General features: G+C 69.5%; 65 protein-coding genes, 2 tRNA genes and 3 pseudogenes (1 of these 70 running past the window's edge). 42 read left to right on the top strand and 28 right to left on the bottom strand.

Annotated features, from left to right (window positions below; translation table 11 throughout):
• The 3 genes from IEZ07_RS15710 to IEZ07_RS15700 all read right to left on the bottom strand — a co-directional run.
• On the bottom strand, positions 1-1181 hold the 5' portion of the coding sequence (locus IEZ07_RS15710) for an ATP-binding protein (protein ID WP_191895433.1). It extends 550 nt beyond the left edge of the window; the window shows 1181 of its 1731 coding nt (coding positions 1-1181); the start codon lies at positions 1179-1181; its stop codon lies beyond the left edge, outside the window.
• A gap of 40 nt (positions 1182-1221) precedes the next feature.
• Positions 1222-1539, bottom strand: a complete 318-nt coding sequence (locus tag IEZ07_RS15705) for a GIY-YIG nuclease family protein (RefSeq protein ID WP_191895432.1) — start codon at positions 1537-1539, stop codon at positions 1222-1224.
• A 98-nt stretch (positions 1540-1637) separates the two neighbouring features.
• Positions 1638-2153, bottom strand: coding sequence for a hypothetical protein (locus IEZ07_RS15700; protein WP_191895431.1), 516 nt, complete (start codon positions 2151-2153; stop codon positions 1638-1640).
• A 320-nt stretch (positions 2154-2473) separates the two neighbouring features.
• On the opposite strand from IEZ07_RS15700, the gene IEZ07_RS15695 reads away from it, so the two are divergent.
• Together IEZ07_RS15695 and IEZ07_RS15690 are read left to right on the top strand one after the other, a co-directional pair.
• Entirely contained in the window at positions 2474-3052 is a 579-nt protein-coding gene (locus IEZ07_RS15695) for a hypothetical protein (protein ID WP_191895430.1), read from the top strand.
• Positions 3053-4356: 1304 nt separating this feature from the next.
• Positions 4357-4704, top strand: coding sequence for an HflX-like GTP-binding protein (locus tag IEZ07_RS15690; RefSeq protein ID WP_191895429.1), 348 nt, complete (start codon positions 4357-4359; stop codon positions 4702-4704).
• Positions 4705-4722: 18 nt separating this feature from the next.
• On the opposite strand, the gene IEZ07_RS15685 is transcribed toward IEZ07_RS15690, so the two are convergent.
• Positions 4723-5448 carry an XRE family transcriptional regulator gene (locus tag IEZ07_RS15685; protein WP_191895428.1) on the bottom strand — a complete coding sequence of 242 codons (726 nt, stop codon included), beginning with the start codon at positions 5446-5448 and terminating at the stop codon, positions 4723-4725.
• 163 nt (positions 5449-5611) lie between these two features.
• Here IEZ07_RS15685 and IEZ07_RS15680 point away from each other — a divergent pair, with 163 nt between their 5' ends.
• From IEZ07_RS15680 to IEZ07_RS15670, 3 genes are all read left to right on the top strand, one after another.
• Positions 5612-5956 (top strand): hypothetical protein, encoded by a 345-nt coding sequence (locus IEZ07_RS15680; protein WP_191895427.1) that lies wholly within the window; start codon positions 5612-5614, stop codon positions 5954-5956.
• A gap of 4 nt (positions 5957-5960) precedes the next feature.
• A complete protein-coding gene (locus IEZ07_RS15675; RefSeq protein ID WP_191895426.1) occupies positions 5961-6431 on the top strand; it encodes a GntR family transcriptional regulator in 471 nt (156 codons plus the stop codon).
• Between the two features lie 67 nt (positions 6432-6498).
• On the top strand, positions 6499-7068 hold the full coding sequence (locus IEZ07_RS15670) for an HD domain-containing protein (protein ID WP_191895425.1): 570 nt from the start codon (positions 6499-6501) through the stop codon (positions 7066-7068).
• On the opposite strand, the gene IEZ07_RS15665 is transcribed toward IEZ07_RS15670, so the two are convergent.
• Genes IEZ07_RS15665 through IEZ07_RS15655 form a run of 3 tightly spaced genes read right to left on the bottom strand, consistent with a single transcriptional unit; the run spans position 7069 to position 8875 of the window.
• The gene (locus tag IEZ07_RS15665; protein ID WP_191895424.1) at positions 7069-7623 is read right to left on the bottom strand and encodes an SMI1/KNR4 family protein; all 555 of its coding nucleotides are present in this window, start codon (positions 7621-7623) and stop codon (positions 7069-7071) included.
• Between the two features lie 35 nt (positions 7624-7658).
• Positions 7659-8132: an NUDIX hydrolase gene (locus IEZ07_RS15660; RefSeq protein ID WP_191895423.1), complete on the bottom strand. Its 474-nt coding sequence runs from the start codon at positions 8130-8132 to the stop codon at positions 7659-7661.
• A 2-nt stretch (positions 8133-8134) separates the two neighbouring features.
• On the bottom strand, positions 8135-8875 hold the full coding sequence (locus IEZ07_RS15655; protein ID WP_191895422.1) for a helix-turn-helix domain-containing protein: 741 nt from the start codon (positions 8873-8875) through the stop codon (positions 8135-8137).
• A 150-nt stretch (positions 8876-9025) separates the two neighbouring features.
• Here IEZ07_RS15655 and IEZ07_RS15650 point away from each other — a divergent pair, with 150 nt between their 5' ends.
• On the top strand, positions 9026-9241 hold the full coding sequence (locus tag IEZ07_RS15650; protein ID WP_191895421.1) for a hypothetical protein: 216 nt from the start codon (positions 9026-9028) through the stop codon (positions 9239-9241).
• A gap of 177 nt (positions 9242-9418) precedes the next feature.
• On the opposite strand, the gene IEZ07_RS15645 is transcribed toward IEZ07_RS15650, so the two are convergent.
• Positions 9419-9754, bottom strand: coding sequence for a GntR family transcriptional regulator (locus IEZ07_RS15645; protein ID WP_191895420.1), 336 nt, complete (start codon positions 9752-9754; stop codon positions 9419-9421).
• A 132-nt stretch (positions 9755-9886) separates the two neighbouring features.
• On the opposite strand from IEZ07_RS15645, the gene IEZ07_RS15640 reads away from it, so the two are divergent.
• From IEZ07_RS15640 to IEZ07_RS15610, 7 genes are all read left to right on the top strand, one after another.
• Positions 9887-10228 (top strand): SCO3933 family regulatory protein, encoded by a 342-nt coding sequence (locus IEZ07_RS15640; protein WP_191895419.1) that lies wholly within the window; start codon positions 9887-9889, stop codon positions 10226-10228.
• On the top strand, positions 10221-11585 hold the full coding sequence (locus IEZ07_RS15635) for an FtsK/SpoIIIE domain-containing protein (RefSeq protein WP_239320217.1): 1365 nt from the start codon (positions 10221-10223) through the stop codon (positions 11583-11585). Before IEZ07_RS15640 ends, IEZ07_RS15635 begins: the two co-directional genes overlap by 8 nt.
• A gap of 37 nt (positions 11586-11622) precedes the next feature.
• Positions 11623-12285, top strand: a complete 663-nt coding sequence (locus tag IEZ07_RS15630) for a DUF2637 domain-containing protein (protein WP_191895418.1) — start codon at positions 11623-11625, stop codon at positions 12283-12285.
• A 17-nt stretch (positions 12286-12302) separates the two neighbouring features.
• Positions 12303-12650, top strand: coding sequence for a hypothetical protein (locus IEZ07_RS15625; protein ID WP_191895417.1), 348 nt, complete (start codon positions 12303-12305; stop codon positions 12648-12650).
• Positions 12651-12926: 276 nt separating this feature from the next.
• Positions 12927-14282 (top strand): replication initiator, encoded by a 1356-nt coding sequence (locus tag IEZ07_RS15620; protein ID WP_191895590.1) that lies wholly within the window; start codon positions 12927-12929, stop codon positions 14280-14282.
• Positions 14279-14470 (top strand): helix-turn-helix transcriptional regulator, encoded by a 192-nt coding sequence (locus IEZ07_RS15615; RefSeq protein WP_191895416.1) that lies wholly within the window; start codon positions 14279-14281, stop codon positions 14468-14470. The genes IEZ07_RS15620 and IEZ07_RS15615 overlap by 4 nt, the downstream gene beginning before the upstream one ends.
• A complete protein-coding gene (locus IEZ07_RS15610) occupies positions 14467-15831 on the top strand; it encodes a tyrosine-type recombinase/integrase (RefSeq protein ID WP_191895415.1) in 1365 nt (454 codons plus the stop codon). The genes IEZ07_RS15615 and IEZ07_RS15610 overlap by 4 nt, the downstream gene beginning before the upstream one ends.
• Before the next feature lie 62 nt (positions 15832-15893).
• Here IEZ07_RS15610 and IEZ07_RS15605 read toward each other — a convergent pair whose 3' ends face one another.
• Together IEZ07_RS15605 and IEZ07_RS15600 are read right to left on the bottom strand one after the other, a co-directional pair.
• The gene (locus tag IEZ07_RS15605; protein WP_191895414.1) at positions 15894-16541 is read right to left on the bottom strand and encodes a hypothetical protein; all 648 of its coding nucleotides are present in this window, start codon (positions 16539-16541) and stop codon (positions 15894-15896) included.
• Between the two features lie 662 nt (positions 16542-17203).
• Positions 17204-17279: transfer RNA gene (locus IEZ07_RS15600), tRNA-Arg, on the bottom strand.
• Between the two features lie 206 nt (positions 17280-17485).
• On the opposite strand from IEZ07_RS15600, the gene IEZ07_RS15595 reads away from it, so the two are divergent.
• The gene (locus IEZ07_RS15595) at positions 17486-18187 is read left to right on the top strand and encodes a hypothetical protein (protein ID WP_191895413.1); all 702 of its coding nucleotides are present in this window, start codon (positions 17486-17488) and stop codon (positions 18185-18187) included.
• A 242-nt stretch (positions 18188-18429) separates the two neighbouring features.
• A complete protein-coding gene (locus IEZ07_RS15590) occupies positions 18430-19533 on the top strand; it encodes a M15 family metallopeptidase (RefSeq protein ID WP_239320219.1) in 1104 nt (367 codons plus the stop codon).
• A 56-nt stretch (positions 19534-19589) separates the two neighbouring features.
• On the opposite strand, the gene mscL is transcribed toward IEZ07_RS15590, so the two are convergent.
• The 3 genes from mscL to IEZ07_RS15575 form a co-directional block, all read right to left on the bottom strand.
• Positions 19590-19994: a large conductance mechanosensitive channel protein MscL gene (gene mscL / locus IEZ07_RS15585; protein ID WP_191895412.1), complete on the bottom strand. Its 405-nt coding sequence runs from the start codon at positions 19992-19994 to the stop codon at positions 19590-19592.
• An 86-nt stretch (positions 19995-20080) separates the two neighbouring features.
• Positions 20081-20731, bottom strand: coding sequence for an RcpC/CpaB family pilus assembly protein (locus IEZ07_RS15580; RefSeq protein ID WP_068902345.1), 651 nt, complete (start codon positions 20729-20731; stop codon positions 20081-20083).
• 192 nt (positions 20732-20923) lie between these two features.
• On the bottom strand, positions 20924-21733 hold the full coding sequence (locus tag IEZ07_RS15575; RefSeq protein WP_191895411.1) for an S-methyl-5'-thioadenosine phosphorylase: 810 nt from the start codon (positions 21731-21733) through the stop codon (positions 20924-20926).
• 110 nt (positions 21734-21843) lie between these two features.
• On the opposite strand from IEZ07_RS15575, the gene IEZ07_RS15570 reads away from it, so the two are divergent.
• Complete coding sequence (locus IEZ07_RS15570) at positions 21844-23889, top strand: MFS transporter (RefSeq protein WP_191895410.1); 2046 nt, start codon at positions 21844-21846, stop codon at positions 23887-23889.
• A 312-nt stretch (positions 23890-24201) separates the two neighbouring features.
• Here IEZ07_RS15570 and IEZ07_RS35720 read toward each other — a convergent pair.
• The 3 genes and pseudogenes from IEZ07_RS35720 to IEZ07_RS15555 form a co-directional block, all read right to left on the bottom strand.
• A pseudogene (locus IEZ07_RS35720) lies at positions 24202-24342 on the bottom strand (FmdB family zinc ribbon protein); the annotation flags it as partial.
• Positions 24343-24615: 273 nt separating this feature from the next.
• Positions 24616-26121 (bottom strand): potassium/proton antiporter, encoded by a 1506-nt coding sequence (locus tag IEZ07_RS15560; RefSeq protein WP_191895408.1) that lies wholly within the window; start codon positions 26119-26121, stop codon positions 24616-24618.
• A 208-nt stretch (positions 26122-26329) separates the two neighbouring features.
• Complete coding sequence (locus IEZ07_RS15555) at positions 26330-26917, bottom strand: 5-formyltetrahydrofolate cyclo-ligase (protein WP_191895407.1); 588 nt, start codon at positions 26915-26917, stop codon at positions 26330-26332.
• 24 nt (positions 26918-26941) lie between these two features.
• Between IEZ07_RS15555 and galU the strand changes: the two genes are divergently transcribed.
• The 7 genes from galU to IEZ07_RS15520 all read left to right on the top strand — a co-directional run bounded on the left by galU (position 26942) and on the right by IEZ07_RS15520 (position 31856).
• On the top strand, positions 26942-27841 hold the full coding sequence (gene galU, locus IEZ07_RS15550; protein WP_191895404.1) for a UTP--glucose-1-phosphate uridylyltransferase GalU: 900 nt from the start codon (positions 26942-26944) through the stop codon (positions 27839-27841).
• Positions 27842-27879: 38 nt separating this feature from the next.
• Complete coding sequence (glp, locus tag IEZ07_RS15545; protein WP_068902358.1) at positions 27880-29067, top strand: molybdotransferase-like divisome protein Glp; 1188 nt, start codon at positions 27880-27882, stop codon at positions 29065-29067.
• Positions 29068-29110: 43 nt separating this feature from the next.
• Entirely contained in the window at positions 29111-29581 is a 471-nt protein-coding gene (moaC, locus tag IEZ07_RS15540; RefSeq protein WP_191895403.1) for a cyclic pyranopterin monophosphate synthase MoaC, read from the top strand.
• Positions 29582-29691: 110 nt separating this feature from the next.
• Positions 29692-30165, top strand: a complete 474-nt coding sequence (locus tag IEZ07_RS15535) for a MogA/MoaB family molybdenum cofactor biosynthesis protein (RefSeq protein WP_191895402.1) — start codon at positions 29692-29694, stop codon at positions 30163-30165.
• A gap of 65 nt (positions 30166-30230) precedes the next feature.
• Positions 30231-30875 (top strand): GNAT family N-acetyltransferase, encoded by a 645-nt coding sequence (locus tag IEZ07_RS15530; protein ID WP_191895401.1) that lies wholly within the window; start codon positions 30231-30233, stop codon positions 30873-30875.
• Positions 30876-30999: 124 nt separating this feature from the next.
• Positions 31000-31722: a divisome protein SepX/GlpR gene (sepX, locus tag IEZ07_RS15525; RefSeq protein ID WP_191895400.1), complete on the top strand. Its 723-nt coding sequence runs from the start codon at positions 31000-31002 to the stop codon at positions 31720-31722.
• Between the two features lie 57 nt (positions 31723-31779).
• Positions 31780-31856 (top strand) — tRNA-Ala (locus IEZ07_RS15520).
• Between the two features lie 195 nt (positions 31857-32051).
• Here IEZ07_RS15520 and IEZ07_RS15515 read toward each other — a convergent pair.
• The 6 genes and pseudogenes from IEZ07_RS15515 to IEZ07_RS35715 form a co-directional block, all read right to left on the bottom strand.
• Positions 32052-32645 carry a hypothetical protein gene (locus tag IEZ07_RS15515; RefSeq protein WP_191895399.1) on the bottom strand — a complete coding sequence of 198 codons (594 nt, stop codon included), beginning with the start codon at positions 32643-32645 and terminating at the stop codon, positions 32052-32054.
• 82 nt (positions 32646-32727) lie between these two features.
• Entirely contained in the window at positions 32728-33081 is a 354-nt protein-coding gene (locus IEZ07_RS15510) for a tyrosine-type recombinase/integrase (RefSeq protein WP_191895398.1), read from the bottom strand.
• Positions 33078-33869, bottom strand: a complete 792-nt coding sequence (locus IEZ07_RS15505) for a class I SAM-dependent methyltransferase (protein ID WP_191895397.1) — start codon at positions 33867-33869, stop codon at positions 33078-33080. The genes IEZ07_RS15510 and IEZ07_RS15505 overlap by 4 nt, the downstream gene beginning before the upstream one ends.
• A 162-nt stretch (positions 33870-34031) precedes the next feature.
• On the bottom strand, positions 34032-35000 hold the full coding sequence (locus IEZ07_RS15500; protein WP_191895396.1) for an ankyrin repeat domain-containing protein: 969 nt from the start codon (positions 34998-35000) through the stop codon (positions 34032-34034).
• 632 nt (positions 35001-35632) lie between these two features.
• The gene (locus IEZ07_RS15495; RefSeq protein ID WP_204054446.1) at positions 35633-36247 is read right to left on the bottom strand and encodes a tyrosine-type recombinase/integrase; all 615 of its coding nucleotides are present in this window, start codon (positions 36245-36247) and stop codon (positions 35633-35635) included.
• A 136-nt stretch (positions 36248-36383) separates the two neighbouring features.
• Positions 36384-37016 (bottom strand): annotated as a pseudogene (locus tag IEZ07_RS35715) (MFS transporter); the annotation flags it as partial.
• 99 nt (positions 37017-37115) lie between these two features.
• Here IEZ07_RS35715 and IEZ07_RS35710 point away from each other — a divergent pair.
• From IEZ07_RS35710 to IEZ07_RS35700, 3 genes and pseudogenes are all read left to right on the top strand, one after another.
• Positions 37116-37367 carry a DUF5937 family protein gene (locus IEZ07_RS35710; RefSeq protein ID WP_239320228.1) on the top strand — a complete coding sequence of 84 codons (252 nt, stop codon included), beginning with the start codon at positions 37116-37118 and terminating at the stop codon, positions 37365-37367.
• A pseudogene (locus IEZ07_RS35705) lies at positions 37276-37620 on the top strand (DUF5937 family protein); the annotation flags it as partial. The gene IEZ07_RS35710 and the pseudogene IEZ07_RS35705, both read left to right, overlap by 92 nt.
• Before the next feature lie 6 nt (positions 37621-37626).
• Positions 37627-37971 (top strand): ArsR/SmtB family transcription factor, encoded by a 345-nt coding sequence (locus tag IEZ07_RS35700; protein WP_307729024.1) that lies wholly within the window; start codon positions 37627-37629, stop codon positions 37969-37971.
• Between the two features lie 229 nt (positions 37972-38200).
• Here the strand turns inward: IEZ07_RS35700 and IEZ07_RS15480 are convergent, their stop codons facing one another.
• Positions 38201-38371, bottom strand: a complete 171-nt coding sequence (locus tag IEZ07_RS15480) for a hypothetical protein (RefSeq protein ID WP_191895395.1) — start codon at positions 38369-38371, stop codon at positions 38201-38203.
• Between the two features lie 59 nt (positions 38372-38430).
• On the opposite strand from IEZ07_RS15480, the gene IEZ07_RS15475 reads away from it, so the two are divergent.
• The 10 genes from IEZ07_RS15475 (at position 38431) to IEZ07_RS15435 (ending at position 43399) form a co-directional block, all read left to right on the top strand.
• On the top strand, positions 38431-38802 hold the full coding sequence (locus tag IEZ07_RS15475) for an Mth938-like domain-containing protein (RefSeq protein WP_191895394.1): 372 nt from the start codon (positions 38431-38433) through the stop codon (positions 38800-38802).
• A gap of 430 nt (positions 38803-39232) precedes the next feature.
• A complete protein-coding gene (locus IEZ07_RS15470) occupies positions 39233-39679 on the top strand; it encodes a YbaB/EbfC family nucleoid-associated protein (RefSeq protein WP_204054447.1) in 447 nt (148 codons plus the stop codon).
• A gap of 20 nt (positions 39680-39699) precedes the next feature.
• Positions 39700-40008, top strand: a complete 309-nt coding sequence (locus IEZ07_RS15465) for a hypothetical protein (protein ID WP_191895393.1) — start codon at positions 39700-39702, stop codon at positions 40006-40008.
• A complete protein-coding gene (locus IEZ07_RS15460; protein ID WP_191895392.1) occupies positions 40005-40367 on the top strand; it encodes a hypothetical protein in 363 nt (120 codons plus the stop codon). The genes IEZ07_RS15465 and IEZ07_RS15460 overlap by 4 nt, the downstream gene beginning before the upstream one ends.
• Entirely contained in the window at positions 40364-40495 is a 132-nt protein-coding gene (locus IEZ07_RS35695; RefSeq protein WP_275413840.1) for a hypothetical protein, read from the top strand. Before IEZ07_RS15460 ends, IEZ07_RS35695 begins: the two co-directional genes overlap by 4 nt.
• Before the next feature lie 124 nt (positions 40496-40619).
• Positions 40620-41084, top strand: a complete 465-nt coding sequence (locus IEZ07_RS15455) for a hypothetical protein (protein ID WP_191895391.1) — start codon at positions 40620-40622, stop codon at positions 41082-41084.
• Positions 41081-41482, top strand: a complete 402-nt coding sequence (locus IEZ07_RS15450) for an SMI1/KNR4 family protein (protein WP_191895390.1) — start codon at positions 41081-41083, stop codon at positions 41480-41482. Before IEZ07_RS15455 ends, IEZ07_RS15450 begins: the two co-directional genes overlap by 4 nt.
• Positions 41483-41821: 339 nt before the next feature.
• Entirely contained in the window at positions 41822-42397 is a 576-nt protein-coding gene (locus tag IEZ07_RS15445; RefSeq protein ID WP_191895389.1) for a hypothetical protein, read from the top strand.
• Between the two features lie 275 nt (positions 42398-42672).
• Positions 42673-42951, top strand: a complete 279-nt coding sequence (locus IEZ07_RS15440) for a DUF7710 domain-containing protein (RefSeq protein ID WP_204054449.1) — start codon at positions 42673-42675, stop codon at positions 42949-42951.
• Between the two features lie 37 nt (positions 42952-42988).
• Positions 42989-43399: a VOC family protein gene (locus IEZ07_RS15435; protein WP_191895388.1), complete on the top strand. Its 411-nt coding sequence runs from the start codon at positions 42989-42991 to the stop codon at positions 43397-43399.
• Between the two features lie 208 nt (positions 43400-43607).
• Here IEZ07_RS15435 and IEZ07_RS15430 read toward each other — a convergent pair whose 3' ends face one another.
• Positions 43608-44234, bottom strand: coding sequence for a DsbA family oxidoreductase (locus IEZ07_RS15430; protein WP_191895387.1), 627 nt, complete (start codon positions 44232-44234; stop codon positions 43608-43610).
• Between the two features lie 624 nt (positions 44235-44858).
• Between IEZ07_RS15430 and IEZ07_RS15425 the strand changes: the two genes are divergently transcribed.
• Positions 44859-45146: a DUF4287 domain-containing protein gene (locus IEZ07_RS15425; RefSeq protein ID WP_068902383.1), complete on the top strand. Its 288-nt coding sequence runs from the start codon at positions 44859-44861 to the stop codon at positions 45144-45146.
• Between the two features lie 45 nt (positions 45147-45191).
• Here the strand turns inward: IEZ07_RS15425 and IEZ07_RS15420 are convergent, their stop codons facing one another.
• Positions 45192-45578: a winged helix-turn-helix transcriptional regulator gene (locus tag IEZ07_RS15420; RefSeq protein WP_191895386.1), complete on the bottom strand. Its 387-nt coding sequence runs from the start codon at positions 45576-45578 to the stop codon at positions 45192-45194.
• A gap of 102 nt (positions 45579-45680) precedes the next feature.
• Here IEZ07_RS15420 and IEZ07_RS15415 point away from each other — a divergent pair, with 102 nt between their 5' ends.
• The 5 genes from IEZ07_RS15415 to IEZ07_RS15395 all read left to right on the top strand — a co-directional run bounded on the left by IEZ07_RS15415 (position 45681) and on the right by IEZ07_RS15395 (position 49291).
• Positions 45681-46304, top strand: coding sequence for an NAD(P)-dependent oxidoreductase (locus IEZ07_RS15415; protein ID WP_191895385.1), 624 nt, complete (start codon positions 45681-45683; stop codon positions 46302-46304).
• The gene (locus IEZ07_RS15410; RefSeq protein WP_191895384.1) at positions 46304-46783 is read left to right on the top strand and encodes a nitroreductase family deazaflavin-dependent oxidoreductase; all 480 of its coding nucleotides are present in this window, start codon (positions 46304-46306) and stop codon (positions 46781-46783) included. The genes IEZ07_RS15415 and IEZ07_RS15410 overlap by 1 nt, the downstream gene beginning before the upstream one ends.
• Before the next feature lie 208 nt (positions 46784-46991).
• Positions 46992-47681: a histidine phosphatase family protein gene (locus tag IEZ07_RS15405; protein ID WP_191895383.1), complete on the top strand. Its 690-nt coding sequence runs from the start codon at positions 46992-46994 to the stop codon at positions 47679-47681.
• A gap of 212 nt (positions 47682-47893) precedes the next feature.
• Entirely contained in the window at positions 47894-48421 is a 528-nt protein-coding gene (locus IEZ07_RS36440) for a DoxX family protein (protein ID WP_239320231.1), read from the top strand.
• Positions 48422-48478: 57 nt separating this feature from the next.
• Positions 48479-49291 (top strand): neutral zinc metallopeptidase, encoded by an 813-nt coding sequence (locus tag IEZ07_RS15395; protein WP_191895382.1) that lies wholly within the window; start codon positions 48479-48481, stop codon positions 49289-49291.
• A gap of 210 nt (positions 49292-49501) precedes the next feature.
• Here the strand turns inward: IEZ07_RS15395 and IEZ07_RS15390 are convergent, their stop codons facing one another.
• From IEZ07_RS15390 to IEZ07_RS15380, 3 genes are all read right to left on the bottom strand, one after another.
• The gene (locus tag IEZ07_RS15390; RefSeq protein WP_191895381.1) at positions 49502-50767 is read right to left on the bottom strand and encodes an AI-2E family transporter; all 1266 of its coding nucleotides are present in this window, start codon (positions 50765-50767) and stop codon (positions 49502-49504) included.
• 195 nt (positions 50768-50962) lie between these two features.
• Positions 50963-52300, bottom strand: a complete 1338-nt coding sequence (locus IEZ07_RS15385) for a hypothetical protein (RefSeq protein ID WP_191895380.1) — start codon at positions 52298-52300, stop codon at positions 50963-50965.
• 110 nt (positions 52301-52410) lie between these two features.
• Positions 52411-53060: dolichyl-phosphate-mannose--protein mannosyltransferase (locus IEZ07_RS15380; RefSeq protein ID WP_507763583.1), on the bottom strand; the 650-nt coding region annotated here is incomplete at its 5' end.

Here is a 53060-nt window from a genome sequence, read left to right as displayed (position 1 = left end):
CAGCGCTCCTCAAGCCGGTCCCTTGCCGTCTTGACGTGGCGCTTCAGAGCGGTGCGGAGCTTGTCGCGGAGTTCGTCGTGCGGCTCGAAGCCCCGCTTGACGTTGCGGACACCGAAGTAGGAGTCGAGCTCAGGAGTGAAGGAGACCTCGATACCGATGAAGCGGTCGGGGTCGTCTACCCGGCGGCCGAAGATCATTGGCACGTTGGTATAGCTGATCTCCCGGTCCATGCGCATGAAGCTGATACTGCCCTCGTTTTCGGGGATGCGGAGCTTCTTCGCCAGCTCGTCACCGCCCAGTCCTCGCTTGCGAGTAGCGGCCTTCGGGTAGAGGGTCACCGTCAGGTATGCCGTGTGGTCGCCGATCTTGATCGGCTCTCTGGCGATCTCTTCCGCTTCGTAGTCAGCTTCGGTGATCTTCAGGCCGAGCCGTGTTCCTTCGCCGGTGCGGTAGTACTCGCGAAGCTGCTGGTCGGCCCACGTATCAGGCATCAGGAAGAGCGGGTCGTGTGCGAGCAGACTCTTACCGTTGATCTCGATGTTGCGGCCGTCGTTGAGGAAGACGCGGAAGATGCGGGAGATCTCCTTCTCGGCCTCCAGGCGCAGGCTGTTGAAGTCCTTGGCACGCCGGCCTTCTTCGAGGCGGTCGACCTTCGACCAGACGACCAGGGTGCCGGTGCCCTTCGGCAGGATGTCGTCGAAGTCGCTCGGGACAGACTTTGCTTCAGGGGCGTCGACTCCGATGGATGAGCCCTTGCCTTCCTGCTCTTCGGCGAGTGCCTCGTCAAGGTCGAAGTACACGTACTGCCACGGCGCATCGGCGTCGGTTCGCGACCAGACGTCGATGCGCTTGCCGAAGTTCAGAGCGGCGAGTTTGGCGCCTACACCGTACTTGCCGATCGTGTCGGTGCGCATATAGCGGGTGGAGTACCCGATCTGCAGGTAGTGGTGGAGGGTGTGGGCGTCCATGCCGGAGCCGTCGTCGGAGAACACGATGCGGTGGATGTGGCTCTTCTTGGAGCGGCTGGTGGCGGGTGCCTCGTCCATGCGGATGAGGACGTTGTTGGCGCCAGCTTCCAGCGAGTTATCGATGACCTCGCCCATGGCGGCGGCGAGGCTGTAGCCCGAGTCGCGCAGCGACTGGAGGGCCTGCCCCGTGAGGACTACAGGGATCCTGGTCATTTCCTTCTCCTCTGACTTTTCTGCGGTATTTTCTATAGCTCTATGCGACGCGGTTGAACGCTCTAGCGAGCGCCTGTTCGGTGTTGCGTACGCAGAACGGACAGCTGATGGAAGATCCCTCGGGCAAGGCCGGATGGATCTTGTTGATCAAGTGATCGCGGTGCTGATGGAAGAGATGGGCTTCGAGGACGTACGCCTGCTGCACCGTAGGGGTGAATTCCCAGGCCACATGGGTGGCTTCCTGTAGATGGTTGTGGGTGGACAACCTTCGACGGAGGCAGTGATCAGAGCGGCCGACGTAGATGGGGGTGTCGTTTCGGAACAGGATGTATACACCGATGCATCGTTCCGGCATCATCGCTCTAATCGCAGGTGGGGTAAGGCGGAATACGAAGCGTTTGATGGAGACGCTGTGCAGTCGTACGACTCCATCTTCGAGAAGTGCAGACATAAGGTTTAGGCCGCTTCACCGGTCCAGGCGTCTACCTGCTTTCGGAGGGCCGCGATGTTGCGGTAAGCGGTGGCCCGGGAGATTCCTACGGCGAGGGCGGCTTCGGTGGGCCGTTTGCCGTTGGCGAGGTGCTCCAGGAAGGCCACGCCAACACTGCCAAGCTGGTTTGCGGCCATCCTCAGATACCGCAGCAGGTTGCCGCCTTCCACCTCTTCTTCGACCGTGGCTCCGTGGTCTGTGACGTCGACGCCTTCCTCGGCGAAGGAGATGTCGAACTGGCCGTTGTAGCGGGCCCAGGCGGTCTGTCCACGCTGCTTGGAGCGGTAGAAGGTGTACTTCGCGTTACGGAGAACGTCCCGGTAGAGGTGGTCGGGGTTCTGCTGCGTACGGCTTTCACTAAGAGCAAGATCAATCGCTCGCTCGATGATCTGCTCCCGGTCCGATCCGGGGTTGACGCGCACGAGATCGTTCTGCAGCCTAGCCACGACAGCCCAACGCGCGTCCATGGACGTAGCAACCATGGGGGATTCCTCTCTGGTGCCCGGCGGCTCCTTTGGCTCGCCCGGCCCGCATTCAGTTATCAGTGCTGTTCCTTTGGCTCCCCCGGCCATCCGGTCCACGGGAGCATCAGCTACACGTGAGAGTACAGCACCCACTGACTTTTATAGCGGCGCTTCGTGCTCTCAATCACCACGGCACCGCATCCGTCTCATGTGTCTCACAGGACTTCTTGATCTACGAGGGGTGTAGTCTCACCATCAATTGATCTTCGGGGCAAACCTAGACTTGTCGGTCATATCGGCCATGCCTTGAGCGGCCGATGGCGGAAGGGGCAGGGAGTATGACTGTTGATCTTGGGGAAGGTCTGAAGCTTGAGAACTCAGGGCAGACGGTCACGGTTCAGGGGGTGACGGTCAGCAGTCAGGCAAGCGTCGGCCAACAGCGCGCCTGGGACCTCGTGCTGCCTGGCGGCATCAGGCTCCCTGTCTGCGACACGACCTGGGCGGGTGGGGAGCGAGACATCGTGCTCGGCGTGCCGGCCGGACTGCCCGAGCTTCCGCGTGAACTCGCGCTGCTCCTCGGCAAGAGGAGGGCCAGTGTCGAATGTGTCGCTGGCCGCTCGATGCTCTACATGTCCGTCTACCTGGTCATGCCCGACGCCGCCGGCTGGCCCCGGTTCAAGAAGAAGCTCGACTTCGGGGAGCTCTTCGACACGTGCGGCGAAGAGCTGATCTACGGGCTCAAAGAACATGGCGTGCACGAGATCGGCACCAAGGGCGAGGCCCTGGGCGAGACTGGACGCAGCCGTAACGAGTTGTGCGCGCTCTTCACGTCCGACTGGGAGGCCGCTCCCGTCGCCACCTACGTTGTCACCCGCGTCGTTCCAACCTTGCGTCTCTCGGGCGTTCTTGCACTCTAGTGCCGCATCAGGCAACGTTCGCTCTCACCCCTGTATCCGGCCATCGGGGGAACGCGTAGCCGCAACCCTAAAGGCCTGAAAGGTGCGGGTCTGACTCCGTTGCTGCCCGTACCGCGCCACGACGATCGCCCAGGCCATCGTCGTCATGTAGCTCGTCGAAGAGAACCGCTACTCAAGATAAAAACGCTCCTGGATCGTGGCCATCCGATGGCAAGGCTCGACGGAGGAGGGCACGGCAGCCGATCGCCCCAGCCGTCTATGCCGCTCAGCCACCTCGGCGATCGTTACGGCATCGTGTGGACATCCAGTCTGGGAGAAGGAGTCCAGATGCAAGATAATCCTGTGAGTAGTTGCCCTCGTGTACTAAGCGCTATACAAACTCCGTAAAGTAGAGATACAACAAGAAGCCCCCGACGTTGGCCGTCAAACCTGACGGGGCCCCTGCTGGATCCTCGGGTCCAAGTAGACGTACGTCTACTTGGACCCGCCGCCGTTCACGAACCAGTCCACTGCGATGAGGATCGCTCTCACTACGTGCGACCCCCACTCAGGAAGGGCGGGCAGCTTTCGGCGGCGCCGCTTTCGAGCAGCCATAGGGCATCCCTCCCCGGTTGAGTTCACGGTCAAAGGGATCAACCACCCAAACCGGACATTGGTCGATCCCCCAATGAACCGACCAACCTTGGCTGCGCGAGCACAGTTACGTGGATCACCCTAGCGTATGTACGTCACCGTTTTAACGTACACACGTGACCTGACCGAACAACCTCCGATCGACTCCCGTATCCCTACCGGGAGCGGCAGTCTCAAGTCCGTTCAGAGGCTGTCCCGACCATGTTCTGCTGCGAATGTGACATTTTGATGGTTATCGGCCGCGCATGGTAACCAGCGACATGCCCTTCCATTGGTGTTCCGGCCGAGGCCGATGCGAGAGAGGCGGACTCCTTCAGTGATCTCCGGTGAAGCGACCAGGTCTGGAATGGCTCGCCTTGCGGTAGTTGGCGCGTGGGCGGTCGCTGGCCGCGACCGGCCGAAGAGCCGCAGCGCGGCCGGCGACCGCCCAACGCGCGGCGGGCCGCGGAGCGGACCGCCCTTGAAATCGAGAAGATAAGTTACGTTCGATCTTGATCGAGGTGTGTCCCGCCGCGGCAGACGCGCTCGGTCCTCCGATGATGCCTGGTTCGGGAGGCGTGGCCATCGCTCGCCCGGTCAGTATCGTGCCGATCATGAAGCCGCATCGACGCCTGCGACGGGGACGCCGTCCTCCGCGGAAGACTCGATCGAAGGAGCGGCATCCTTCGCCGGTGTCTCTGGAGGGCAAGGACGTTCTCCTCGTCGGCTACTTCTCCGCGAAGCAGAAGCGGCATGCCGTGCTCATGAATGAGCTCGCCGACTCGGTCACGAGCCTTGGCGCTCGTGTGGTGGAGCGCTTCGTGCAGCGCCGGGGCGTCTCGGCCGGCGGAGTGAAGGCGATGGGGCGGCCGTACTCCTCGCGCACGCTGGTGAGCGCGGGCAAGGTTCGTGAAATCGCGTCCGCCCGTGAGGAGACCGGCGCTGAGGTGGTCATCTTCCTCAATCCGTTGACCGATCATCAGCGTGACGCGCTCGCTGAGGTCTTCGGCTGCATGGTGATCAGTTCCACCGATCTGTGAACAGGCTCGGCACTCACATCAATCGGAAGGTCCGGTGCTGCTCCAGACGCGTTCGAAGCTGTCGAGGTAGGTCACTGCGGTGTTGTCGGCCTCGGTGCGGGTCAGGTAGATGACCGGTGCTTCGGGGGCTCGGGTGCCGTAGGTGTGGAGGTTGATCAAGAGACCGTCGTCGGCGCGGTAGATCGAGTTGTAGAGCACCGTGCGGTGTAGCCGGATCTCGATGCCCTCGACGTCCTGGAGCGGGCGGTAGAGGGCCAGGGCGTTGCGGACGCGGGCGGCCATGACGTCGCCGCCGATGCCCTCCTCAACTCCTCGGGCCGCTACCTGTGGGCTGTCGGGGTCGCCCAGGATGATGCGGACCCGGACGCCTGCGCGGGCCCGCTCGGTCAAGATGCGCAACAGGCCAGCGTCCTCGGCCAGGAACAAGCCGCTGTAGACGAGAATGCCGATCTCCTTATCCGCCGCCTGGAAGAAGCCGCGCCAGGTCTCGGCCGGTACGGCCCAGCGGTGCGGATAGACCGCCTTGATCTCCCCGGGAAGTGTCCGCCGGCCTCCGGCCTGCTCGGGCCAGAGCTCGTCCTCGTCCACGCCGAGGAGGTCGGCGACCGCCAGGCGGTGGCGGGGGTAGGGGATCCGGCCGCTGATCCAGCGGGCGACGGTCTTGGGGTCCACCGCCAGGTGAGCGGCGATGTCGACGGGTTGCAGTCGCGCCCGGATGAGCGCGTGGCGGAGGTTCTCGTTCATGAAGGGGCGCACCTTCCGCAGCAAGGGCCGGTGCCTGCGACGGTAACACGAGACGTCCCTAGACGTCCCTAAGTCGTGGTGGGGAAGTCCCACCTCGCGAACGAAGCTCATCGGCACGGGCCCATCTGCGTATCGGGTCCACCCTCCACCGATGGGAGTCCCCATGAGCACCGTGAAAGCCAACCAGCGGGCCTATCAGGTCGACCTGCTCACCGCGTTGCGCAACGAGCTGGTCGACCGGGAGGTCATCGCGGTTCTGATCATCGATGACAAGGACCGGCCCTGCCTGGACGTCACCGACAGCACCTTCCGCGCCCGCCGGGTCTACCTCCACCTGTCGTTCCAGTGGTTCTACTGGGGCGACCAACACGACGAGCGGGTCTCCTGCCTCAAGCTGTTCCCCGCAGCCGACCGGATCGCCGAAGCGGCACGAGCCGGCTGGCGCGAGGGCGAACAGGGAGAACTGGGCCTCGACCTTAGCCGGATCATCAACGCCTACCGCTCCTGACGCGATGCCCCAACAAGAGAGCAGGTGGCTGACCGGCGGGCGGGTCTACCGGCAACTCGCCGACCGGCTCCGCGCCCAGATCACCGCGGGCACCTACCCACCGGGAAGCGCCCTGCCCTCCGAGACGGCCCTGAGCGCACAGTTCCGCGTGGCCCGCACCACCGCCCGCCGGGGCCTGGCCGTCCTGGAGAACGAAGGGCTGATCGTCACCCTGCCCGGCAAGGGCCGTATGGTGGCCGCCGACGGGTATGCCGCGGCGGCGTACCGCTACCAGGTGATCGCCCGGGACCTGCGGGAGCAGATCCGCGCCGGGACGCTGGCCGCCGGGACGATGCTGCCGAGTGAGCATGTGCTCCGCCGTCGGCACGGGGCTTCCCGCAACACCGTCCGCCGTGCCCTGGCGGAGCTGGAGCGGGAAGGGCTGATCACCACCGAGCACGGTAAAGGACGGTTCGTCCGGCCTGACCGGGATTGAGACGTCTCAGGACGTCCCATGCCGGACCCTGGAAGTCCCCCGGGGTCCGGCATTTATCGTGAACCGCATGGGACAAGCTGAATGGGCCCGTGAGCTGGCCAGAGCCATCCTGGAAGAGCCGTTGCCGCGCCGGTGGGCGCACTCGCAGGGGGTGGCCGCGAGGGCCGAATCGCTGGCGCCGGTTCTCGGGGAAGAGGCGGACCTGCTGATCGCCTCGGCCTGGCTGCACGACATCGGCTATGCCCCCGACCTCATCGACACCGGGTTCCACCCGCTCGACGGCGCGCGCTACCTGCGTGACGTGATCAAGGCCGATGACCGGCTGTGCCGTCTGGTCGCGCACCACACCTGCGCGGTCAACGAGGCGCGTAACCGCGACCTCTTCGACGCGCTCACGAGCGAGTTCGACCAGGAGCGCCCCGAGCTGGTCGAGGCGCTGACCTACTGCGACATGACCACCAGTCCGGACGGCGTGCCCCTCGACGTCACCGAGCGCCTGGCCGAGATCCACTCTCGCTACGGCCCCGAGCATCTCGTCTCACGTTCGATCACGGCGTCGACGCCGTGCATCCTGGCCGCGGTCAAAGCCGTCGAGACGGCGCTCGTCGAGACACGGCAGACCAGAACAGGTAGGTAATCAGGGCATGGACCCGTTGTTGAAGACACTCGTCATCAGGTCCCAGAACGAGCGGAATTCGAGCGCACCTGGGTGCCAGTTGGCGAAGTCCCACGCCTCCCACTCGCCATCGGGCGTGACGATGTTCGGGTTGAGCAGATAGACCTGACCTTCGAGATGTTCGGAGACGTAGAGCGTGTCAGCCATGCCCGGCCTGGTGGAAGTCCATATCTCCGCAAGCTCCGGATCAACGTCACGGGTCCAGCCGACCTCGGCTATGGGCAGCATGCGGATGCTGAAGCGGGTCTCCTCGTCCCATCCGTTGGTGACCTGGAGGAACTCCCTGTAACTCGGTGGCAGGCGCACCCCGAGGCGCTCCTCGTGCCGTACAAGCTCGGCTTCACTGACGCCGTCTGTGCCCAGCCAGTCGGGAGGAGGATACGCGGCCACCTGCTGGTAATGGAGAGAACCGGGTGGTGCGGAGGCCAGACTGCGCGCATGCCTGTTCTGAAGCGCGCGGTTCACGGTTTCGAGAAGATCAAGCCATGGGTAGCGGGGTGTGCCGGGGGCGCTCATGGGGCCTACCGTACGGCAGCGCGATCAAGAAGGACTCACCCGATGTACGGCGCTCGGCCGGCCAGGTAGTGGCCGATCCGTAGGCGCATCGACCGGTCCATCGTCAGCGTCTCGACCTCCTGGCGCGGTACCCAGCGCACTTCGCGGGACTCGTCGCTCGGCGTCGGCTCGCCTTCGACGGCGCGGCCCGTGAGCACGATGGAGAACTCCTGACGGGCCTCGCCGTCGGAGGTGTAGAGGATGACGTGCCTGGGGTCGGTGTAGGTGCCGACGATCCCGGTGATCTCGCACCGCACGCCGGTCTCCTCCAGCGTCTCCCGGATGGCAGCCTCGGGGAGGGACTCGCCCAGGTCGATCGCACCACCGGGCACGGCCCAGTTGTCGTTGTCGCTGCGGCGGATCATCAGGATCTCGTCCGCGTCGTTGGTGACCACGACGTTGACCGACGGGACCAGGCTGTTGGGCGCGGGCGCGGCGGGGTCGTCGTAGAAGTCGATGCGGCGGGCCATGATCAGGAGTCTAGGGGGACGGCGTCGGCCCAGACGGCTTCGAAACTGCCGGTGTAGGTGGAGACCATGTCCCCGCCGGCCATCTTGCGCAGATGGAAGACCGGTGCGTTGGCGGCGGGCTGGCCGTACACGTGGGTGTTGACGAGCAGCTGGTCGTCTCCGCGGTAGATGGAGTTGTAGAGCACAGTGCGGTGAAGCCGGATCTCGACGCCCTCGACCTGCTGGAGCGGCCGATACAGCACCATCACGTTGCGGATCTTGGCGGCCATGCCGTCGTCGATGCCCTCGTCCTCACCGCGTTGGGCGACCTCGGCGCAGTCGGGATCGCCGAGCAGGATGCGCACCCGCGCCCCGGCCTTGGCCTTGTCGGCGAACAGGCGCACGATGCCGGAGTCCTCGGCCACGAACAGGCCGCTGTAGACGAGCACGCCGATCTCCTGCTTGGCCGCCGAGAAGAGACGTCCCCACGCGTCCCGGGGGACGGCCCAGCGGTGCGGGTAGACCGTGACGATCTCGCTCTCCGACACGGCCGCGCTCTGCTCAGGCGTCAGCGCCTCCGGCCACAGGTATGCCTCGTCCATCCGCAGGAACGAAGCCACTGCATAACGGTGCTTTCGGTACGGCGTGCGGTCTTTAGTGATCCACCGCTCCACCGTTTTCGGATCGACCTGAATGGAATCGGCTAGCTCGGCCACCGTCGCCCCTCGTTCCAGAAGGGCCGCGCGCAGTCGCTCGTTCGGCATTTCACCTGACCAGGGGGGACGTCCAGGGACCTGGCAATCGTAGACCGGACGTCCTGAACATGTCCCGTCCTGTAGTGATCTCGTCCCGCCCTTTCACCGGATTCTCGTGTCACACCGCACCACACGGAATCGGCGAAAGGAGAACAACCCATGATCGACCTGACGTTCCCGCTGGACGACGGACCGGTCTGCGCCTGCGGCGCGGCTCTGGAGGAGGGGCAGACGCTCTGCCGCAAGTGCCACGCGCTGGCGCGCTGGCTGCGCCGTACGGCCAGGCGGCGCAAGGCGGGGAGGCGGCGCGGCGAGACCCGGCGGCCGGCCGGTCGCCCCCAGGACTTCGCCAAGGCGGGGGTGATCTGGACGTGACCGCGATCCCGCTGATCATCGGCATCGTGCTCGGGGCGGCCGTGCTCGTCGGCTACGTGCTCGTCATGGTCGGCATGCGCCAGGAGGACCGGCGTATGCACCTGGCCGCGACGCCTCCGAGCCGCGCGGCGGGCCTGGCTCGCCGGGTCACCGGCTGCCACGTCCGGGGCGAGAGCGCTACCTACGCTCGGACAGCTCCGCTTCGACCTTCGCGAGTCGCTCCGACAACTCGCGCAGCGTGAGGCGGATCTCCGTGATCTCGTCGGCGGGCGGCGGGGCCGGCGCCGCGTCCTCCCGGACGAACACGCCCTTGCCCTGCTGGCCGACGACCAGGCCCTCGTTCCGCAGGATGCCGACGGCCATCTTCACCACGCTCAGCGATGCGCCGTACCGCTCGGCCAACTGGGCGGTGGACGGCAGCGGGGCGCCGAGCGCGAGAGCACCGCCACGGATCTGCTCCCGCAGATCATCGGCGATCTGCAAGTAGCCGGGCCGCCCGGTGTGCTTGACCATCCGTCCCTCTTCCGCCGCGTCGTCTGCCTCTAGTTCAGCACAGCCGCGGAACCAAGCCAACCTTGAGAACATTGACAACCCAGCCAACTAGGTTAACTATGTTGACCACGACGAATAAGGAGGTCACCCGTCATGCGCAACATCCCGATCCCGGTCGACACGACCAAGCTGCAGTTCGTCTGCGTCGCCGCACCCCGCCCCCGCCTGCTCAACAAGGACACCGGCGAGATCAAGACCGACAAGAACGGCACCCCCGTCTACGAAGTCGCCCTCTCGGCCATCAACAACACCGGTCGCATCGAGCTGATCCGCGTCAACACCTCCGGAGAGCCGCCCGTCACCCTCGGCATGCCCGTCCACCCGGTCGACCTGGTCGGCTTCGTGTGGGAGCAGACCCGCAACGGCGAAGTGCGGTGGGGCATCAGCTACCGGGCCGCCTCGATCGTCCCGGCGGAGGTGAGCGCCCTTGCGTGATGACCTGCTGCTGAGACTCCTCGACGCCGGAGTGGTCCTGGCCGTCGCGGTGGCCGGCCTGTGGGCCTGGCGGCGCTGGCACTACCGGTCCTTCTGGCTGGTGGTCGGCTACCCGCTCATGGCCGTCAGCGTCCGCGCCACCTGGCGCAAGATCGCCCTCGGCTGCGGCCTGACCAAGAAGCGTCACCGCTGGTGGTTCACCCTGGTCCCCAACGCGGTCGCCTCCACCGGCATGGTCAAGGTCCGCCGCCGCTTCCAGCGGATCGCGGTCGACACCAAGCCGTGGATGTGGCTGCCCCGGCCGACCCGGTACGGCTGGCGGGTGACGGTCCACCTGCTGGAAGGGCAGATCCCCGACGACTACGCCCAGGCGGCCGAACGGCTCGCCCACTCCTGGCGGGTGCACGCCGTACGGGTCTCCTCGCCCCGGCCCGGTCGGGTCGTGCTGGCCGCGACCATGCGCGATCCGCTGGTGCGGGTCGATGAGATCCCGCCCTCGTCGGAGCTGCTGAAGGTCACCGTGGGGCGGCTGGAGACCGGCAAGCCGTGGGAGATCGACTTCCGCACCGTCCCACACTGGCTCAACGCCGGGGCCACCCAGTCCGGCAAGTCCAACCTCGCCAACGCACTGATCGTCGGCCTATCCCCGCAACCGGTCGCCCTGGTCGGCTTCGACCTCAAGGGCGGCGTGGAGTTCACCCCCTACGCGTCCCGGCTATCGGCCCTGGCCACCTCCCGGACCGAGTGCGTCGGCCTGCTCGATGACCTCGTGGGCCTGATGGCCGACCGGATGGGCCTGTGCCGTCAGGCCGGGGCGCGCAACATCTGGCAGCTTCCACCGGGGGTGCGGCCGGTGCCGGTCGTGGTCCTGGTCGACGAGCTGGCCGAGCTGTACCTGATGGCCGACAAGAGCGAGAAGGACGAGATCGCCAAGACCTCGACGGCGCTGCTGCGGGTGGCGCAGCTCGGGCGGGCCTTCGGGATCTACCTGTTCTGCTGCGGCCAGCGGATCGGTTCCGACCTCGGCCCCGGCGTCACCGCGCTGCGCGCCCAGTGCTCGGGGCGGATCTGCCACCGGGTCAACGACCCGGAGACCGCGACCATGACCCTCGGCGACCTCGACCCGGCCGCCCTGGTCTCCGCCTGCGCGATCCCCGCCGAGACACCCGGCGTCGCCATCGTCGCCTCCCAGGACGGCCAGTGGTACCGCGCCCGCTCCTTCTACGTCTCCGAGCACGCGGCCGAACATGCCGCCCGCATGTACGCCGATCTCACCCCGCCATGGGAGGAGATCACCTCCGGCACCCGTGGAGCGGAGATCACCGACGCCGACCTGAACGAACTCCTCGACGCCTGAACCGACCTGACCTGACCTGATCAGAAAGGGGGACACGATGCGACGCCTTGCCTGCTGGCTACTCGACTCCGGGCCGGTCCTCGTCCTGGCCGCCATCGCGGGTGCCGGATCGTTCACCCACATCCACGACACCGCCAGCGAGCACGGGCAGACCGGTTGGATGGCCTGGGCCGTGGCCGTCTGCGTCGACATGACCTGCGTCATGGCCGCCCGCGAGCGCCAGCGCGACGCCAAGACCGGCCGCGTCCGCTCCGGGCCGGTCTCCTGGCCGACGCTGGTGCTGGCCGGCGGGGTCGTGCTGTCTCTGGCCGCCAACCTCCACCAGGCCGAACCCTCGGTGTGGGGCTGGCTGGTCGCCGCCACTCCCGCCGGGGCGTTCCTCATCGCGGTCTCGATGCTGGAACGCCGCGCCGCCGCCTCCCGTCCCGCTCCGGCCCCGGTGACGGTCACCGCCTCGGCCGCACCTGTCCCGACGCCTCCGATGCCCGAACTCACCCCGGCCACCGACGACGGCCCCGAACCCGCGGCCGGACCGTCCCCGGCCCTGGTCACCTTCGCCCGCCGCGTCGCCGGCGAACACCACACCAAGCACGGCGCACCCATCACACCCGAGCTGCTGCGCGCCCGCCTCGGCGTCTCCGACCAGCTCGCCGCCGAACTGCTGCGCACCCTGCACGCCGTACCGCAGCCCGCCCGATGAGAAAGGAGACACACGCGATGATCGACACCGACCACCGACCCGCCGTGATCGAGGGCCTGCGCGAGCTGGCCGCCTTCCTGGAGGCCAACCCCGCCGTCCCCGTCCCGCCCCACGGCGTGACCGTCCTGCACTTCCCCGCCCGGGGCACCGACGCCGAGATGATCGCCGAGATCGACCGGATCGCCGCGCTCCTCGGCACCGCACCTGACCCCGACGACATGGCCCACGGCCACCACAAGGCGCGCCTGGCCTTCGGCCCGGTCAGCTACGAGGCACTCGCGATCCTGGCCGCCCCGCGCGCCCGGTATGCGGCCCTGGCCAGCTACTCCGGCTGCGTCGTCCCGGATGCCGCCGATGTCGCCTGAGATCAGCGAGGAGACGACCGCCTTGCCCGACCGTCGACCGCTTGCGCCCCAGCGCTGGCGCTGCTGCGACTGCGGCGGCACCGGTCTCGACTCCCTCGGCGGCACCTGCCGCCTGTGCGACGGCCTCGGCTTCGGCTGAGCAGTCGGCGCCCCCGGCCTGGCCGTACATCCGCCAAGACGCCTGCCAGGTCGGGGGCCATCCCCTCCCACCCCAACGAGTGAAAGGAGGTCTCCATCTTGCCCGTACCCGCGCTCAACCCGCACGCGATCCGCGGCATGATCACCCGCCTGCACGATCCGGACTACGCCCGGTGGGCCGCCCAGATCCGCGCCACCGGCGGCTGCCGACAGCCCATCCACCTGCGCGGCAAGGTCGACCACATCGACCGGGCCACCGGCGAACTGCTCCACCGCTACACCACCCGCACCGAACCCGGCGGCGTCCTCCGCGTGCCGTGCAAGACCCGCCGGGCTTCCCGCTGCCCGTCCTGCGCCGAGGTCTACCGGGCCGACACCTACCAACTGATCCGCGCGGGCCTGGCCGGCGGCAAGGGCGTCCCCGAGACGGTGACCGCCCACCCGTGCCTGTTCGTCACCCTCACCGCCCCGTCCTTCGGCATCGTCCACACCCGCCGGGAGAAAAACGGCAAGGTCCTGCCGTGCCACGCCCGCCGCGACGCCGAGACCTGCCCGCACGGGCGCATCATGTCCTGCACCGCCCGCCACGGCACCGAGGACGCCCGCCTCGGCGAACCGCTCTGCGGCGACTGCTACGACTACGCGGGCTCGGTCCTGTTCAACGCCCTGGCCTCCCAGCTCTGGCGGTACTTCACCGACGCCCTGCGCCGCCGCGTCGCCAAGTTCGCCGGGCTGACCCTGCGAGAGCTCCGGGGACGACTCACGATCGCCTTCGCCAAGGTCGCCGAATACCAACGGCGCGGCGTCGTCCACTTCCACGCCGTCATCCGCCTCGACGGCCCCGAAGGACCCGCCTCTCCGCCTCCGGCCTGGGCGACCGCCGACGCCCTGGCGGACGCCGTACGGCACGCCGCCTCGGCCGTCTCCGTGCCCGTCCCGGCCGCCGAAGGCGAGCCCGCCCGGGTGCTGCGCTGGGGCGCTCAGCTCGACGTCCGCCCGATCACCATGGGCGGGGAACTGACCGAACAGGCGGTGGCCGGCTACATCGCCAAGTACGCCACCAAGGCCGCCGAGTGCGTCGGCACCCTGGACCGGCGCATCAGCCCGCTCGACGACCTGGCCGCACTCCCACTCCGGGAGCACGCCCGGCGGCTCATCGCCGAGTGCTTCCGCCTGGGCGCCCTTGACGGCCTGGCGGACCTGCGGCTGACCCCGTGGGCGCACATGCTCGGCTTCCGCGGCCACTTCTCCACCCGTTCCCGGCACTACTCCACGACCCTCGGCGACATCCGCGCCGACCGGGAAACCTTCGTCCGCGAGGAGGAGATCAGCACCGGGCGGCTGCCGCTCTTCGATGAGGACTCCGTTCTCGTCATCACCGAATGGGAGTACGCGGGCAAGGGCCTGACCCCGGGCGACGCGCTCCTCGCCGCCGCGTTGACCGGCACGGCCTTACCCGCCTCTCCGATGAACGGCGGGGGTGATGCCCGATGACCCGCCGCGATGAGCTGCTGACCGTCCCCCAGGTCCTCGAAGAGCTGGGCGGGCTCTCCCGCCGGACCTTCTACCGGTGGCGCGAACTCGGCCACGCGCCCAAGTGCATCAAGCTGCCCAACGGAGAGATCCGCATCTGGCGGAGTGACTTCACGACCTGGCTGGAGAGCCTCCGGGAGGCGGCGTGAGCACCTCCTATGAGGTCAAGATCTGGGACCTCCGCCGGAAGCTCTCGGGCAAGACGCCGTCCTACGTCGTTCGCTGGAAGGTGGGCACCAAGGAGAAGTCCAAGACGTTCAAGACCAAGGCGCTCGCCGAGAGCTTCCTCTCCGACTTGCGGCAGGCGGCGAAGAAGGGGGAGCCCTTCGAGCTCGTGACGGGTCTTCCCATATCGATGGCCAAGCCTGCCGACTCTGGGCCGACGTTCTTCGACTTCGCCCGGTCGTACATGGCGGCCCGATGGGTTCACTCGGCGGCCCGGACGCGCGAGACGATGACGTATGCCCTGCTGTCCCTCGTCCCGGTGCTCACCAAGGATCTGCGAGGCAGACCGGACGATGAGGAGCTTCGGGCGGTGCTGCGGGATTACGCCTTCCTGCCCGACAAGCGGCGTGGAGAACTGCGACCGGAGCAGAAGGCGGCGTTCGCCTGGCTGGAGGCAGCGTCCCTGCCCCTCGCCAACCTGCTGGAACCGGCCGTGAGCCGATCGGCTCTCGATGCCGTCGCCCTCCGCTTCGACGGGGAGCCGGCGGCGGCCAACACGGTACGGCGCAAGCGGGCCGTCCTGCACCACATGATGGAATCCGCGGTGGAGCTCAAGAAGCTGCCCGGCAATCCTCTGCACGCGGTGAAGTGGAAGCCTCCGAAAGCCACGGGGGCCGTCGATCCTCGAACGGTGGTCAATCCGGTCCAGGTTCGGGCACTCCTCGATGCCGTGAGCCAGGTGGGACGGACGCGCGGTCCCCGGATGGTGGCCATGTTCGCCTGCATGTACTACGCGGCTCTCCGCCCCGAGGAGGCTTCCGGACTGCGCCGTCAGAACTGCGACCTTCCCACCGACGGTTGGGGCCTGGTCACGCTTGAGAAGGCGCGTCCGCAGGCGAACAAGCGGTGGACGAATTCGGGGGAGACCCACGACGAACGCGGCCTCAAGCACCGGGCCAAGGACGACACGCGGGAGATCCCGATCCCTCCGGTCCTTGTCGTGATCCTCCGGGAGCACATAGAGGCGTACGGCGCTGAGAAGGACGGCAGGCTCTTCCGCACGAGCAAGGGCCGTCCGTTCTCCTCATCGGCCTACTCCGCCGTCTGGCAGGAGGCACGGCGACTGGCCTTCCCCGTAGAGCAGGTCGCCTCTCCGCTTGCGGCGAGGCCGTATGACCTACGGCACGCGGCGGTCTCGCTGTGGCTCAACGCGGGTGTCCCGCCGACCGAGGTCGCCCAGCGGGCCGGCCACGGGGTGGACGTTCTTCTCCGCGTCTACGCCAAGTGCATCGAAGGACAGCGGGCTCGCGCTAACGGACAGATCACCACAGCCTTGGAATCATGATCCCAATCAGACGAGAAGGCCCCGGCAGAGTCCGGGGCCTTCGGCGTTGTGGTGTGCAGTGATCAGCGCCACTGTCTGAGGTCTGGCATGGCCAGAGTCTGACCCGCCGCGATGGCGCTCTGCACACTTTGCGTGAGAGTGCTCTCCACGGCGGCTGCCTGCTGCATGAGGTTCTGCATGCCCATCCTGTCGTCGGTGTGCGCGAGCAGGTAGCGGTACTTGTCGTTGTTCTGCAACTGCTCATGAGCGCGTAGCGCGGCGTCCGCCTCCTGGACGCGACGTGCATAGGCCTCAAGCTCCATGATCCGCTGTGTGACCATCGCGACCGAATGCTGTAGCGCCTGCTGCTGAGGAGCCAGTACGGCCAGCAGTTCAGGAGTGAGGACGACGCCACGGGTGGCAGCGGCCTGCTCGGCGCGAAGGATGCTCTGAAAGCGCAGAAGACGGCTGATCTCCCATAGCTGCTGAGGGAACAGTACGTCGTTGGCTACGGAGTCCAAGAACCCCTGTCGGCTGACCTGGGACCAGCTGACCGTCATGGTGGCGTTGGTGGCCCGGTTGAACAGAGAGTGGGCTTCGTTGTCGAGATCGCTGGGGATCACGTAGCGATCACGGTAGAGCCGTGCCAGCCGTTTTGGTGATTCAAGGTGTTTCCACGTGAGGAGCGCCGCTGCGGCCACAGCGATCAAAATGAGGAGGGCCAGGCCCACCCAGGGCACCTTGATCGCAGCCTCGCCAATGGCCCTGATGATCGCTAAGCAGAAGACGGCTGCAATGGTGACCAGACAGCCGTTCGCCCTCGATACCCGAGAGGCGATATGCCCACCTGGGGAAGCCGTCGATATGCCCATAAGTTCTCGGTTGCCTATGATCCGCCGCTTGTCCCGAGGCGGGATGGTGGGATCGACGATTGGCCAATGATCAGCCCAGGAGTGCATGGTAAAAATCAGCCTCCTATCGGCCCTGGCACGGTCCATGGGCTGGACTCGGTCCAGTGAGAATCCCCAAGTCGCAGATAATCGCAGAGACCACTTTCCCGCACAACTGGATCCAAGAGCGACTAATGGGGGTCGGTGAGAGTGATGGCCTCGCCGTGGTTGGAGTGCGGGGCTCTCGACGAGACGGTGCTTGCCCTGCCGGAGATGGGGACGCGGAAGCCGATCTCTGATGTGGCGATCTTGTCGACTGAGGTTGCGGCAGTGTATTGACCTGCGTTTCTGTGCGGCACCGTCCGGCCGGGCATGGTCAAGATCATCCCGTGAATAGACCGTGACCAGTGAGTCAGGGCTGCGTCCGATGGCCTACGGCTGCACAGGAGCGCACGCCGAACCGGGGGGATCCCCAGGTCAGGCGGTGGATGGCAAGGTCACGATGGTGCCCCCGGCATGATTCGAACATGCGACACCCGCTTTAGGAGAGCGGTGCTCTATCCCCTGAGCTACGGAGGCAAGGGCTGTCTGTAAGAGTAGCGAAGATACCGGGCCTGTGCCCAGTCGGGGGGAGATCGAGATGGCAGCGGCGGGTCATCGCTTGCCTGCGGTGGGCCAAAGGGATGGCAAGCGAGTGAGCCGCTGAGGTGCCGGCATGGCTACTGTCACGCTCTGTGATCAGAATGCGGCGGAAGCGGATTCCCGGTCGTCGAGCATCGCGGCCGATGGTGCTGGGCGTGGCGATGCTGGTGCCGGCTCTGCTGGCGGGAGGCCTCATGATGGCCGAGGTCGCCGGATACGACCTGGCGGTGAGCGGCGGGGTCTCCGCGGAGCCGGAGCGGCGGAAGGCGTTCGGTGACGGTGTGCCGGTCGCGGCCGCGTCGCCCGGTGCCTCCGGAGCCCCCGTCGCGATCAGAGCGGCCCAGGGAGACCCGGCGGGCGCGCCGTCCGGAAGCGCGATGACCGGAGACACGGTGATCCGGGGCACGGTGACGGACAGTGAACCGGTCGGGAACCGGGCGACGGAGCCCAGGCTGGTGCCCCCGCCGCTGCGCCCCTATCGGGTGTACGACGGCTGGATGCCGCCGGACCTGATCGGCCTGTCCTACTTCCGGCCGACGCATCACTCCGGGGAAGCCGGGGAGGCGGCGGAGACCGCCGACAGGAGGCGGAAGCGGCGGGTTTCCGGCGGGGGCGGGAAGGAGAAGCCGCGGACGGTGCACGGGCCGGGTACGGCGCACGCGCAGGGGCCCGTGGAGTCCTCGGGTCAGGAGACGCCGGACCGGTCGCCCACGCCGTCCCCCACGCCCTCGCCGGTGCCGCCGGCGGAGGAGGGGGCGGCGGGCACGGAGGCGGAGTGCTCGCAGGAGTGGCGGGACACCTGGCTCTGGGAGATCTGCCTGGACGGCAACCGGCAGAAGGTCTGACATCTCCGGGATCGGTGGAGGGCCGGAAACCACCTGCGATCTGCCCGGGTGGAACCGGCGGGAAGCCTGGGGCGGAGCTTGCGGAATGGGGCGTTCGGCGCATAGCGGCTGCGAGGAGTCTGGCTCGGGCATCCGGTGAGCTGTAGTAACGTGCGTGCCTGACCCGGGTCACGAGTTCGCAAACGGAGGGGTCGAACGTGCTACCTCGTCGATCAGCGGGTCTGATCGTCGTTGTCGCGACGATGACTTCCCTCGTACCGGGGGTCGCCACCGCGCAGCAGGCGCCGCTGAAGGCCGGGGCCGCCGTGCGGCAGGAGCACGCGAAATCCCAGCCCGGTGCGCGGCAGGGCATGCCGGCCGAGGTCCGGGCCGCCGCCCGGCGCGATCCGGTGAATCTCACCGAACTCCGCCGGGACGCCGAGAAGGCGGCGAAGGACCTGGAGGCCGCCACCAAGGCGCTGGAGCAGCGGCGCGCCAAGATCCGCGAGGCGCAGAAGGCGCTGACCGCCAAGCTGCGCGAGCTGCAGACCGCCGAACGGGCCTTCGCCCAGGTGCGGCAGCCGCTGTCCGACCTCGTCGGACTGCTCTACCAGCAGCCGGTCGGAGGGGACGTGGCGGGCCTGCTGTCCGGGGACTCCAGCGGCGACACGCTGCGCGCGATGACGGGTGTCACCCAGCTCGTCGCCGAGCGGAACCAGGTGCTGGAGGAGAGCAGCCGGCTGCAGGCCGAGCGCGAGCGGCTGGCGGCCGAGGCGCAGGAGTTGCGGGCCGGGACGCTGCTGGCGGAGGCCCAGATGGGGGCCGAGATCAAGACGCTCCAGGCGCGTTCGGACAAGCTGGTGAAGACGCTCACCAAGGCGCTCGTGAAACTGGGCATCAAGATCGACAAGGTCGGCCGGGCAGCGCTCGGATGTGATCCGACGAAGGTGAACTCGGCGGGCGAGTTCCCCAACGGCCTGATCCCGAAGGCCTACCTGTGCCCGCTCCAGCAGCCCGGCCACCAGCTCCGGGCCGACGCGGCGATCGCATTCATCAGCATGAACGAGGCCTACCGCAAGAGGTTCGGCAAGCCCATGTGCGTGACGGACGCCTACCGGAGCCTGGCCGAGCAGCAGTCGGTCTACTACCGGCGTCCCGGCCTGGCCGCCGTTCCGGGTCGCAGCAACCACGGTCTGGGGCTCGCCGTCGACCTGTGCGGGGGCGTGCAGAACTTCCGCTCGGCGGAGTTCAACTGGGTGGAGGCCAACGGCAAGAAATTCGGGTGGTTCCACCCCCAGTGGGCCTACTCCAGCCCTTTCGAGCCGTGGCACTGGGAATACGACCCGAAGCTCGGCTCGCTCCTCTGAGCGCCCGCCGGCCTCCCGTCGACCGGCTCTCCCCGGCCGATCTCTCTCGGGTCCGGTCACGTCATCGGGGAGACCTGGGCGGTGCAGTGGCGGCAGCGGACGGCGGCCTTGGGGATCTCCGAGAGGCACTCGGGGCACTCCCGCAGCTTCGTCTCCTCCGGCGTGGCGAACCGGGCGGTGATCCTCTCGTAGGGCGTGATGACCAGGAAGTAGATGACCGCCGCGATCAGCATGAACGAGATCACCGCGTTGAGGAAGTTGCCGTACGTGAGCGTGCCGGAGCCGATGTTCAGCGTCAGGTGGCTGAAGTCGGGCTTGCCGACGATGGCGGCGATGAGCGGGTTGATGAGGTCTTTGACGAAGGAGTTCACGATGGCGGTGAAGGCGGCGCCGACCACCACCGCGACGGCGAGGTCGAGCACGTTGCCGCGCATCAGGAACTTCTTGAATCCACTCAGCATGACCACTCCTTGCCCGGGGCCTCCAGGCCTCCGGGGTCGTTCGACTTCGGGGGTGCGGGCGCTATTACCCTGTCACGGCCGGATCATCACCGGGGAGGGGCGATCGTGATCGACAGCCGGCCGCCGGACTGGGCGGAGGCCAGCTCGACCGCCTGATCCGAGGTCGTGGCGAGCATGAGGAGCGCGTCCCGGTCGCTCCCGCTCGCGGGGACGGTGAGGACGGGGACGCCCTCGGCCACGATCCGGGCCGGGGCGGCGGAGCCGTCCCAGCCGGTCGGCGCGGCGAGCACGTTCACCACGTCTCCGGGGGACAGCAGGCGGGCGCTCTCGGGGTCGGCGACGCGGACCGGCGCGGCGACCGTGCCGGGTGGATGGGCGGCCAGCAGGCTCGGGCCGAGCAGGCGGACGTCGGTGAGGGGCTCCCCGCGCCGCGCGGGGCCCGCCAGGACCCGCCCGGCGACCGGCGTGCCCGGTCTCAGGGCGCCTTCGGGGGCCGTACCGGGCCGCAGGGCGACCGTTTTCACGTCGGCGGCGGACAGGACGCCGCCGGGCAGGTCGCGGGCCGCCGCGAGCACGGTCACCGACGAGGTCTCGGGGCGCAGGCCGGTCGCGGCGCACGCCGCGGCCAGGGCGGCGAGGACGGTGGCGAGGAGGCGGTGGCGGCGGCCGAGGAGACGGTGAAAGGGAAGGCGCCGGCCCTGCGGGCGCAGGCCGGGAAGGAGACTGGCGACGGGCATGGCTGACTCCACGGATGGTCACCGGATGGGTTCGAAGCACACCGGGCGGAAGGTCACCGGACGGGGTTGAGGCACACCGGACGGGAAGGGTGCCGGAGGCGGGGCCGAAGGGCACCGGGCAGGCCTGCGGTCACCGGGCGGGGCCGAGGGGCATCGGGCGGGGTCGAAGGCACCGGATGGGACGACGGAAGGTCACCGGGGCAGGTCGAAGGGGAGCTGCAGGCCGTCCAGGGCCTTGGCGCAGTGGCAGGCGCGGTCCCTGGGGAGGGCTCCGACGACGTCGGTGACCAGGGCGCGCATGCGGGTGACGTTGGCGGCGAAGAAGGCGAGGACCTCCTCGTGGGTGACTCCCTCGCCGGTCTCGACGCCCGCGTCGTGGTCGGTGACCAGGGACAGCGAGGTGTAGCACATGGCGAGCTCGCGGGCGAGGACGGACTCCGGGAAGCCCGTCATGCCGACGATCGTCCAGCCGTTGGCGGTGAACCAGCGGGACTCGGCCCGGGTGGAGAAGCGGGGGCCCTCGATGACGGCCAGCGTGCCGCCGTCGACCGTCTCCCAGTCGGCGGCCCGGCCCGCGGCGACGGCCGCGGCGCGGCCCACCGGGCAGTAGGGGTCGGCGAAGGGGACGTGGACCACGCCGCCGGCGTCGTAGTAGGTCTGGGCGCGGCCGGAGGTGCGGTCGACGAGCTGGTCGGGGACCACGAGGGCGCCGGGACCGATCTCGGGGCGGAGCGAGCCGACCGCGCTGGGCGCGAGAACCTGGCGCACGCCGAGGGAGCGCAGGGCCCACAGGTTGGCCCGGTAGGGGATGCGGTGCGGCGGGAAGCGGTGGTCCCGCCCGTGGCGGGGGATGAACGCCACCTCCCGCGAGCCGACGCGGCCGATGCTGACGACGTCGCTCGGCGGGCCGTACGGCGTGCTGACCGTGACCTCCGTGACGTCGTCGAGCAGCGAATAGAACCCTGAACCGCCGATGACCCCGACGTCCGCGCGATTGACCATGGCGCAGACACTAGCGTCACGGCCGCCCCGCGAGAGGGCGGAGAGCGGAGCCTGTGGACGACTCCGGCAGCCGATGTGACCGTGTGGACACATGGGGTATGACCTGCCCCATGGTCGATCGGGGGAACGAGACGAGTGCGCGGCGGACCCGGCGGACGGCGTCCGGAGAGGCGGAACGGAGACCCGGGAGGGGGCTGGGGCTCATCATCGGGGCGCTCATGCTCGCCATGCTGCTCGCGGCGCTCGACCAGACGATCGTCGCCACCGCGCTCCCGACCATCGTCGGAGACCTGGGCGGCCTGAACCACCTCGCCTGGGTGGTGACCGCCTACATGCTCGCCTCGACGGTCTCCACGCCCCTGTGGGGCAAGCTCGGCGACCAGTACGGCCGCAAGGCCCTCTTCCAGGCCGCGATCGTGATCTTCCTGGTGGGTTCGGCCCTGTGCGGCCTGTCGCAGGACATGGGGCAGCTGATCGGGTTCCGGGCGCTGCAGGGGCTCGGCGGCGGAGGTCTCATGGTGCTCGCCCAGGCGATCGTCGCGGACGTCGTGCCCGCCCGCGAGCGGGGGAGGTACCAGGGGTTCTTCGGCGCCGTCTTCGCCGTCTCCAGCGTCGCGGGCCCGCTGCTCGGCGGACTGTTCGTGGACCACCTGTCCTGGCACTGGGTCTTCTACGTCAACCTGCCGATCGGCCTGCTCGCGCTGGCCGTGGTGGCCTGGGCGCTGCCGGCCGGCGTGCGCTCCACCGGGCACGTCATCGACTACGGCGGCATCGTCTTCCTCGGCGGCGCCACCGCCTGCCTGGTGCTGATGACCACGTGGGGCGGGAGCACCTACCCGTGGGGCGACCCGGTCATCATCGGGCTGGGCGTCGCCGCGGCGGTGCTGGGGGTGCTCTGGTGGCTGGCCGAGAAGCGGGCCCCGGAGCCGGTGCTCCCGCTGCACCTGTTCAAGCTGCGGGTCTTCAACGTGGCGTCGCTGATCGGCTTCATCGTGGGCCTGGCGATGTTCGGCTCCCTCACCTACATGCCGCTCTTCCTCCAGGTCGTGCAGGGGGTCTCGCCCACGATGTCGGGCCTGCACCTGCTGCCGATGATGGGCGGTCTGCTCGTCGCCTCGATCGTCAGCGGCCAGGTCATCACGAGCACCGGGCGGTACAAGGTCTTCCCGATCGCGGGCACCGCGACCGCGGCGCTCGGCCTGTTCCTGCTCTCCCGCATCCACCCCGGCATCGGCGCCCTGGAGCTGAGCGCCTACCTGCTCGTCCTGGGCGTCGGGATCGGCATGGTCATGCAGGTCCTGGTGATCGTGGTGCAGAACGCCGTGGGCTTCGAGGACCTGGGGACGGCGACCTCGGGCGCCACGTTCTTCCGCGCCATCGGGGGTTCGTTCGGCGTCGCGCTGGCCGGGGCGATCTTCACCGCGCGGCTCGCCGACGACCTGGCCGCGCTCTCCCGGACGGTACGGCTCCCGCCGGGCATCGAGAGCGCGGTCCAGCAGGATCCGACGGTCATCCGGCGGCTGCCCCCGGAGGTCGCCGGGGCCTTCCTGGAGGCGTACTCCGACGCGATCGCCCGGGTCTTCCTGTTCGGAGCCCCGGTGGCGCTGCTGGCCTTCGCGGTGGCCTGGCTCCTGCCCGAGCTGCCGCTGCGGGAGACCACCAAGGCGACCGACCCGGGCGAGGGCTACGGCGCCGTGCCGACCGGGCGGTCGTCGCTCGACGAGGTGGAGAGGGGGCTGTGGCGGCTGGCGGACGAGGCCATGCGCCGTGACTACTACCGGCGGCTCGGAGATCTGGCGGGCCTGCGCGACCTGCCGTCCGGCTCGGTCTGGCTGATCGCCCGCCTGGGCACCAGGGGCAGGCAGGCGGGCGCGGACCTCGCGGAGCGGGCGGGCGTGACCATCGACAGGGGACGGCCGTACGTCGCCCACCTGGTGGAGCGCGATCTGGTCCGCCGGGCGGCGGACGGACTCGGCCTGGAGCTGACCCCGGAGGGGGAGCGGGTGGCCGACCGCCTGGTCTCGGAGGCCAGGGAGGGACTCACCCGGGTGATCCAGGACTGGAATCCGGAGGAGCACCCCGGGCTGCGCGAACTGCTGGACCGGCTGCCCGGGGAGATGCTCGGCGCGATGACCGACCGCCCCGCGCCGCGTTGAGACCGGTCGCCGCGGGGCCGGGCCTGCGGGTGGGGTCGGCCGCGCACCGGGCCGGTCACCCGTGGGGCCGCCGGAGGGAGCGACCGGTGCGCGGAGCGGGGCGCGCGGGGAGCCGGCGGGTGGGGCCGGCCGCACGCCCGTTCGTCAGGAGGCTGCGGCCGCGGGTGCGGCGGCGGGCTTGGACTCCGTCGACCCCGAGGAGGACGTGGAGGATGCGGAGGACGGCGACGAGTTCGAGGAGCTCGACGTGGTGGAGCTCACCGTGCTCGAACCGGACGACCTGCTGTCCGTCCGGTAGAAGCCGGATCCCTTGAAGACGATGCCGACCGCAGAGAACACCTTGCGCAGCTCACCCTGGCAGCTCGGGCACACGGTGAGCGCGTCGTCCGAGAACTTCTGGACGATCTCGAACTGGTTGTCACAGGCGGTGCAGGCGTACTGGTAAGTGGGCACGCTCTCCTCCTCATTCGGTCCGCGCCGATTGGCACTCGACTGGCGCGACTGCTAATGGTACGGCGTCGACAAGCATAAACGCGAGCGGAGGATGTCACATTCCGGCGTGCGCCTTCCGGCCGGGGCCCCGCAACCGTCCCGCAACCGGGCCTGCGGGAGTCCTCCGAGCCGGTCCGGGCAGGCCCTCCGCTGCGCCCGCGGGAGTCCTCCGGCCTGGTCCGCGGGAGTTCCCCGGCCCGGCTCGCGGGAGTCCTCCGGCCGGCCCGCTGGAGGTCAGGAGCCGTGCTCGCCGAACCAGCCGGCCAGCTTGCCCCGGCGGCTGATCGCGCGGATCCGCTTCTCGACGACCTCCCGGCAGGCGGCGGTGGCCACCACGAGGAGCTGGTCGTCGGCCCTGATCCGGGTGGACTCCGACGGCACGAACGACTTGCCGTCCCTGACGACGAGCGTGACCTGGGCGTCGGACGGCAGCCTGAGCTCGAACACCTCCACGCCGTGCAGCTTGGACGCCGGCGGCACCCTGATCTGCAGGAGGTCGGCGTTGAGCTCCTCCAGCGGGGCCGACTCCACCGCCAGGTCGCGGGCCTCCTCCGGCGCGGTGACCCCGAGCCTGCGCGCCACCCACGGCAGGGTGGGCCCCTGGAGCAGGGTGTAGACGACCACGATGACGAAGACCTCGTTGAACACGAGCTTGGCGGTGGCGTCGTCGATCGACGTGGCGGCCCAGGGGATGGTGGCCAGCACGATGGGCACCGCGCCCCGGAGCCCGGCCCACGACAGGAACGCCTGCTCCCGCCAGTTCAGCCGGTCGACCCCCGTGATCCGCAGCAGGAGGGCGGAGACCACGATGGACAGCGGCCGGGCGACCGCGACCAGGATCAGCCCCGCGACCAGCCCGGGGACGAGCGCGGCCGGCATCTCCGAAGGGCTCGCCAGCAGACCGAGCATGACGAACAGGCCGATCTGGGCCAGCCAGGCGACGCCCTCGGCGAATCCCCGGCTGGCCGCCCGGTGCGGCATCTGCGAGTTGCCCATGACCAGCGCGGCCAGGTAGACCGCCAGGAAGCCGCTGCCGTGCAGGGACGCGGCGCCGGCGTAGGCGACGAAGGCCAGCGCGAGCACCGCGATCGGGTACAGGCCGGCGGCCGGCAGCGCGACGCGGCGCAGCGCGTAGACGCCGACCGGGCCGATCGCCAGGCCGGCGGCCGCGCCCACCACGAGCTCGAAAACCACCTCCAGCAGGGCGACCCCGAGGCTGGGCGAGGCGTTGGTGCTCAGCAGCACCACCGCGATGACGACGGGGGCGTCGTTGAACCCGGATTCGGCCTCCAGGATGCCCGACAGGCGCGGTGGCAGGGGCAGGCGGCGCAGGACGGAGAAGACCGCCGCGGCGTCGGTCGAGGCGAGGACCGCGCCGAGCAGGAGCGAGGTCCGCCAGTCCATGCCGAGCAGGAAGCGCACCGGGAGCGCGACGGCCGCGATGCTCACCGCGACGCCCGCGGTGGCCAGCACCACGGCGGTGGGGATGGATCCTCTGACGTGGCTCCAGGTGGTCGTCAGACCTCCCTCGGCCAGGATGATCGCCAGCGCGATCAGGCCCATCTGCTGGGCGAGTCCCGTGTCCTCGAACTGCAGGCCGAACCCGGACTCGCCGATGACCAGGCCGAACCCGAGGAAGATGAGGAGACTGGGGAGGCCGCTGCGGTGGGCGACGCGCACCGCCACGATGGATGCGATGACGATCCCCGCGCCGAGCAGCAGCCAGACGTTCATGTCCATCGGATGTCCATCGGCTGTCCGTCAGGATCCGGTGAGACGGTCGGCGCGTTCGTGCAACGGAGGGTTCGCTCCCTTGGTGGCGGGCCCCCGCGCAGAACCGCCGGGGCGTGCAGGCCGCCCGTCCCGGACGGGAAAAGCGGGAAGCCGCTCCCTCGCCGGGAGCGAAGAGTCACCTGTCCCCTCCTCTCGCTTCGGGGACCATTCTGTCCTATTCGGCGGGCCGGCCCTCCCCCAGGCGGACGATGCCGCCGGGCAGCGCGGCGTAGCGGACCGGCCGGTCATGCGGTTCGGCGGGGACGCCGTCGAGCAGCTCGCCGTCGTGGAGCAGCGCGACCGTCGGCACGTTGGGCCCCACCCGCGCCAGGGCCCGGTCGTAGGAACCGCCGCCCTGGCCGAGCCGTACGCCGGTGGAGCGGTCGGCCGCCAGCGCCGGGACGATCACCAGGGCCGCGGTCCTGACCGCGTCGACGCCGCGCCGTACGTCCACCGGCTCCATGATTCCGAAGCGGCCGGGGGCGAGGGTGTCGGGCCCGTCGTACACCGCCCAGTCGAGGTCCAGGTCGTCGCGGAGCACCGGGAGCAGCACCGTCGCGCCGTGCTTCCACAGCGCGAAGACCAGCCCGTGCGTCGCCGGCTCGGCCCCGGTCGACCAGTAGCACGCGACCAGCCCGGCCATCTGCACCCACGGCTGGTCCAGCAGCGCCTCCCGAATCTGGACAGAGGCCGCATAACGCTCGTCCTCCGGGATAGAGGCACGCCGCTGCCGGATCGACGCGCGCAGCTTCAGCTTGTCCACAGGTCCCTCCACTAAGGTTTTGATATGGCCGACTTCGATCCCGTGACGAAAGCCGTCGTGCCGGCGGCGGGTCTGGGCACCCGCTTCCTGCCCGCGACCAAGGCGACGCCCAAGGAGATGCTGCCGATCGTCGACAAACCCGCGATCCAGTATGTCGTCGAGGAGGCCGTCTCCGCCGGGCTGCTCGACCTGCTCATGGTGACCGGCAAGAACAAGCGCTCGATCGAGGACCACTTCGACCGGGCCGTCGAGCTGGAGGAGGCCCTCGAGGCCAAGGGCGACGACGAGCGCCTCTCCCAGGTCCGCGAGCCCGCCGACCTGGCGACCCTCCACTACGTACGGCAGGGCGAGCCCAAGGGCCTGGGCCACGCGGTGCTCTGCGCCAAGCAGCACGTGGGCGACAGCCCGTTCGCCTGCCTGCTCGGCGACGACCTGATCGACCCCCGCGACGAGCTGCTCAAGCGCATGATCGACGTCCGCAACACCTACGGCGGCAGCGTCATCGCGCTGATGGAGGTCCCCGAGGACCACGTCTCCCTGTACGGCTGCGCGGCCATCGAGGCCACCGCCGAGGACGACGTGGTCAGGGTGACCGACCTGGTGGAGAAGCCCCCGGCCGAGGAGGCGCCGTCCAACTGGGCCATCATCGGCCGCTACGTGATCGACCCGGCCGTCTTCGAGGTCCTGGAGAACACGCCGCCGGGGCGGGGCGGCGAGATCCAGCTCACCGACGCCCTGCGCACCCTGGCCGGACGCGGCGGTGAGGGCGGCGGGCCGGTCCACGGCGTGCTGTTCCGCGGCCGCCGCTACGACACCGGCAACAAGCTCGACTACCTGCGCACGGTCGTGCAGTTCGCCGCGGACCGCCCCGACCTCGCGCCGGAGTTCATGCCCTGGCTCAAGGAGTTCCTGGCCTCGCGATGACCCTTCCGACGAGCCCGCAGGCGGCCCACATGAGCCCGATGAGATCGGTCGACGAGCACCTCGGCGACATCCTGCGCACCGTGCGGGCGCTCGCCCCGCTGGAGCTGGAGCTCGAACGGGCGCTGGGCACGACCCTGGCCGAGGAGGTCACCTCTCCGGTCCCGCTGCCGCCCTTCGACAACTCGGCGATGGACGGCTACGCCGTACGGGCCGAGGACGTCGCCGACGTTCCGGCGACGCTGCCGGTGGTCGACGACGTCGCCGCCGGGGACGGCCGCCTGCACGCGCTCGGGCCGGGGATGGCCCTGCGGATCATGACCGGCGCGCCGCTGCCGGCCGGGGCCAACGCGGTGGTCCCGGTGGAGTGGACCGACGGCGGCACCGCCCGGGTCACGATCGACCGGCCCGTCCAGAAGGGCAACGCGATCCGGCTGGCCGGCGAGGACGTGCGCGCGGGGGAGGTGGTGCTGACCGCGGGCACCCGGATCGGTCCCGCCCAGCTCGGCATCCTGGCCGGAGTCGGCCGCCGGCGGGTGCTGGTACGGCCCCGCCCGCGGGTCGTGGTGATCTCCACCGGTGCGGAGCTGGCCGAACCCGGCACGACCCTGGCCCCCGGCCAGATCTGGGAGTCCAACAGCTACACCTTGATCGCCGCGGTCCGGGAGGCCGGCGGGGAGGGCTACCGCGCCGGGATCGTCGGCGACGACGCGGCGGGGTTCGCCGAGCAGCTCGACGCCCAGTTGGTCAGGGCCGACGTGGTGATCACCAGCGGCGGGGTCTCGATGGGCGCGTACGAACCGGTCAAGGAGGCCCTCGGGCCGCTGGGCACCGTACGCTTCGAGCGCGTCGCCATGCAGCCGGGCATGCCCCAGGGGTTCGGCGTGGTGGGCGACGACCAGGTGCCCATCTTCGCGCTGCCCGGCAACCCGGTCTCCTCCTTCGTGTCGTTCATGCTGTTCGTCCGCCCGGCACTGCGGAAGATGCAGGGCCTGCCCGCGGGTCCTGCGGAGACCGCGACGGCCGTGACCGCGGCGCCGCTCCGCTCACCCGCGGGCAAGCGCTCCTATCTGCGTGGGAAACTCGGTCCGCAGGGCGCCGTGACCCCGGTGCGGCGGCAGGGCTCCCACCAGCTCGCCGCCCTGGCCGAGGCCGACGCGCTGATCGTGGTCCCCGAGGACGTCACCGAACTCCCCGAGGGCACGACCGTGGAGATCATTCCCCTGTGAACGGGGACGGCGGACCGCATCGGACAGGAGACAGGGCAGGCGGATGAGCGGTTTCTCACATCTCGACGAGACCGGCGCGGCGCGCATGGTGGACGTCTCGGCCAAGGACGTCTCCGCGCGCGCGGCCGTCGCGACCGGCAAGGTGCTGCTGTCCGCCGAGGCGGTGACCCTGCTGAGGTCGGGCGAGATCCCCAAGGGGGACGCGCTCGGCACCGCGAGGATCGCGGGCATCATGGGCGCCAAGCGCACCCCCGACCTGATCCCGCTCTGCCACCCGATCGCGCTGCACGGCGTGAAGGTCGAGCTGACCGTGGTCGACGACGGAGTGGAGATCTCCGCCAGGGTGAGGACGGCCGACCGGACCGGCGTCGAGATGGAGGCGCTGACCTCGGTCGCCGTCGCCGCGCTGGCGCTGATCGACATGGTGAAGGCGGTCGACCCGGCGGCGGTCATCACGGACGTCAGGGTCGAGGAGAAGACCGGCGGCAAGACCGGCGTCTGGACGAGGTCCTGACCGCGGGCCGGAACGCCCGCCGGGATGCCGACGGAGCGGCGAGCCCTGACCGCGGGCCGGAACGCCCGCCGGGGTCCCGGCGGAGTGGCGACGAGGAAGGCGGGCCGCACATGCGGGCTCTGGTGATCACGGCGTCCGACCGGGCCGCCGCCGGGGTGTACCAGGACTCGTCGGGCAGGCTCCTGGCCGGGCTGCTCGCGGAGGCCGGGTGCGAGGTGGACGGCCCGGTCGTGGTCCCCGACGGCGAGCCGGTCGAGGAGGCGCTCCGCGCCGGGGTGGCCGGCGGCTACGACGTGATCGTCACCACCGGCGGCACCGGCCTGACCCCGGCCGACCTGACCCCCGAGATGACCGCGCGGGTGCTCGACCGGGAGATCCCCGGCATCGCCGAGGCGGTCCGGCAGGCGAACAGGGAGAAGGTGCCGGCCTCCGTCCTGTCCCGCGGGCTGGCGGGCCAGGCGGGCTCCACCCTGGTCGTGAACCTCCCCGGCTCCTCCGGCGGGGTCCGCGACGGCATGGCCGTACTGGCGCCCGTGCTGCGGCACGCCGTGGACCAGATCCGCGGGGGAGACCATCCCCGGTGACCTCCCGCGGCCTCTCCGCGGTCTCTCCGTGGCACGCCGGTGCGGCTTGGGGGGATGATGAAGGGGTGGATCGACTTCGTGGCTGGCCGGTGACCCTGACGGAGGGCTCGGTGGGACTCCGGCCGCTGCGCCTGCGGGACGTGCGGGTCTGGCGGGACTCGCGGTTGCGCAACGCCGACTGGCTCCGGCCGTGGGAGCCGAGCAACCCGGAGACGCCCCTGTTCCGGACCGGGCTGGGCCCGTACATCTCGATGGCCGGGACGCTGCGCAGGGAGGGCAGGCAGGGGCTGGCGCTGCCGTGGGTCGTCACGTACGACGGAGCCTTCGCGGGCCAGCTCACCGTGGGCGCGATCGTCTGGGGGTCGGCCAGGTCCGCCCAGATCGGCTACTGGGTGGACGGTGCGCTGGCCGGCCGGGGGATCATCCCGACCGCCGTGGCCCTGGCGGTGGACCACTGCTTCTTCACCACCGGGCTGCACCGGATCGAGGCCAACATCCGGCCGGAGAACCAGGCCAGCCGCAGGGTGGTTGAGAAGCTCGGCTTCCGGGAAGAAGGCATCCGGCGCCGGCATCTGCACATCGACGGGGCCTGGCGCGACCACATCTGCTACGCCCTCACGGTCGAGGACGCGCCCAGGGGCCTGCTCGCGCGGTGGCGACACGCCCGGGAGGCCACGGCCTCCGGCGGTCCCTCGCACGAAGAGGTGTGACGATCTGGCGACACACCGAATTGAATACTCGTCAAATAGTGACACGCGGTCTTACGGTGCGTGACGTGAGCACAGTGAGGACGCCCCGTGGTCAGGCGTGCCTTCGTGCTGCCCGGAGGCGACCGTGAGCAGCGTCCTCCTCTACCTCGCCATCGTCGTCATGTGGTTGTGCGTGCTCGTGCCCATGTGGCTGCGCCGCGACCGGACCACGCTCGTCGAGGTCGACGAGCGGGACGAGACCACCGGGGCGTACGACCTCGCCGGCGCACCGGCCGGGAACCCGAGCCAGGAGGAGGGTCCGTCCGGACCCCTTATGAGGACCGCAGGGCCCGCCGTGGGATCCGCGGCACCGTCCGCCGCCGCGACCGCCTCCGCGCCGGGTGCCGCCTACCGGATGCCGGCAGGGGCCGCGACCGGTGCCGTGCAGCCGGAGGGGGAAGGCGTTCAGGGGCACCGGAGGGCGGAGCTCCGCCGCGCCGCGCAGCGCCGCCGGGCGGCGCTCGTGGCCAAACGGCGACGGCTGACGCTCTGGTGCGCGCTGCTGCTCCTGGCCTCGGTGGTGACCGCAGCGGTCCAGGTGATCCCTTGGTGGGGCGTGGCGCCCTCGGTGGTCCTTCTGGGCGTCCATCTGGCGGTCCTGCGGGTCGCGGTGCAGGTCGACGCCGAGCGGCGCAGAGCCGCCGCCCAGGCCCGGGCGGAACGTGCCAGGCGCGCCCGGCGCCGGGCCGCGGAGGCTGCGGCGCGGCGGGCGGCGGCCCCGCAGGCGGAGATCATCGACCTCTCCGAGCACCGCGACGAGCTCTTCGACCAGTACGCCGAGCCGTCCCGCCGCGCGGTCGGAGACTGATCGGTGCCCCGGATGGCGCGAGCGCCCTCGGATGTTTGCTAATCTAGTCCACGTCTTGGGGATGTAGCGCAGTCCGGTAGCGCACTTCGTTCGCATCGAAGGGGTCAGGGGTTCGAATCCCCTCATCTCCACCAGGTCGGAAGGCCCGGTTCCAGAACATGGAGCCGGGCCTTTTCGCTGTTCAGGTGGTGTGCGGGTTGCCGATGGCCTGGATCGTGCGGCGCGGTGCCCGTTGCGGGCTCCGGGGCCGGAGTCAGCGAAAAGTCAGCAGACGTCTTCGGAGCGGGTGGGTCACCGCGCTGTGACGGAGCGATCGACCGGCGACCGGGTCAGGCGTCAGGGTTGTCGAGGATGACGACGGGAGCCTCCTCCACATCGAGCCACTCGCTCTCCAGCCTCATGCCGGTGGCTGCCTCGACGAAGGCGAACGCCGCACTGAGCTTACCGCTGTAGTCCTCCGGGTCGAGGTTGTCGAGCATGGTGCGGAAGTCAGCCAGGATGCTCGGATCGCCCTGCTCGATGGCGTGTTCGGTGAAGATGAAGTCGCGCATCCGTGCTCTGATCTCGCCGTCGGCCGCGTAGAGGATCGTGTATCCCCCCTTGAAGTGCCAGGTCGTCATCCACACGCGTGACTCCTTGCTGAGCTCGGTGAGGACGCGATCGGACAGGCCGAAGCCGTAGGAGAATTCGAGGAAACCCCAGGTCCCCTCGCCCTTGAAGACGAAGAGCACGGGCAGGTCCTCCATAAAGGCCTCCTCCGTGGGGTACTCCATGATGCGATGCTCGGGATCGCGGCCTCCGTTCAACCGTCGCAGAAGATCGTCGGTAGTGATCTCCTCGTTGAGAGGTTGCACTACGGTCCAGCAGAGCCCGTTCTCCAGATACCCGTGCTGGTCGAAGAGGCTGCGGTAGTAATCGATCACATGATCATTGTGGCGGAGGTCGAGCCGCATGATGAAGGTCCGACTCCAAATGGTGGAATCGGACCTTCTGTCTGATCAGGAGCTATGTGGTCGATTCTCTAGAGGTGGTCGGTTCGGCTGCCGTCACCTGCTCTGTGGCGGGGCTGAGGGAGAGATCGGCGAACACCGCCCGAGCGCGGCCGTTGCGGTCGCGGGAGGCGTGCGTGTAGCGGTTGAGCGTGGTCGAGATCTGCTCATGACCGATGAGCCCGGCGACATCGTTGACGGGGACGCCGCTGGAGACGAGCCAGGTCGCGTAGCAGTGCCTCAGGTCGTGGAAGCGCAGGCCCTCTCCGGCGTGCTGGGCAAGGTAGGACACGGCCTCCTTTTTAGTCGCGAACCGCTTGTGCCGCTCGGTTCCGGTGTCGAGGCCGACGGCGTCCCACCGCTGGGTCAAGGTCTGTGACCGAAGGCATACAGGACTGGGGCAGTCAGGGAGGTGGCCGCGTCCCGCGTGACGATCCGGCGGGCCTCAGAGACGAACCTGGCTTCCAGCGAAGTCAACGCACCCAGGCCAAGTGTGCGGAGCTCGGGATAGTGCGGACTCCTGCTATGGAGCTGCCAGAGCGTCGCCTCGTCCGTCCGGGGCAGTGTCACGCTCTCCGCTACCACTCGCACACCCGTGAAGCCGGCGCGAGCCAATGCCTCCATGCACCGCTGCTCAGTGCCGAGTTCGGCCATCGGATCGGCCAGATCCACACCGAACTCTGCAGCGCACGCACGAAACACCCTGGCCAGCACAGGAAAGCCGGCCCGCATTGCGGAGAAGCCGATCAACCCGCCCGGCCGCAGGAGGCGGTGCCACACCGGCAGGACCCGCTCGACAGGGAGATACAGCATCCCGGCTGAACAGATCACCGCGTCGAAGGAGGCGTCGGCAAAGTCGTCCAAACGGCTGACATCGGCCACGACGTAGCCGATGTTGTCCACACCGGAACCCAACCGCTCGGCCTGTGCCAGCATGCCCGCCGAGATATCGACCGCCACCACTTCTCCCGTCGGTCCCACCGCGCGGGCTGCCGCCATGGCCGCGAAACCCGTCCCCGTCGCCGCGTCCAGGACCCGGCTTGTGGGTACCAGCCCTGCCAGCTCCACCAGCCGCTCGGCATAGCGAACATGCCAGTCGTCCCTTGCGTACGCCGCTGCCCGGCTGTCGAAGTGAGCAGCCGTCTCGGATCGATCCATCCGGTCATCATCACCGCAAGAGAGGGAAACGATCAATGTCGGCCTGGGAAGTGATCTCTCGCATCACCATTGCTCCGCAGGCAAGACCTATTCGTGAACACCCCACCCAGCTCAGAGGATCCGGTTCCAGATCATGGAGCCGGGCCTTTCTCTATGCCGCGGTTAGCTCCACCAGTCCTGCTCGGGCAGCCTGAGCCACATGTCAGGTTGGTCGGTGATCGATCGGGCGTCGGTCGGTCGCAGGCCGGCACCGGCGAAGCAGTAGGCCACGGCTCGGTGGTGGTAGAGGTAGGTGGTGAGGATCTCCTCGGCGGGCTCGTCGGCGGAGACGCTGCCGCCGCCGGGGTGGGTGTCCCATTCCTCGATGACGCCATCGCGGGCGACGGCTCCCTGGTTGCCGCTCTTGGGGTTGGCGAACATCCCGTGACAGACGGTGCCGACCGACAGGCGCTTCATGACGCCGGGGGTGGACGCGTTGTATCCACACGGCTGGAAGACGACGCATCCACCGGGCACGTCCGTGACGCCGATGATCGCCATGCTCTCGTCCACATTGTCCCATGGGTCCTCTAGGAGCTCTTCGACGTCGGCATCGTCGACCGGTACGGCCTCCAGCCGCCGTGCCGCCTCGGCCGCGGTGATGTCGGCCACGCAGGCGAGGCTGAAACCGTCGTGTTCCAAGCGCCCCAACGTGGCGATCAGACGCCTGGCCTCGGCCACAGCGGCGGTCTCGGCGGCGGACAGGCCGACCTCGCCCTCAGGAAGAGGAAGCAGATCAGGGGTGGGAGAGGCCAGGCTGAGCCGTCCAGGGGACCAGCCGTTCATCATCAGCCGCCACGGGTCCGCTCCGGCGGTGACCAGCGCACGGGCATTGTCGGGACGGTTGGCGAAGACAGCCGCCCAGAGGGCGGTACGGCCTTCATATTCCGCGTCGACGTCGTCGACGCGCCGGGCCAGTTCCGCGACCACCTCGGGTGAACCGCATTCGGTCGCCGTGTGCAGCACCGGTCCGAGGAAGGACACCTCTGAGTTCGGGTCGGCGCCCGCGTCGAGCCGGGCGCGGATCAGCCTGAGGTCTGTCCAGCCGTCCCAACCAATACCAGACCATCCGCTTTCATCGTTGACGACCATGACACTCCTTGGGGGCGTACGGGATATATGAGTGCTGATCATGGCGTACGGGGCTGACAGATCCGGGCTGGGACCGCAGGCGTCACAGCGCGAGGGCGGCTTCCTCCGATGGCCGTATCGGCTCGTGGACGGCTGGGCGGAGTCAGCGAAAAGTCAGCGGACCCGCTGGCACGGGAGCGCAGCCGAGATCAACGCACGTCACCGCCGTGGCACCTGACGGCACCGGATGGCATCCGTCGATCGGAGGCGGTGCGCCCCGCCGGGGTTCGCATCGAAGGGGTCAGGGGTTCGAATCCCCTCATCTCCACCCAGGTCAGAGGCCGCTTCCGAGAGATCGGGAGCGGCCTTCTGCGTTGCTGGGTGACCAACTGAGTGACTACGTCCGCTACGCGGGGTCGCGACCGGAGATCGCCATTACGGCAGAGGTCAGGATGCAGCCCAGTCCGACGGCGGAATTGGCGATCAGGAAGGGAACAGCGTCGTTGTCGACACCGCTGGCAACCGCTCCACATCCCCCCAGGAGGAGGACGGCCCACCCGAGGGTCAGCGGGAACATGTGAGATCGGTTCTGAGGTTTCACTGATCATCCTCCGCGGGGGTAGGACAGCCGGACGATGATGTCACGGCGTGAATCAGTCAGGGAATAACCGGTCCATGGCCTCAGCTCCCTCTAGAAGTATCGGGCGGAGCTGCTTGCGGTAGACGGTCTCCGTCACCGAGGTGTTGCGGTGGCCGACCAGGCGGGAGATGTTCTCCAGCGGGATGCCGGAGTCGGACAGCAGCGAGACGAAGCTGTGCCGCATCTCGCGGGGTGTCCACTCCTCGGCGTTGAGGCCGGCCTTCTTGAGCACGGCCCGGAACGAGCGGCGGACGTTGTGGGAGTCGAGTTCGGTGCCGACCTTGGAGGCGAAGACGAGGTCGTCGTCCTGCCAGCTCCTCCCCGCCGCCTTGCGGGTCACGCCCTGGCGCTCGCGGTGAAGCTTGAGCGCTTCCACGCACCGTCTCGGCATGGCCAACGTGCGCCGGGACTTGCGGGTCTTGGTGTCGCCGCCCTCCCGGACGGAGCGCTTCAGTCGCAGCGGAGAGGCCGCCCCAGAGGGCGGCCGAGCCGTGGGAGGCGAGAGCGGTGATGACCGCCGGGGAGACGGCGAGCCCGAAGCCGGTGGAGAGTTGGAAACGGGCGAGGGCGCGTCCCAGGAGATGGGCCGGGGCGAGGGCGGTGACGAGCGCGGTGGCGCTGCCGGCATAGATGATCTCGCCGATGGTGCAGACCACGGACACCGCGGCCACGGCCGGAGCCCTCCAGCCGTGTTCGGGGACGTTGAGGCAGAAGACGTAGATCACGTTGGCGGCCAGCAGCGCGCGCATCCGGGGTGCGGGCTCGTCGTCCCTGCTCTTGGCCGTGGCAGCGGCCGGATGAGCGTGCACATGGACCGACCACGCCAAGGCCGCCGCAGCGAGATAGGCGAGCCCGGTGACGGCAGCCAGCACCTGTACGGCGGTGGCGCCGCCTGCCAGGCACGCAGTGGCGAGCAGGGCGCCCAGACCCAGGCCGGCGTTGCGCAGGGCACGACCTCCCGCGAGAGCGGCGTCACGCTCGCGGCCACGGGCGACCGTGGCCACGAGAGCCGCATGGGCGGCCGGCCAGGCCTGGTTACCGATGCCCAGGAAGAGCGTCGCTGTCGCGAACAGCCAGACGTTCCCCGTCGGGGTGGCCAGCAGCAGCGCCACGCCCACCACCCGCACCAGCATCGACGCCGCCACGACCGTGCTGCGTGCGCCCCGGTTCAGCCATCGGCCCACCGCGGGCGTGCACAGCAGACCCGTGACGACGCCGACTGCCATGGCGATGCCGGTGACCGGCGCGGACAGCCTCAGCACCATCACCCCGTAGAGCAGCAGAAAGGGCCGCAGCAGGCCGGTGCCGAGCGCGTCCACGGCCAGGGCGACGGCATAGCGGGGACCTCCGGAGGCGCGGACGAGGGCACGCGGCCGGATCTTGGTGGTGGTTGCCATGGCGTCAACGGTGCGTTCGGCCGCCGGACCGGCTGCGTCGATTGACGGACACCGTCAATCGACGCGGTCGCCGGCCATCCGGCCAGCGATGATGAGGGGATGGTGTTGAGGATCGACATCGGCGGCCTGCCACCCGGGCGACTGCGGTTCGCCGCATCCCCGCTGGCCGAGCTGACCGCGATGCTGCACGTGTGGCAGCAACCGGGTCCACTTCGCCGCGCCGTCGCCGCTCACCGACGCGACGGCGCGCGAGCGGGCCCTGGATCTGGCTCAGGCCCGCGGCTCGCTTCAGGAGGCCTTCGCGGAACGGCTGCTCGCGGATCCGGCCGCTGTGCGGGCGCGGATACGTGACACCCTCGAATAGTGCGCCGAGGCCTTCTTCGACGCCGCCTGGACGGGCGTCGCCGTGCAGCTCGCCACCGACCTGCGCCTGAAGAACGACCTGCTGAAGCGCCAGGGCATCGAGGCGGCGCTCGCGTCGGTCTCCGGCGCGATCACCCTGGCGCCGGACGGCGACTGCATCATCGTGGACAAGCTGCAGGACAAGGCGACCGCCGCCCCCAGCAGCGGGGTCACCTTCCTCCCCAGCGTCTTCGGCCGCCCGCACCTGGTGGTGGGCCACGCACCCGGGTGGCAGCCGGTGGTGCAGTACCCCATTGCCGAGGCGAGTCCATCGGAGCCGATATCGCTGGAAACGGTCACGCTACGGCTGGAGGCACTCGCACATCCGGTACGGCTGCGGCTGCTGCGCACCCTGGCCCGCGGCCCGCACACCACCGGTGAGCTGGCCCACGCCTGGGAGCTTTCACCCCCGGAGGTCTCCCGCCACCTCGCCGTCCTGCGCCGCGCGGGCCTGCTCACAGCCCGGCGGCACGGTCATTACGTCCGCTGCACCGTCAATCTTCCTGATCTGACGGCGCTGGGGGCCGACCTGCTGGCGGCCGTACTGCGTTGAGCAGCTCCGTTCTGCCGGAATGTGGTCCACGACGTCGGCCGGCACCCCGGATCTCCACACAGTCAATGATCAACACGACCGTCGAGGGTTCCGCCCTCGAACAAGCCCGGCCGCTGGTGGGAGGTCCAAGCTCGCGTCGCAGGGCATGGCGATGCCGACTCCGGGCCGGGTGCTGCGGCCCTGGGAGAGCCGGTCCTTGGGATCACTCAGGTCGAGGTCGTCTCGCTGCTCAGTGCTCGCCTGACGGCCCTATCCGGCCGGTCGCTCTCGAACCCATGCCGGTGGCCGTCTCGATGAAGGCGGACGCCGCACTGCGCCTGCCGCTGTAGTCCTCCGGTTCGAGACTGTCGAGCATGAGGCGGAGATCGGCCAGGCTGATCGCGCAGGTGATTGCGGCCACCGTGCGGCCCTCCTCTTCCGCGGCCGTGCTGCCAGGCCGCGAAGCGTAGTCTCGCGTCCATGAACGACAAGAGCCCGCTCATCACGCACGTCGGCTGGGGCCGGATGGCGGTGGAAGGCATCGGTGAAGGTAAGGACTTCAAGCTCTATCCGGGTGGGGGCCGTCTCTGGGACTGGAAGGAAACCGGCACCGGGCACTCGCCCGGGATCCAGCCCGCCGACGTGCGCGAACTGCTCGACCGAGGCTCTCAGGTCGTCGTGCTGTCCCGCGGCATGCAGCTGATGCTGCAGGTCTGTCCCGAGACGCTCAGCGAGCTGGCGGACAAGGGCATCGAGGTGCACGTGGAAGAGACGATGTCCGCCGTCGGCCGCTACAACGAGCTGGCCGCGGCGTCGGTGGCCGTGGGCGGACTCTTCCACTCGACCTGCTGAGCACGACTCCGGGCGGATGCGACGGTGCCGGCGGGAGGCGGACGCCGGCCTGCAGAGGAGCTCCCGTTCGTCTTCCTTGTCTCCGAACGGGGCGCCGGCACCGTCCTTTCCTTCGCCGGTCCGGTCCGGCAGGCGATCGATGGGATGCCTCAGAGGGGTCGGTCGTCTTCCCGGCACACGGTGGCGTTGACCGGGCGCACGGTTCGACGCCGGCGGTGCCCTCCTCGTGATCGTCCGAGGCCTCCGACCGTGTCATGCCTGCCGGGCACCGGAACCCTGGTCACGGCATGGTGTGCCCACGATGAACGGAGAGCGACCGCCACTGCGGTCGCAATGGACACCGTCGTCTTTCTCTGTGTCACCGACATTAAGTAAAAACGACTGATATATACAGTCTGCGGAGCTTTAGAGCGGAGCGAGGAGCGAGCCTATGGCGGGCGGTGAAGGGCTTGGTGTCGAAGGGCTCGATCGAGTGATCGAGCAGGCGCGGCAGGCACTGGTGTCCGCCCAGGAACCCGGTGACGGTTCGGCTGATAGCGCATCCGGCAGGCTGGGCATGGCGCTCCAGGGGGAGGGTGTGGCGGCCCAAGGGCGGGTGCGGGCCACGGTCGCGCCCGGCGGACGGCTCTCGTCCCTGACGGTCGACCCGCGCCTGATGCGGGCCGGTTCTGAGGAGATGTGCGCGGAGATAGTCAAGGCCGTGAACGCGGCCGTCGACGATCTGCGGGTGAAGGTGACCGAGCAGGCCGGCGCGTCTCCTGACGTGGAGGAGCTGTCGTCGACGTTGCTCACCCTGCAACAGGAATCGGTGCGCCAGATGGAGCAGTTCACCCAGGCGATCAACGACGTCGTCCTGCGGTTCGAGAGGCGCGCATGAGCCCCCGATTCGATGACGTGATGGAGTTGCAGGCGGGAAGCCTGCAGTTCGCGGGCTCGGGCCTGCATGCGGCGATGAAGGACCTGAGCGACCACTGGACGGCGCTGGGCGACGCGTTGAATGCGCTCGAACCCATGGTGGGCGAGGACCTCATCAGCCAACTCATCGGTGCGTCGTACAAGGGGATTCGCGAGACCGCAGATGAGACGCTCCGCTCGGTGGTGAGCGGCCTGCAGAGCCACGGAGCGGGCGTGCATCAGATGGCCGCCAACCGCTCGACCGCGGAACAGCGCGCCATCGCCGCCCTCGGGCCGGAGACCCCGGCATGAGCCTGCAGTTGCCGGGGTGGGCGGCCGCACTGCTCGAAGACCTCGGATACTGGTGGACGAACGCCGACGAGTTGAAACTCGGCCAGGCGGGCACCTTGGTCGTGGACGCCGAGCCGCTGCTCGACGCGGTACGGGATCTCGCACGGGTGTCGGCCGCCAAAGTGTGGAATGACAACGCCGGCGACGGGGTCAACGCTTTCCAGACCGCCTGGGATGCCGACGATGCACCAGATGCCGTGCTCTCCGACGCCACGACCGGCATGCTCGCCGTGGGCGCGGGGCTGTTCGTCTCGGGAGCGATCGTGCGGCCCTCAAGACCCATGTCCTGGTCCAGCTCGCCTCGCTGGCCACCGCGATGATCCGGGCGATCGCCGCCGCGGGGCCGACCCTGGGCGCCTCTCTGCTGCAGATACCGGTGTTCAGGGAACTCACCGGACGGCTGATCGGCCTGCTGATCGCCATGGCCGCCGCCCCGCTCATGGACTGACATGGCGGCGAGAGGGGGAAAGGGGGTATCCCGCGCGGTCGGAGGGTTCTTCGGCAGACTCGGGGCGCGTTTCTTCCGCAGGTCGGGGAGCGCGCAGGCAGCGGCGGCCACGCCCGGTCCCGCGGTGGTGGCGAACGACATCCCGATTCGTTACGACCTGACGGGACCGCAGGCCAGGAACTCGCTGACCAATCTCAGCACCGACAGCCCCACCCGTCTGGACGATTTCCGGCCCGGCTCTGGATTCTCCGGGGTGTACGACCACAGTTCGCGCCGGTTCCTCGCCTATCCGAGCGGCGACTCGACGCTGCGGTCCGGCGCGGTGCCCGAGAACGCGGTGCCGCGCTACGGTGGGCACTACGACGTCAACTCCATCTTCACTCGCGCCACGGGGACGAACCCGGACAGGAGCGTCGGTTTCACCGCGATCCTGCGTGAGGACGGGTCCATCGGTATGCACTGGGTTTCCAGATCGGTCAACGGGGCCAATCCCTCGTTCCAAGGTGTCGAGGTGCCCGAGCATCTGCGAGGGCCGATCATGGAACTCATCCGGCAAACCACCAACCGACAAGTTTGGCCTACTCGGTGAACAGTAACGTGATCAATGGGTTGCCCCTTCCTGAAGCGCTTCTCGCAGCCATGAGTGAGGACCGGTGGACGCCACCGGATTCCGCCGTCCTGGCGGAGGTGTTCGGCGAACAGCCTGAGGAACCCGCTTTTTACTCCCTCGAACAGATGGAATTCGAGAACCGCCACTGGCTGGCGCGTACGGGACCGCTGTTCCTGGGCACGCCCGAACCCGCGCAGCCGCCCGGCGACCTCGATCCCCGTAGCTCGCTCATCATCGGCGACCTGGGACCCGACATGCCGTTCGCGCTCGACTACCGACCCGCCACCGGCCCCACGGTCGTGTACCGCAAGGCCGATGGCAAGTGGGTGATGATCGCCCCTTCGATGGACCGGCTCCTGTCACGCCTGAGGGATTGAGGCCGAGCGCCGGGACGCCGGCGACCGCGTGCCGCGGCTGATGCCGGGACCCTCTCCGGTGAACCGTGCTCGGTCGCCGAGTGCAGCGGCCGCACGTGGAAGTGCACGCCCGTGTCGGGGTCGGCGCCCAGGGCGACCCGGACACGGGCGTGGTCCGACATCTCCTTGTGAAGATCAGCTGTCTGGAAAGAATCCGGTCTATTGTTTCGGCTCCTTCCAGGAGCACGGGGCGGAGCTGCTCCACGGGGTTATCGGTGGGAGTGTTGCGAACTTCGAACGGTCGGGCCCCGATAAGATCACGGATCTACGGTGTGGGATATGTCCTCCTATCCTTTGGGCATGAGGCGATGGATTGGTGTTGTGTTCGCGTTTTCGGCGGTCGTAGGAGTTTCCGGATGTACGCCTGCTGTAGGTGGTTCCGCCGGGTTGACTATTGATTCAGAGGGCCATCCGGTGATCGTCCTGGCATGGTGTGAGGGTGGAGCTCCTGACGGCGTGGCGGTGTACCACGAGGAGGAGCCTTCGGGTGCATCGGCTGCCGATGCGTCGGTCGGAAGCCCTGCCTCCTCGGACATCTCATCGTCCGCCGTGGAGGTCAATGACGCACGCTTCAACGCGCCTCCTCTCGATGGGAAAAGCGCTTCGTTCCGCATCGATGAGCCTTCCGACGGCTGGACGGTGGAGCCGAAACCGTTTGTCATGGTGCCGGGGATCGAGTATCGCGCGTTCGGGAGCACTCGTGACCACGCTTACAGCACTGATAGCGTCTCCTTCGCCAGCGACGATATCGCAAAGCTCAAGCCGGGTATGGTCCTCATCCAGCAGTACGATGAGAAGAAGGACGACTCGGTTGATGTGTTGATCTCCCAAGAGGAGTTCGATCGTCGCGGTCAGGATCCATCTCAGTGCGCGTGAAGCGGGAAGGCTGTGCGGCGCATCAATCAAAAGGAGAGTCGCCGTTGCCTGCCGATGTAGACCATCTGCGGACCGACGTCCATGTGGTGAATGGCGCCGGCAGGCGGAATACATCCGGAGTAAAGGATGATTCATAGCCACTCGAACAGGCGGGAAGCGGTCTGCCTGAGGACCGGTGGGCAGGAATCCGAGTGACCGACTGAGCGACTACGATCCATCCACCGGGGCCGTGTCCCTCCGGGTTTCGCAGAGTTCAGTGGTGAGGTGTCCCAGCGGTGAGCGGTCCCGTGACCGTGTGGGTCTTCCTGGGTGAGGGCGCGCAGTGGCCGTCAGGCGTGTTCCGGACGCGGGAGCGCGCAGAGTCGTGGATCAGGACCGGCGAACTGACGGGGATGCTCACGGAGTACCCCCTCGACACGGGCGTCCACGACTGGGCGATCGAGCACGGCCACTTCCAGCCCCGTGCCGCCCACCAGCAGACTCCCTCGTTCGTCGGGCGCTTCACGACCGCGCAGCAGGAGCACTTCCACTACACCGCTGGGAACCCGGACTGAGGCGTCTGTACCAGAGATCTTGTGGCAAGATCGCGAAATGCTGCGACTCACCGATTTCATCATCGACTGCCCGGACACGATGAAGCTGGCGGCCTTCTACTCTGAGGTGACGGGCCGTCCGATCAAGGAAGGCAGCCACGAGAACTGGGCCGGCATCCGGTTCGGTGAGATCGAGCTGGCCTTCATCCGGGTGGACGACTACCGCGCTCCGCAGTGGCCCGACAGCGAGCACCCCAAGCAGTTCCACCTCGACTTCGAAGTCGACGAGATCGAGTCCGAGCAGCGCCGCATCCTCGACCTCGGCGCGACGCTGCGGCAGGACTTCATCGGCTCCGACGGCTACGGCTGGCGGATCTACACCGACCCGATCGGCCACCCCTTCTGCCTGTGCCGCAACGAGGGCGTCGTCTGGACCGACCAGGGCCCGACCTGGCCCGAGCGCGGCTAGGAGCTGTCCGGGATTCGGATCACGTGGCTGGGGTGATGAGCTTCGGTCACATGACCGAACGGTGCGTCACCGGCTGCCGTCAACAGCCCGGCGGGGAACTCCCGGTCGGCTCGGCCGGTCGCGAGTGCGACCCATCGGTGTGCTTCCGGCCGTCGCCGGACGGCGGGATCGGGCCTTCATCCTGATCGGGAACTGTGCGGCCGGTTCCTCAGCGGCGAACGTTCGGCTGCCGTAGCAGTTCGCGCAGCGCGGCGGGGGACTGGACGCCGGGGACCGGCCGGGCACCGTCGATCACCAGGGAGGGGACTCCGGTGACACCGCACTCGATCGCGCGGCGCCGATCGGCTCGTACGGCATCGGCGTAGCCGTCACCGGTGAGGACGGCGCGCACCTCGTCATCCGCCAAACCGGTCTCGCCGCCCAGCCGCCGCAGGACCTGCGGCTCGGCCACGTTCAGACCTTCGGTGTGATACGCGCGCAACAGGCGCTCCATCATCTGGTCTCCCCGACCGCGATCGGCCGCCAGATGGCACAGCCGGTGCGCGTCGAAGGTGTTCACCGGCCGGGCCAGGTGCAGGTTGAGCTCCAGCCCTTCGGCGGCGCCCGACGAGCGGATCCGCGCGACACGGGCCGCAGCCTGATCACCCCACCACCCGGCCATGGCTTCGGCGGCCGTCGGCCCGGGAGTCCGGCCTCCGTCCGGCGCGAGCTCGTAGCTGCGCCACACGAGCTCCACCCCGGCGCGGTCGGTGATCGTCTCCAGCGCCGCCGCCAAGCGTCTTTTGCCGATGTAGCACCATGGGCACAGCACGTCGGCGTAGATCTCGACCTTCATGAACGTCCTTCCCCCGATCGGCCGCCGCCGGCGGCGGCACTTCACCGATCGAACAGAACCCGGGACCGGGGCTCACCTGATGCTTCTCGTGATCGGTTGCGAGACCCAGGGCCCGCTGGCCCATCCTGCAACCTCGACCACGGTTGAGATCAAGAAGCTTTCCTCCGCCCTGGACGGCGCCCGGCATCCGTGGATCGGAAACGGCGCGTCCCATCGAGGTCCGCCGAAGGGGCCGGCGATGGTGCTCGGGCAGCGGCTTCGCCGAGCGCACGGTGGCCGTTCATGAACCACCGGGCGATGCCGGCCGCGTGGCCCACATCGTCCACACCAGCGAGGAGCGCGGCATCGACGCGGACCTGGTGCGCGCCGCCGGGGCCTGCCGTTCCAGCATCGTGGCCCCGTCGTTGAGTCCGGCTAAACGTCCCTTCGCTGATCGCGCGTTGATTCAGGCCGATGCTGCACGGGATCGTTCACTCACGGAAATGCAATGGGAGGCGTCGCGCGCCGGTGACGCGGATCGACGGCGGCGACGAGCGACCGGAGCGGGACCGGTCGTCGGGACCCGCTCATGCAGAATCGAGAGGGTCACTGCGGCCCGACGGCCCGCGACGAACGGAGAGACACATGTCGTTCCAGGCGTACTTGGACAACATCGAGGACAAGACCGGCCTCACCCCGCGTGAGTTCATCGCGCTGGCGAAGGAGCGCGGTCTCGACGGCCCGTCCGTGAAAGCGGGCGCGATCATCGAGTGGCTGAAGCAGGACTACGACCTCGGACGCGGGCATGCGATGGCGCTGGTGCACGTGATCAAGAAGGGGCCGAAGATCGACGCCAAGCACGTCGGCGGTTCCGGTTCCCACCGCGACGAGTCGGACACGCTCTGGCTGGACGGGAAGAAGAACCGGCCCTGACACGGTTGCCGGCCGCGGGGGCGGGCGGACCGCTGCCCGCTGCCGTCAGCCGGTGCGGTCGAGGCGGCCGCGGTCGTCGTACGACTCGCGGGCGTCGAGCAGTTCGTCCCAGTGCTCCCGCGCCCAGGCGCAGGCGACCGCCATCGGTCCGAGCATGCTGCGGCCGAGGGGGGTCAGCTCGTATTCGACGTGCGGAACGGCGGTGGGGTGGACGGTGCGCTCCACCAGGCCGTCCCGTTCGAGGGAGCGCAGCGATTGCGTGAGGACCTTGGGGGTGACGCGGCTCAGCGGCACGCGGAGCTCGGAGAACCGGCGCGGCCCGTGCTCGAGGCAGCGGATGACGAGCGCCGCCCACTTGTCACCGAACCGGATCGGATTGAGCGAGGACGGGCACAGCTCGTCGAACATGTCGGCGGGCAGGGGTTCCCTCATGGCTTCACCATAACCGGTATCCCAGAGGTAACCGGATCCTCCGATAGCGTCCGCGAAGCGGCCGGGCGGAAGGGTCCCGGCCCTGGTGCGAGGCGGTTCACCATGAACATCGTGATCTTCGGCGCGGGCGGCAGAGCCGGGCGGCAGGCCGTCGCCGAGGCGCGCCGGCGTGGTCACCGGGTCACCGCCGTGGTGCGCGACCCGGAACGCCACAGCGATCTGGCCGGTGTGCGGGTGGTGGCGGGCGACGTCACGGACGAGGCGGGCATAGAGAGTGCGGCGGCGGGGCACGACGCCGCCGTCAGCGCCGCGGCGGACCTGTCCGCGCCGCCGCACGACTTCTTCACCGCGTCGGCCCGTGCCCTGACCGCCGGTCTGGCGAAGGCGGGCGTGCGCCGACTGGTGGTGGTCGGCCTCGCCTCGATCATGCCCGGGGCGTCAGGGGTCCCCCTGATGGACGAGCCCGGCTATCCCGGCGAGTACCGCGACTTCTACCTCGGCCATGCGGCGGGGCTCGCCGTCCTCCGGGACGCCGGCCTCGACTGGGCGTACGTCGCGCCGGCAGGCGACTTCGACCACGGCGGCGCGCGCACCGGCCGCTACCGGATCGCCGCGCACGCGGACCCGGCCGCCAGGATCACCTACGCGGACTTCGCGATCGCGCTGCTCGACGAGATCGAGGCTCCCCGCCACCACCGCGCCGCCGCCGTCGTCCGGGAGGCGTGATGGGCGAGGTCCACGGCAACCCGGGCTCCGGCGAGGTGCACGACAGCCCGGACTTCGGCGAGGTCCACGACAGCCCGGATCCCTGGGTGGCCGAGCACATCCGGCGTTTCCAGGAGACCGGCGGCCGGCCGCGCCCGGGGACGAACGACCTGCTGCTGACGACCCGGGGCCGGAGGACCGGTGAGCTGCGCCGTACCGCGCTGGTCTACGGACGTGACGGCGACCGCTACGTCCTGGTGGCCTCCAACCGCGGCGCGGACCGCCATCCGGCCTGGTACCTGAACCTGCTGGCCGATCCGCGCGTCACCGTGCAGGTCGGTACGGAGGTCTTCACCGCGCGGGCGCGTCCCGCCACCGCAGCGGAACGACCGCGCCTGTGGCGCCTGATGGCGTCGGCCAGGCCGGAGTACGCGGCCTACCGGGAGCGGACCACCCGCGAGATCCCCGTGGTCCTGCTGGAGCGCCTGCCCGGCCGATGACCATGGCGGCCTCGATCCGGGCCGGACGGTCGGGCACGTCCGGCACCGGTACGGCCGGCGGCGTGGCCGGCCGTACCGGGGTGACCTCGGCTCCGCGGTCGCCGGGTGATCCCCTCCGCGGTCACGGGGGTGATCCCCTCCGGCGTTCCTCGGTCCGCACCCCCTTCCGGCCTTCCGCGACGCCGGCCCCCTGTGCCAGCCTGTCGGCATGATCGGAGTTCGGCGGGTGTGGCTGGTCCGGCACGGGCAGAGCGAATCGAACGCCGGGCTGCCGACGGACGGGCCGGGCACGGCCCCGCTCACGGCGCTCGGACGGGAGCAGGCGGAGCGGACGGCCGCGGCCTTCACCGCTCCGCCGGACCTCGTCGTCAGCTCGCCGTTCGTCCGCGCGAGGCAGACCGCCGGGGCGACCGTCGCGCGGTTCCCCGGGGTGCCGTACGAGGAGTGGCCGGTCGAGGAGTTCACCTACCTGGGCGGGCTGCACGGGCCGCAGACGACGAAGGACCAGCGGAGGCCCTTCGCCGACGCCTACTGGGAGCGTGCCGACCCCGCCTACGTCAACGGCGGCGACGGGGAGTCCTTCAGGATGCTGATCACCCGTGCCTGCGCTTTCCTGGACCGGTTGGCCGACCGCCCGGAGGAGGGCCTGATCGCGGTGTTCACCCACGGCCTCTTCATGAAGGCCGTGACCTGGTCGCTGTTCACCGGAACCACAGAGCCCGACGCCGAGGCGATGCGCGGCTTCCGCCGGTTCAACGGGGCATGCGACGTCCCCAACTGCGTCATCACCGAGTTGTGGCGTCCGAGCGGGCCGTACGGGTTCCGCGTCGTCGGCGGCGGGACGGCCCATCTGGGCGAGCTGTCCGGCACCGAGGTCTCTCCCGTGGTCCTGGACTAGCCGGCGGACCGCCGGCGGTCCCTCTTTCCCCGCCTTCCGCCCCCGCAGCCTCTGCCGGCGTCCGGGGAGGCCGACGGCCGGGCACTCCGGCCGGGTGCCCGACGACCGGGAGGCCGCCGGGAACACCTCCGCGATGCCGGTGGGTCATGGACCGGGACCATATTGGATAGCAGTACTATCTCTTGTTGGGTAGTGTTGGTATCCAAAGGAGGGTGAGTTCTGTGACCGTGATCGTCCTTGTCGTATCCGCCCTGGTCTTCCGTCTCTCGGGTGCGCTGCTCGGCGTGGCCCGCTTCGCCACCTGGCGGGTGAGCGCCGCGCACGGCCTGGCCGTCATGCTCGTGATGACGGCCGGTGCCCACTTCGTCCCGCCGGGCGTGACCTTCATGCCGAACCACGCCGACATGGTGGCGATGGTCCCGCCGTTCGTCCCGTTCCCCGCCCTCGTGGTCTACCTGACCGGCGTCCTGGAGCTGGCCGGCGCGGTGGGACTCGTGCTCCCCGCCACTCGCCGGGCGGCCGGGATCTGTCTGGCTCTGCTGTTCGTGCTCATGCTCCCCGCCAACGTCCACGCCGCGCTGGCCGGCGTGACCCTGGCGGGGGAGGCGGCGACACCGCTGTGGCAGCGCGTCCCCGAGCAGATCCTCTACATCGGCGTGGCGCTCTGGGCGGCGGAGGTCGTGGGGGGACGTTCCGCGGGCCGCACGGCCTCCGTGAGCGGTGCGCCCCTCGTGCGGTGAGCACGGCGGGAATGGACGCTGTTGGACCGTATCAATGCTTCTATAGGGTTTGACGTCATGCGTACCCCTCGAATCGCCCTGCTGGCCGGGGCCCTGGTCGGTCTGCTGCTCACCGGCACCGCCCATGCCGGCACCGCCCGCGCCGACTCCGATGCCGCCGGCGCGCCGGTTCCCACCGGCGCCAAGGCGCTGACCCACAACCCGCTGTACCGCACCGGCAAGCTGACGGTGCCCTGCGGCCGCCACCCGGACGACTTCGCCAGCGTCGGCGCCGCCAAGAAGCACCTGACCGCGATGATGGGCTGCATGAACGCCTCGTGGTCCGCGCAGCTGAAGAAGGCCGGCCTGCCGTTCGAGAAGCCGGTGGTCCGGTTCCTGACCACGTCCAACCGCGCGTGCGGGGCGTCCTGGCCCGACAACGTCGCCGGCCTGTACTGCTCCGGTCAGCGGCAGATGGTCATCTGGCTCAACGACTACTCCATCCAGGCTCCGGCCGACCCGGACATCCTGCACGTACTCGCCCACGAGTACGCCCACCACGTGCAGAACCTCACCGGCATAACGGTCGCCGTCGGGCGTACACGACTCCGTACCGAGGCTCAGACCCTGAGCTACATCCGCCGCATAGAGCTGCAGGCCGAGTGCCTGGCGGGGACGTTCCTGGCGAGCATCTGGGCCTCGCAGGAGTACACGGCCGAGGAGTGGGAGGGTGTTGTGAACGTCCTCCGGCACAGCGGCGATGAACTACGTGGTCAGGAGCGCACCCACGGCTCAAGCAAGAATCGGGTCGCCTGGCTGCAGAAGGGGTTCGCCGCCGCCTCCCCGGCCGCGTGCAACACCTGGACCGCGCCGGCGTCCCGCGTCGCCTGACGGCAGGACCTTCCGAGGCGAGGGGCGGGCCCGGTTCCGGTGATCCCGGTACCGGGCTCCGGGCGGCCCGGGGCGGCCGCCGTACCCGGCCGCGACGGGCGCGGGACGCCGGGGCCGGTGGATCGGCCCCGCCCGGCGTGGTGACCGCGAAAGGCGGCCGGAGTGCTGGAGCGGCTGAGCCAGGACCCGGCCGTCCTTCCCTCCGGGAGGTCAGAGGCGTTCCTGGCGGGGCAGGACGACCTCGCGGACGATGAGCAGGACGGCCGCGGCCATCGGGATGCCCAGCAGGGCCCCGACGACGCCGAGCAGGGCGCCGCCGAGCAGGGCGCCGACGATCGTGGCCAGCGGCGGGACGTCCACCGAGCTCTTCATCACCCTCGGCGCGATCAGGTAGTTCTCGACCTGCTGGTAGAGGGTGAAGAAGACGATGCAGACGATGCCCACCGTGGGGGAGACGAAGAACCCGACCAGGGAGGCCACTCCCGCGCCGATGAAGGCGCCGACCAGGGGGATCAGGTCGGTCAGCGCCACGATCAGGGACAGGGCCAGCGCGTACGGCACCTGCATGATGCTCAGGAAGACGAAGGTCGTCACGCCCGCGATCAAGGAGACGATCAGGTTCCCCGCGACGTAGCCGCCGATGCGCTGGATGATCTCGTCACCGAGCAGGCGGGTGCGGGTCCGGCGGGACCGGGGGACCATGCGGTAGCCCATCTCCTTGATCGAGGTGAGCGAGCCGAGGAAGTAGAGCGTGAGGACCAGCACGGTCAGGGAGTTGAAGACCGCGCCGAGCAGGACCGTGCCGAGGCCGAGCACCCCGCCGAACATCTGGGTGCCGAAGTCGCCGCTGGTGACGTACTGCTGGAGTTTCTCCAGCAGTTGGAAGCGCTGGTCCAGGTCGCGGATGAGCGGGTGGTTCTGCAGCTCCTGGACGTACGTCGGGACGTTCTCCACGAACTCGGCGGACTGCGTGGTCAGCGGGGGCACGACCGCCAGGCCGAAGACCGCGAAGACGGTGATGACGCCGAGGAAGACCGTCGTGATCGCGAGCCAGCGCGGCAGGGTGCGGCGCTGGAGCGCCTCGACGGCGGGGTTGAGGCCGACGGCGAGGAAGAGCGAGACCACGATGAGGACCAGCACCGACCCCGCGCTCGCGACGGCCTGCACCAGCCACCACGCGGTGAGCACGCCGAGGGCCGCGGTGAAGCCGAACACGAACGGGTTGCCCCGCATGGAACGGCCGGGCCGTCCGAAGGGGGCGTCGGCCGGCGGAGCGCCGGTGGCGGGCGCCGCGGTGACGCCGTCGGTGGCATCGTCGGTGACGTCGTCGGGGACGGGCGGAGTGGCCGCCGGGACCGGCCCGGAGGGGGGCGCGACGGGCAGCGGGCCCGCCGAGGTGAGGAGCGGTTCGGGAAACGGATCCGGCAGCGGGTCCGCCGCGGACGGGCCCGGTCCGGGAGGGGGGCCGGACGGCACGCCGGATGCGGATGGGCCCGGTCCAGGAGGGGGGGCGGGCGCGCCGGATGCGTCCGGTGGCGTGCCCCCGGGCGTGTCCGGGGCCGTCTCCGGCTGCGGAGCACCGTCGTGGGAGGTGGGTTCGGGCACGTTCCGCTATTGCCCGTTATCGAGAGAAATAGTCGGACAGAAAGCGGGCCGGACCTGGGGAACGGCTCAGCCCATGCTGACGTACCGGCGGGGGCGCAGGGCGTGGCCGCGCAGGGCCGCGAGCGCGGCGGCGCGGCCCGCCGAGGTGAGCTCGCCCCCCGCCCGCAGGCCGAACGCGTCAAGGAGACGGATCAGCCCGGCCAGGGAGGCGTCGATCTCCGACCGGCGCTCCTCCTCGCAACCGATCACGGAGGCCACGCTCTCACGGTCGGCGGGCAGGCCGTCGGCCAGGAGCATGAGCGCCACCTCCCTGGCGGAGACGCCGAGGTCGTGCTCGTGTGAGACGGGCGAGAGCAGGGCGGTCGTCGCGGCCTCCCAGAGCAGCTCCGCGTCGCCGAGCAGGCGCCGCCCGACGGCGGTGGTCACCAGGGCGCGGCCGTCCCGGTCCAGCGCGCCCATCCGCTGGGCGGCCTCCCCCGCCGCAGCCAGTTCGTCGCCGCCCCAGCGACCCGGTTTCCCTGAGGGCGCCGCGAGTACGGCGGGCACGGCGACGGGGGCTCCCGGACCTTCCGGTCCTTCCGGGCCCTTCGTGTCCGCCGGGCCCTTCGTGTCCGCTGGACCCTTCGCGTCCGCCGGGCCCTTCACGTCCTCCGCGGTCGGCGGGTCGGGGACCAGCGGGACGCCTCCGGGCTCCCCGCCCCGGCGCAGCAGCCAGCGCAGCGCCGCCAGGTGTTCTCCGGCCGGAGCCGGGATCGGGGCGTGCAGGCGGACCTCGAAGGGCTGGGCCAGCTCGCGCCAGGCCTCCCCCCGGCCCAGCACCCATCGGTTCAGCCGCTCACCCTGCACCCGGTGCAGCCAGTTGTCCCCGCCCAGTTCGGCCCGGGGAGTGGTCAGCCAGCGGCGGGTCAGGGCCTTGCGGTCGCGGGTGGAGCCGGGTGCGAGCTCACCCGAGACGATGGCCAGCTCCAGGGCGGCCGAGCAGGCGCCGTGGGCACCCAGCTCCTCCGGCCCCATGATCGAGCTCCACCGCAGCTCCGGCACGTCGGGCGGGAGCACCCCGCGGGCGTCCAGCGCCGCCTGGTAGGCGGCGATCCCGGCGTCCTCGCCGGCCCGGGCGTAGGTGCGCAGGATCTGTGCGGTGACGGGGGAGGAGCACAGCGCCGCGTAGCGCTCCAGCCCGCCCAGGCGGAGCAGCCGGCCCAGCGCGCGGGCCGTCGCCGGCCGGTCGCCGGAGACCTTGGTGGGCAGCGTGTACCAGAGGAACTCGCAGACGGCGAGCTCGGTGATCGTCTCCAGCGGCTCACCGCCGCTCAGCCACTCGATCGCACCGCGGGCGTCCTCGGCGCAGTCGGGGTCGGACCGTTCGAGATCGGCGAGGAGCGCGGCCACGTCCGGTGCAGGCATGCCTCGAAGTCTGCCGTATGACGGCCTGCCCTGACGATGAACGTGACGTAGTGGATCGTGCACGTCGCCCACCCTACGAAATCAGCTCTAAGCAACTCGTATGTGGACGGTCAGATCCACCTCTGGAAGAACATCCTCGCGTGCCACTCGGCGTACGGGATGCTCTCCGCGGTGAGCACGGGATAGAGGTACCAGAAATTGAGCAGGGCGAGCAGCACGAACGCCCCGACGATCCCCGCGCCGATCATGCGCCTGGGCTGGGTGAGCGGCACGAACGCCCCGGCGATCCGCACGCCGATCATGCGCTGCCTCGGCGGGGCGTGCACCGGGCCGATGACGAGTCCGGCGGCCAGGACGAGGGCCAGGATCATGAACGGGACCATGGGGATGGCGTAGAACATGAACATGGTGCGGTTGTCGGCCAGGGCGTAGTAGAACCAGGGCAGCCAGCCGGCGGCGTAGGCCAGGAGCACGGCTCCGGCGCGCCAGTCGCGGGTGGCGACGTACCAGGCGACCATGGCGACGAGCGCGGCCAGCCCGCCGTACCAGATGACCGGCGTGCCGACCCCGAGCACGGCCTGGGAGCAGCCGCTGGGGTCGCCGCAGCCGGGTTTGGCCGTCTCGTAGAAGAAGGCGACCGGGCGCAGCAGCAGCGGCCACTCCCACGGCTCGGACTGGTAGTTGTGCGGGGTGGTCAGGCCGGTGTGGAAGCCGAGGACCTGGAAGTGGTAGGCCAGCCAGGAGCGGACGGAGTCGAAGA

Origin of the sequence: Planomonospora parontospora, assembly GCA_014647935.1 — a bacterium.
GTDB lineage: Bacteria > Actinomycetota > Actinomycetes > Streptosporangiales > Streptosporangiaceae > Planomonospora > Planomonospora parontospora.
This window is presented reverse-complemented; position numbering and strand designations above follow the sequence as displayed.

What these genes read in the sequence shown, in the direction of transcription:
- IEZ07_RS15500 (WP_191895396.1), bottom strand. Translation starts at nt 35,000, where the DNA reads ATGGTCGTCAACGATGAAAGCGGATGGTCTGGTATTGGTTGGGACGGC.
- IEZ07_RS15700 (WP_191895431.1), bottom strand. Translation starts at nt 2,153, where the DNA reads ATGGTTGCTACGTCCATGGACGCGCGTTGGGCTGTCGTGGCTAGGCTG.
- IEZ07_RS15575 (WP_191895411.1), bottom strand. Translation starts at nt 21,733, where the DNA reads ATGGTCAATCGCGCGGACGTCGGGGTCATCGGCGGTTCAGGGTTCTAT.
- IEZ07_RS15670 (WP_191895425.1), top strand. Translation starts at nt 6,499, where the DNA reads ATGGGACAAGCTGAATGGGCCCGTGAGCTGGCCAGAGCCATCCTGGAA.
- galU (WP_191895404.1), top strand. Translation starts at nt 26,942, where the DNA reads ATGGCCGACTTCGATCCCGTGACGAAAGCCGTCGTGCCGGCGGCGGGT.
- IEZ07_RS15620 (WP_191895590.1), top strand. Translation starts at nt 12,927, where the DNA reads ATGATCACCCGCCTGCACGATCCGGACTACGCCCGGTGGGCCGCCCAG.
- IEZ07_RS35695 (WP_275413840.1), top strand. Translation starts at nt 40,364, where the DNA reads ATGATCCGGGCGATCGCCGCCGCGGGGCCGACCCTGGGCGCCTCTCTG.
- IEZ07_RS15495 (WP_204054446.1), bottom strand. Translation starts at nt 36,247, where the DNA reads ATGCCGGCAGCGCCACCGCGCTCGTCACCGCCCTCGCCCCGGCCCATC.
- IEZ07_RS15435 (WP_191895388.1), top strand. Translation starts at nt 42,989, where the DNA reads ATGCTGCGACTCACCGATTTCATCATCGACTGCCCGGACACGATGAAG.
- IEZ07_RS15650 (WP_191895421.1), top strand. Translation starts at nt 9,026, where the DNA reads ATGATCGACCTGACGTTCCCGCTGGACGACGGACCGGTCTGCGCCTGC.
- IEZ07_RS15630 (WP_191895418.1), top strand. Translation starts at nt 11,623, where the DNA reads ATGCGACGCCTTGCCTGCTGGCTACTCGACTCCGGGCCGGTCCTCGTC.
- IEZ07_RS15695 (WP_191895430.1), top strand. Translation starts at nt 2,474, where the DNA reads ATGACTGTTGATCTTGGGGAAGGTCTGAAGCTTGAGAACTCAGGGCAG.
- IEZ07_RS15590 (WP_239320219.1), top strand. Translation starts at nt 18,430, where the DNA reads ATGACTTCCCTCGTACCGGGGGTCGCCACCGCGCAGCAGGCGCCGCTG.
- IEZ07_RS15655 (WP_191895422.1), bottom strand. Translation starts at nt 8,875, where the DNA reads ATGCCGAACGAGCGACTGCGCGCGGCCCTTCTGGAACGAGGGGCGACG.
- IEZ07_RS15680 (WP_191895427.1), top strand. Translation starts at nt 5,612, where the DNA reads ATGAGCACCGTGAAAGCCAACCAGCGGGCCTATCAGGTCGACCTGCTC.
- IEZ07_RS15415 (WP_191895385.1), top strand. Translation starts at nt 45,681, where the DNA reads ATGAACATCGTGATCTTCGGCGCGGGCGGCAGAGCCGGGCGGCAGGCC.
- IEZ07_RS15615 (WP_191895416.1), top strand. Translation starts at nt 14,279, where the DNA reads ATGACCCGCCGCGATGAGCTGCTGACCGTCCCCCAGGTCCTCGAAGAG.
- IEZ07_RS15625 (WP_191895417.1), top strand. Translation starts at nt 12,303, where the DNA reads ATGATCGACACCGACCACCGACCCGCCGTGATCGAGGGCCTGCGCGAG.
- IEZ07_RS15570 (WP_191895410.1), top strand. Translation starts at nt 21,844, where the DNA reads ATGGTCGATCGGGGGAACGAGACGAGTGCGCGGCGGACCCGGCGGACG.
- moaC (WP_191895403.1), top strand. Translation starts at nt 29,111, where the DNA reads ATGAGCGGTTTCTCACATCTCGACGAGACCGGCGCGGCGCGCATGGTG.
- IEZ07_RS15660 (WP_191895423.1), bottom strand. Translation starts at nt 8,132, where the DNA reads ATGGCCCGCCGCATCGACTTCTACGACGACCCCGCCGCGCCCGCGCCC.
- IEZ07_RS15470 (WP_204054447.1), top strand. Translation starts at nt 39,233, where the DNA reads ATGGCGGGCGGTGAAGGGCTTGGTGTCGAAGGGCTCGATCGAGTGATC.
- IEZ07_RS15385 (WP_191895380.1), bottom strand. Translation starts at nt 52,300, where the DNA reads ATGCCTGCACCGGACGTGGCCGCGCTCCTCGCCGATCTCGAACGGTCC.
- IEZ07_RS35710 (WP_239320228.1), top strand. Translation starts at nt 37,116, where the DNA reads ATGGTGTTGAGGATCGACATCGGCGGCCTGCCACCCGGGCGACTGCGG.
- IEZ07_RS15595 (WP_191895413.1), top strand. Translation starts at nt 17,486, where the DNA reads ATGGTGCTGGGCGTGGCGATGCTGGTGCCGGCTCTGCTGGCGGGAGGC.
- glp (WP_068902358.1), top strand. Translation starts at nt 27,880, where the DNA reads ATGAGATCGGTCGACGAGCACCTCGGCGACATCCTGCGCACCGTGCGG.
- IEZ07_RS15410 (WP_191895384.1), top strand. Translation starts at nt 46,304, where the DNA reads ATGGGCGAGGTCCACGGCAACCCGGGCTCCGGCGAGGTGCACGACAGC.
- IEZ07_RS15465 (WP_191895393.1), top strand. Translation starts at nt 39,700, where the DNA reads ATGGAGTTGCAGGCGGGAAGCCTGCAGTTCGCGGGCTCGGGCCTGCAT.
- IEZ07_RS15405 (WP_191895383.1), top strand. Translation starts at nt 46,992, where the DNA reads ATGATCGGAGTTCGGCGGGTGTGGCTGGTCCGGCACGGGCAGAGCGAA.
- IEZ07_RS15675 (WP_191895426.1), top strand. Translation starts at nt 5,961, where the DNA reads ATGCCCCAACAAGAGAGCAGGTGGCTGACCGGCGGGCGGGTCTACCGG.
- IEZ07_RS15430 (WP_191895387.1), bottom strand. Translation starts at nt 44,234, where the DNA reads ATGAAGGTCGAGATCTACGCCGACGTGCTGTGCCCATGGTGCTACATC.
- IEZ07_RS15420 (WP_191895386.1), bottom strand. Translation starts at nt 45,578, where the DNA reads ATGAGGGAACCCCTGCCCGCCGACATGTTCGACGAGCTGTGCCCGTCC.
- IEZ07_RS15645 (WP_191895420.1), bottom strand. Translation starts at nt 9,754, where the DNA reads ATGGTCAAGCACACCGGGCGGCCCGGCTACTTGCAGATCGCCGATGAT.
- IEZ07_RS15505 (WP_191895397.1), bottom strand. Translation starts at nt 33,869, where the DNA reads ATGGATCGATCCGAGACGGCTGCTCACTTCGACAGCCGGGCAGCGGCG.
- IEZ07_RS15685 (WP_191895428.1), bottom strand. Translation starts at nt 5,448, where the DNA reads ATGAACGAGAACCTCCGCCACGCGCTCATCCGGGCGCGACTGCAACCC.
- IEZ07_RS15665 (WP_191895424.1), bottom strand. Translation starts at nt 7,623, where the DNA reads ATGAGCGCCCCCGGCACACCCCGCTACCCATGGCTTGATCTTCTCGAA.
- IEZ07_RS15535 (WP_191895402.1), top strand. Translation starts at nt 29,692, where the DNA reads ATGCGGGCTCTGGTGATCACGGCGTCCGACCGGGCCGCCGCCGGGGTG.
- IEZ07_RS15640 (WP_191895419.1), top strand. Translation starts at nt 9,887, where the DNA reads ATGCGCAACATCCCGATCCCGGTCGACACGACCAAGCTGCAGTTCGTC.
- IEZ07_RS15580 (WP_068902345.1), bottom strand. Translation starts at nt 20,731, where the DNA reads ATGCCCGTCGCCAGTCTCCTTCCCGGCCTGCGCCCGCAGGGCCGGCGC.
- mscL (WP_191895412.1), bottom strand. Translation starts at nt 19,994, where the DNA reads ATGCTGAGTGGATTCAAGAAGTTCCTGATGCGCGGCAACGTGCTCGAC.
- IEZ07_RS15425 (WP_068902383.1), top strand. Translation starts at nt 44,859, where the DNA reads ATGTCGTTCCAGGCGTACTTGGACAACATCGAGGACAAGACCGGCCTC.
- IEZ07_RS15395 (WP_191895382.1), top strand. Translation starts at nt 48,479, where the DNA reads ATGCGTACCCCTCGAATCGCCCTGCTGGCCGGGGCCCTGGTCGGTCTG.
- IEZ07_RS15705 (WP_191895432.1), bottom strand. Translation starts at nt 1,539, where the DNA reads ATGATGCCGGAACGATGCATCGGTGTATACATCCTGTTCCGAAACGAC.
- IEZ07_RS15560 (WP_191895408.1), bottom strand. Translation starts at nt 26,121, where the DNA reads ATGGACATGAACGTCTGGCTGCTGCTCGGCGCGGGGATCGTCATCGCA.
- IEZ07_RS15460 (WP_191895392.1), top strand. Translation starts at nt 40,005, where the DNA reads ATGAGCCTGCAGTTGCCGGGGTGGGCGGCCGCACTGCTCGAAGACCTC.
- IEZ07_RS15475 (WP_191895394.1), top strand. Translation starts at nt 38,431, where the DNA reads ATGAACGACAAGAGCCCGCTCATCACGCACGTCGGCTGGGGCCGGATG.
- IEZ07_RS15445 (WP_191895389.1), top strand. Translation starts at nt 41,822, where the DNA reads ATGAGGCGATGGATTGGTGTTGTGTTCGCGTTTTCGGCGGTCGTAGGA.